This window comes from Trinickia dabaoshanensis, assembly GCF_002879885.1.
In the GTDB taxonomy this organism is placed as follows: domain Bacteria; phylum Pseudomonadota; class Gammaproteobacteria; order Burkholderiales; family Burkholderiaceae; genus Trinickia; species Trinickia dabaoshanensis.
Genome location: NZ_PNYA01000002.1, coordinates 114,075 through 171,745, shown reverse-complemented (window position 1 = coordinate 171,745; position 57,671 = coordinate 114,075). Strand labels below are relative to the sequence as shown.

Sequence of the window (57,671 nt, the reverse complement as noted above, 5' to 3'; positions counted from 1 at the left end):
TGGGTGTCGAAAAGAACCGTCGTCGTGGTTTGCCCTGGATCGGCGCCGCGACTTAGGCCGTCCGGTCCCAGCGATTTGTCGCTAGAATGGCGGTGTCCCGACAAGACGCCGGCGGCCAGGCGCGCCCGTCGCCGGCACGTGTCGCGTGTCGCCGGCATGCTCGTCGCGCCGGGCGCATGCGCACGCTCGAGCGCTTGCACGCGCTCGCCGGGGGGCGCGTTGTTTGGCTAAAATTTCGCGTCATGCTAGAACCCCGCGCACAAACTCTCCTCAAAACGCTGATCGAGCGCTATATCGCCGAAGGCCAGCCCGTCGGCTCGCGCACGTTGTCGCGCTATTCGGGGCTCGAGTTGAGTCCGGCGACGATCCGCAACGTCATGTCGGATCTGGAGGAGCTGGGGCTGGTCGCAAGCCCTCACACGTCGGCTGGGCGCATTCCCACCCCGCGCGGGTATCGGCTGTTCGTCGACACCATGCTGACCGTCGAACCGATCCAAGACGACGAAGCCGTCGAACGCGCCGTGCGCAAGACGTTGAAGCCGGGCGAGCCGCAGAAGGTCGTGGCGGCGGCGGCGAGCGTGCTGTCCAACCTTTCGCAGTTCGCGGGCGTCGTCATGACGCCGCGCCGCAGCCACGTCTTCAAGCAGATCGAGTTCATGCGCCTGTCGGACAAGCGCATCTTGCTGATCGTCGTGACGCCCGAGGGCGACGTGCAAAACCGCATGATGGCGACCCAGCGCGACTACTCGCCGTCGCAGCTGATCGAAGCGTCGAACTACATCAATGCGCATTTCGGTGGGCTCTCGTTCGACGAAGTGCGCCGGCGGCTGCGCGAGGAAATCGACCAATTGCGCGGCGACATGACGGCGCTGATGCATGCGGCCGTCACCGCGAGCACCGAGGAAAGCGACGAGAGCGAGACCGTGCTGATCTCGGGCGAGCGCAATCTGCTCGAAGTGGCGGACCTCTCGTCCGATATGGCGCGTTTGCGCAAGCTGTTCGACGTGTTCGACCAAAAGACGAGCCTCCTTCAATTGCTCGATGTCTCGAGCCACGCGGAAGGCGTGCAGATTTTCATCGGCGGCGAATCCACGCTCGTGCCGATCGAGCAGATGAGCGTCGTGACGGCGCCGTACGAGGTGAACGGCAAAATCGTCGGCACGCTCGGCGTGATCGGGCCGACGCGGATGGCGTACAACCGCGTGATTCCGATCGTCGATATCACCGCCCGCTTGCTCTCCACGGCGCTCAGCCAGCCTTGATTCGGCCCTGAGCTAGCGTCGAGCCAGCCTCGGAACTAGCCCTGAGCCGCGCGAGCCGCGGCGCGCATCTGTATCGTGCGCCCGTCACCTGGCCGGCGCCATTGGCCGGACGGCCGAACTGCCGGTGCCGGGGGCGCCGCTATAATGGCCCTCACGTCAACCCAAGCGGCGCGGGCCTCGTGCCGCGCTCAAGCTACGCCCACGGGCGCTCCCTATTGCTCATGCGTTTCGATCTCGAGTTGCCGTCGCAGCCCGCCGCCTCGCATCGCGTCGCGGTGCTGCTCATCAATCTCGGCACGCCCGACGCGCCGACGCCGCGCGCCGTGCGGCGCTATTTGGCCCAATTTCTGTCCGATCCGCGCGTCGTCGAGATTCCCGCGCTGCTGTGGCAGCCGCTGTTGCGCGCACTGATCTTGCCGCTGCGCGGCCGCTCGTCGGCGAGAAAATACGCGTCGGTTTGGATGCCCGAGGGCTCGCCGCTGCGCGTGCATACCGAAAAGCAAGTGGAGGCGGTGCGTCAGTTGCTGCATGCGAACGGCTACCGCGTCCTCGTCGATTACGCGATGCGCTACGGCACGCCCGGCATCGGCGCGATGCTGGGCCAACTCAAGCTGGCGGGCGCCGAGCGGGTCTTGCTGATGCCGATGTATCCGCAATATTCGTCCTCGACCACGGCAACGGCGTTCGATGCCGCGTTCGCGGCGTTGGCCCGTATGCGCAATCAGCTCGAAGTGCGTACCGTGCGCCACTATGCCGACCACCCGGCTTATATCGCGGCGCTAGCCGAGCAGGTGCGGCGGTACTGGGCGGCGCACGGTCAGCCCGATTTCGCGGCAGGCGACAAGCTCGTGTTGAGTTTTCACGGCGTGCCCAAGCGCACGCTGGATCTCGGCGATCCGTACCACGACCAATGCCGTACGACGGCCGCGCTCCTGATGGCGGCGCTGGGTCTCACGCCCACCGAATGTTTGATCACGTTCCAGTCGCGCTTCGGCCGGGCCGAGTGGCTGCAGCCCTATACGGCTCCCACGCTGCGCGAACTGGGCGCCGCGGGCGTACGCCGGGTGGACGTTTTTTGCCCCGGGTTCACGGCCGATTGCCTGGAAACGATCGAGGAGATAGGCCTCGAAGTGCGCGACGAGTTCTTGCATGCGGGCGGGAAAGAGTTTCATCGTATCGCCTGCCTCAATGCGTCTCAAGCGTGGATCTCGGCGCTCGGCGAAATCGTCGCGCAACAGTTGCAAGGCTGGCCGGTGCTCGAAGGCGTACCGGCGGGCGTCGCGGCATGAACGGGTGGAATGTGACCCGAGTCGCCGCTTCGCCGGGCGCGGGCAGGCTCGTTGCGTGCCTGCATGCCCGGGTGCCGGCTTCTTCTGTTTTCTTGGCAATGCCGCGATGAACTATAAGATCTCGACCGAACCCGGTGCGCGCATGCGTATCGACAAATGGCTCTGGGCTGCCCGGTTCTACAAAACCCGCTCGCTGGCCGCCGATGCCGTCGAAAAGGGGCGCGTGCGGATCGGCGGTGCGGCCGTGAAGCCGGCGAAAGAGGTCCGCGTCGGCGATCTAGTCGTGGTCGAGATCGAGCGAATCGTCTGGGAAGTCCAGGTATTGGGCGTGTGCGAGGTACGTGGGCCCGCGAGCGTCGCGCAAACGCTCTATGCCGAGACGGCCGAGAGCCGGGCCAAACGCGAGGTGGAAGCCGAGCGGCGCCGGACTTACCGGGAGCCGGCGGCCGCGCTGCAAGGACGGCCGACCAAACGCGACCGGCGCGTCATCGACAAGCTTTCGGGTGGGGAGTAAACAGCGAATCGAACGCCGCATGCGCGCCGCCGTATTCCGTCGTGCAGTCGGTCACGGCGCCGGATAGGCAGATGGTCGTGGTGCCCGCGACGAGTACCAGAGCGACCACCGCGATGGCAAAGGTCAGTTTCACGGTACTCCCTCACGCGGAGAAAGGGGTTACGGACGGAAGCGGTCGGATGGGGCAACGCGGCGTTTGCCGCCCGGCTTTTCCGGACGCGAAACGCATGAAGTCAGTTTAGGGCAAACCACGATGGCGCTCAACGGCGTTTTGACGGTTGGGCCGTAACCGGTGTTACCGTTCGTTTCCGTTTTTGCGCCGGCGGTGCAAAAAATGGGCGGGCAAGGGGTTGAAAGGCCTCGGGTCGCCCCCATTTCCCTCGCGACGCGCGATGGCAACGTCGTTTTTCGGCAACGGATCGGGCCAGCTCCAGTCCGTATTGCCCGGCGGCCCGCCAGATGCCGTTTGGGCCAGCCGTCGCATCGATTTCACTTTTTGGACGATTTTCAGCGACATGGAAAATACGCAAGACAATTCGGCCAGCCAGCAACCGCAATCTTCGGAAGAGGCCGCCCAACAAGGCGCGGCTGAGAACGTCGCGGCGCAAGAGCAGCCGGGCGCAGCCGCGGCGGGTTCCGACGCGCTCGGCGAGGCGCAGGCGAAGATCACGGAGCTGAACGAAAGCTACCTGCGCGCGAAGGCGGAGACCGAAAACGTGCGCCGCCGCGCCGCGGAGGACGTCACGAAGGCCCGCAAGTTCGCGATCGAAGGCTTCGCCGAACATCTGCTGCCCGTCTTGGACAGTCTCGAAGCCGCGCTGGCGGATACGTCCGGCGACGCGACGAAGCTGCGCGAAGGCGTCGAGTTGACGCTGCGCCAGCTCACGAGCGCGATGGAAAAGGGCCGCGTCGTGGCCGTCAACCCGGTGGGCGAAAAATTCGATCCGCACCGCCATCAGGCTATCTCGATGGTGCCGGCCGAGCAGGAGCCGAACACGGTCGTCTCCGTGCTGCAAAAAGGCTATGTGATTGCCGATCGCGTGCTGCGTCCCGCGCTCGTGACGGTTTCGCAGCCGAAGTAACCGGGCGCGCGCGGCTCGGCTGGGTAAGAAACCACGCTAGCGATGAGCGCGTCCGCCCTCGACGCCACCGGGCCGTCGATTTTCGGGATGCGGGAAGCCGCCGCTGGCCGCGCTAGACGCGGCGCGGGCAAAAAAATCGCCAAAAAGCGGTTTGCCGGTGCGGTGCGCGGTGTCGTGCGGGTCTTGAAAATGGCGTGTCGGCACACATGTTGAGTGCAGGTTTGAATTGAACGGGCGGTTGCGCAAATAGAGCGCCGTCTCGTCGAAGCGATCGAATATTTCGGAGATCAGGAAAAATGGGCAAGATTATCGGCATCGACCTCGGCACCACGAACTCGTGCGTGGCGCTGATGGAAGGCAACCAAGTGAAAGTGATCGAGAACTCGGAGGGCGCTCGTACGACCCCCTCGGTCATCGCCTACATGGACGACAACGAGATTCTGGTCGGCGCGCCGGCCAAGCGCCAGTCGGTAACGAACCCGAAGAACACGCTGTTCGCGGTCAAGCGCCTGATCGGCCGCCGCTTCGAGGAAAAGGAAGTCCAAAAAGACATCGGCCTCATGCCCTACAAGATCATGAAGGCCGACAACGGCGATGCCTGGGTCGAGGCGCATGGCCAGAAGCTCGCCCCGCCGCAAATCTCGGCGGAAGTGCTGCGCAAGATGAAGAAGACCGCCGAGGACTACCTCGGCGAGCCGGTCACGGAAGCCGTGATCACGGTGCCGGCGTACTTCAACGACAGTCAGCGCCAAGCGACGAAGGACGCGGGCCGGATCGCCGGTCTCGAAGTCAAGCGGATCATCAACGAGCCGACGGCGGCCGCGCTCGCATTCGGTTTGGACAAGGCTGAAAAGGGCGACCGCAAGATCGCCGTGTATGACCTCGGCGGCGGCACGTTCGACGTCTCGATCATCGAGATCGCCGACGTCGACGGCGAAATGCAGTTCGAGGTGCTGTCGACGAACGGCGATACGTTCCTCGGCGGCGAGGACTTCGACCAGCGCATCATCGATTACATCATCGGCGAGTTCAAGAAGGAGCAAGGCGTCGACCTGTCGAAGGATGTGCTCGCGCTGCAACGCCTGAAGGAAGCGGCCGAAAAGGCGAAGATCGAACTCTCGTCGAGCCAGCAGACCGAAATCAACCTGCCGTACATCACGGCGGACGCATCGGGTCCGAAGCACTTGAACCTGAAGATCACGCGCGCCAAGCTCGAAGCGCTCGTCGAAGAACTGATCACGCGGACGGTAGAGCCGTGCCGCATCGCGATCAAGGACGCCGGCGTGAAGGTCAGCGACATCGACGACGTGATTCTCGTCGGCGGTATGACGCGTATGCCGAAGGTGCAAGACACGGTCAAGGAGTTCTTCGGCAAGGAGCCGCGCCGTGACGTGAACCCGGACGAAGCCGTCGCCGTGGGCGCCGCGATCCAAGGGCAGGTGCTCTCGGGCGAGCGCAAGGACGTGCTGCTGCTCGACGTGACGCCGCTTTCGCTCGGCATCGAAACGCTCGGCGGCGTGATGACGAAGATGATCAACAAGAACACCACGATTCCGACGAAGCACTCGCAGGTGTATTCGACGGCGGACGATAACCAATCGGCCGTGACGATCAAGGTGTTCCAAGGCGAACGCGAGATGGCGGCCGGCAATAAGCTGCTCGGCGAGTTCAACCTCGAAGGCATTCCGCCCGCACCGCGCGGCGTGCCGCAAATCGAGGTGACGTTCGACATCGACGCGAACGGCATCTTGCACGTCGGCGCGAAGGACAAAGCGACCGGCAAGGAAAACAAGATCACCATCAAGGCGAATTCGGGCCTGTCCGAAGCCGAGATCGAGAAGATGGTGAAGGACGCCGAGGCGAACGCCGAGGAAGATCACCGTCTGCGCGAATTGGCCGATGCACGCAATCAAGGCGATGCGCTCGTGCACAGCACGAAGAAGGCGTTGACCGAATATGGCGATAAGATCGACGCTTCCGAAAAGGAAAAGATCGAGTCGGCCTTGAAGGATCTCGAGGAATCGCTCAAGAGCAGCTCGGCCGATAAGGCCGCGCTCGAAGCGAAGATCGAAGCGCTGGCCACGGCATCGCAAAAGCTCGGCGAAAAGATGTACGCCGACATGCAGGCTCAAGGCGCGGCGGGCGCGGCGGGCGCGGCGGCCGGCGGTGCGTCGGCCGGTGCGGCCGGTGCGAGCGCGGGTCAGGGCACGAGCAAGCCCGAGGACGACGTGGTCGACGCCGAGTTCAAGGAAGTGAAGAAGGACTGACCGACGGTTGCGTTCTCGCGCCGTGAAGCGGCCGGCGTTTCTTACGAAACGACCGGCCGAATCGACGCCTGGCGGGCCTTCGGGTTCTCCGGGCACATTTGTTTTATGGAGGGCGGGACGCTAGACCGGTGCAGCCGGTATGGCGGCGCCTGTCTAACGAGTCGCAAGACTCCACAGTTTGCGAAAGGAGCGGTCGCGCGACAACGCGCGAACCGGCGGTGAACCGATGGCGAAACGGGATTACTACGAGGTTCTGGGCGTTGCCAAGAATGCGAGCGACGACGAGATCAAGAAGGCGTATCGCAAGCTCGCGATGAAGTACCACCCCGACCGCAACCCCGACAACAAGAATTCCGAAGAGCGTTTCAAAGAGGTGAAGGAAGCCTATGAAATGCTCTCGGACGCGCAAAAGCGCGCGGCCTACGATCAGTACGGCCATGCCGGTGTCGATCCGAATATGGCGGGTGCCGCCGGCGCGCAGGGCTTCGGCGGCTTCGCGGATGCGTTCGGCGACATCTTCGGCGACATCTTCGGCCAAGCGGCCGGCGGCGCGGCGCGTGGGCGCGCGGGTCCGCAGGTCTATCGCGGCGCCGATCTGCGCTACAGCATGGAGATCACGCTCGAGCAAGCGGCGCACGGGTGCGAAACGCAAATTCGCGTGCCGAGCTGGGTGTCGTGCGAAATCTGCCATGGCTCGGGTGCCAAGCCCGGTACGAAGCCGGAAACGTGTCCGACCTGTAACGGTTCGGGCGCCGTGCGCATGTCGCAGGGCTTTTTCAGCATCCAGCAAACGTGTCCGAAGTGTCACGGCAGCGGCACCTACATTCCCGATCCGTGCTTGAACTGCCACGGTGCGGGCAAGGTAAAGGAAACGAAGACGCTCGAAGTCAAGATTCCGGCCGGGATCGACGACGGCATGCGCATCCGCTCGTCGGGCAACGGCGAGCCGGGTGTGAACGGCGGGCCCCCGGGCGACCTGTACGTCGAGATTCACATCAAGGCGCATACGGTGTTCGAGCGCGACGGCGACGATCTGCACTGCCAGATGCCGATTCCGTTTACGACGGCGGCGCTCGGCGGCGAGATCGAGGTGCCGACGCTTGCGGGCCGCGCGACGTTCACGGTGCCCGAGGGCACGCAATCGGGCAAGACGTTCCGGTTGCGCGGCAAGGGCATCAAGGGCTTGCGCTCGAGCGTGCCGGGCGATTTGTACGTGCACGTGCAAGTCGAAACGCCGGTGAAGCTCACCGACACGCAACGAGATTTGCTCAAGCAGTTCGAGAAGGCGCTCGTGGAAGGCGGTTCGCGTCATAGCCCGCAAAGCAAGAGCTGGTTCGACCGGGTAAAGAGCTTTTTCGATTGATCGGCCGACGGGCCGATCGGCTGCGCGTTCGTCATGAGGTACCGGGCGGGCGCGCCGACGGATGGGTAGATGAAGGTAGAAGACCGCGGCGCGCCTTTCGTGCTGCTCGACGACTGCGAGGCGAGCGCGACGACGCCGGCGAGCCGGCTCTATACGGGCTTCGTGCGCGAGCACGTTTGCACGAATGCGCAAGCGCTCGATGAGGTTTGCGCCGAACTCGAGCGCGATATGCGCGGCGGCTTGCATGCCGTCGTGCTCGGCGATTACGAGTTCGGACGAGATCTCGAGTTCGCCCAGCGGCGGCTTTCGCTGTCCGCGGCGCGGCCGGTAATCCATTTCACGCAGCGTGGCGGCGACGCCCCGCTGCGTTTTTTGTTGTTCGCGCATTGCGAAAAGCGCTCGCGCGAGCAGGTCGATGCCTGGCTGGCGGCACTCGACAGCGGATCGTGCGCGGACGGTGGAAGTAGCGAGCCGCTGCCCCCGCCATCGGTCGCCGGTGCGGCCAATGTCGTGGAAAGCGTGACCTGCGACGAATTCGTGAGGGCGATCGCAGCCGTGCATGAAGCGTTGTGCGCCGGCGAGTCCTACCAAATCAATTACACGTATCGCCTCGGGTTCGACGCGTTCGGATCGCCCGTCGGGTTATACCGGCGCTTGCGCGAACGGCAGCCGGTGCGTTACGGCGCGTTGATCGCGTTGCCCGGCGATGAGTGGGTCCTGTCGTGCTCGCCCGAGCTTTTCGTCGAAAAGCTCGGAGCGCGCCTGCGCACGCGGCCGATGAAGGGGACGACGGCACGTGGTGCGTCGGCCGATGACGATGCGCGCGCAGCGGCGTTTTTGCGCTCGGATCCGAAGAATCGCGCGGAAAATCTGATGATCGTCGATCTGCTGCGCAACGACTTGTCGCGCGTGGCGAAGACCGGCTCGGTCCGCGTTCCCGCTTTGTTTTCGGTCGAACCGTATCCGTCGATTTGGGCTATGACGTCGACGATCGAAGCCGATTTGATCGAACGCACGTCGTTTGCGGACGTCCTGCGCGCGCTCTTTCCGTGCGGATCGATCACGGGTGCGCCGAAGCATCGGACGATGCAACTCATCGACGAGATTGAAACGACGCCGCGCGGACTCTATACGGGCATGATCGGCTGGATCGATCCGTCGCCGGCTGGCGGCTGCGGCGATTTCTGCCTATCCGTCGCGATCCGCACGCTCACGCTCGACGCGCCGGCCGATGCGGGCGCGACGCGGCGCGGAACCATGGGTGTCGGCGGCGGCATCGTGCTCGACAGCGTGGCGCTCGACGAATACGCCGAGTGCCGGCTCAAGGCGAAGTTCTTGACCGGCGCCGATCCCGGCCTGCAATTGTTCGAAACGATGTACGCCACGCGCGAGGATGGCGTTCGCTACCTAGAGCGGCATCTCGCCCGGCTCGGCGCAAGTGCCGCCGAACTCGACTTCGTGTTCGACGCGCCTGCGCTGCGCGAGCGTCTCGCCGCGCATTGCGCGAGCTTGCCGGCAGGCGTCGCGCACCGCGTGCGGCTCGCGTTGAGCAAGGGTGGCCAGTCCGACATCGCGGGCGGACCGCTCGCAGCGGTGCGCCGCCTTACCGACGCGCGGCACGCGAACGAGTCGCCAAACGATTCGCTTGCCCCGGTCGGGGTGGTGCTGGCGCCCGAGCACGGCTTCGCGGCAACGCGCTCGGACGCGTATCTGCTGCGTCATAAAACGACGTCGCGCGCCGACTACGACCGCGCATGGCGGCTCGCCGAGACCCTTGGCGGTTTCGATGCGCTGTTCTTCAACGAGCGTGGGGAATTGACCGAGGGCGGGCGTTCGAACGTGTTCGTCAAGCTGGACGGCGATTGGTACACGCCGCCGCTGTCGGCGGGACTGCTGCCCGGCGTGATGCGGCAAGTCTTACTCGACGATACGGCGATGGGTGCTCGCGAGCGAACGTTGACGCAAGCCGATCTCTTGCGCGCGCAAGAGATCGTCGTCTGCAATGCACTGCGCGGCGCCTTGCCTGCTCGAATCATCCGCAACGCATGAATCCGGCCTTCGGAACACGCGCCGCCCGATCGCTTGGACCGCGGCGGCGGGCGGATGCGACAGTTAAAAGACGTGCTCGGGGCCGGGGAACGAGCCGTCCTTGACGGCTTTCACGTAAGCCTCGATGGCGGCGCCGATGCTCGGGGCGCCCGCCATGAAATCCTTGACGAAGCGGGCCGGCTTGCCGGGAAAAATCCCGAGCATGTCCTGCAAAACGAGTACTTGGCCTGAGCACTCCACGCCGGCGCCGATGCCGATCGTTGGGATCGCGACGGCGTTCGTCACGTTCGTGGCGACGGCCGGCGGGATGGCTTCGAGCACGATCAATTGAGCGCCTGCGTTCTGCACGGCCAGCGCATCGCGCATCAACTGCTGCGCGCCTTCCTCCGTCTTGCCTTGCACTTTGAAGCCGCCGAACGCATGCACGGATTGCGGCGTGAGCCCCAAGTGCGCGCATACCGGTACCGAACGTTCGACGAGGAAACGGATCGTCTCGGCCAACCATTCGCCGCCTTCGAGCTTGACCATTTGGGCGCCCGCGCGCATCAGCTCGACCGAGCTCGCGAACGCATCGGCGGGCGTGCCATAGGTGCCGAACGGCAGGTCGGCGACAATGAGCCCGCGCGGTTGCGCGCGCGCGACGCATGCCGTGTGGTAGGCGATGTCGGCGAGCGTGACCGGCAGCGTCGTCGTTTGACCCTGCACGACGTTGCCGAGCGAATCGCCGATCAACTGCACGTCCACGCCGGCACGGTCGAGCAGCGAGGCGAAGCTTGCGTCATAGCAGGTCAGCATCGCGATTTTTTCGCCCGCTTGGCGCATCGCTTGCAGTTTCGGCACGGTGATCTTCGGCCGGTTGGATTCCTGCAAATAGGTCATCGAAAGTCTCGCATACGAAAAGAATGATGAGCGCGAGCGCGCTGCCGGAGCGGATATTAAAGCGCTTTGACGAAGCTTGCCTTGCGCCCGCGCATCGTCTCGATGTGCTCGAGCAGCAGGGCGAAATCCGCGTCGGATTCCAGCAGGTCGAGGTGCTCGGTATTGACGGTCAGCACCGGGCTCGCGTCGTAGTGATAGAAGAATTGGTCGTAAGCGTCGCCGAGCTCGCGCAGGTAAGTTTCGGTGATGCGCCCTTCGTCGGCGCGCGAGCGCTTTTGTACGCGAGCGAGCAACGTTGCGGGGCTCGCCTGCAATTGGATGACGAGGTCAGGAACGGGCGCATCGACAGGCGCTATACGCCCGGCCAGCCCTTCGTAAAGGCGCCACTCGTCGTCATCGAGGGTGAGGCGCGCGAAGATCGTACTTTTTTGCGGCAGAAAATCGGTGACGACGGCGCCGCCGCGCGCGAGCAGATCGGCCGTTTGACGGGCTTCTTCGGCCCGCTGCACGGCGAATTGCAACTCGGTATGCAATGCGTAGCGGGTCATGTCGCCGTAAAAGCGCGCGAGAAACGGGTTGGCCTCGGGCCGCTCGAGCAGCGGGCGCATCGGCCAGCGCTCGGCGAGTCGCTGTACGAGCGACGTTTTGCCCACGCCGATCGGACCTTCGACGGCGATGTAGCGATGCGGCGCGCGCAGATCGGGCGCTGTCACCGTGACGGGCGGCGCGTTCATCGACATCAGGACTTACCGCCGTGGCTTGCGGCGGACGCTTCCGCCTCGCTCGATGCGGCACGGCTCTTCGTGCATCCGCCCACGGCTTTCTTTGCCGCGTTCGCCAGTGCGTCGGCGACGGGACAGCAGCAGGTCTTCACTTTTTCGATGCGCTGATGGGCCACGCCGGGCAGCAATGCATCGGCGCGGCCATGGCCGGGAATGGCGATTTCCGGATCGATCTCGACGAGCGGCACGAGCACGAATGCGCGCTCGAACGCGCGCGGATGCGGGATGACGAGATCGGGCTCGTCCATGCGCGAATCGCCATACAGGACGATATCGATGTCGAGCGTGCGCGGCGCGTTGCGAAAGGGACGCTCGCGGCCGAAGTGATGTTCGACCCGATGACAGAGCGCGAGCAGCGCCGGAGCGCCCAGCGACGTTTCGAGCTTGACGACCAGATTGTAGTAATCGTCGCCGCCGGCATCGATGGGCGCGGTGCGGTACAGGCTCGATTTCGCGAGCACGGTGATGGCATGCTGCTGGGCGAGGCAGACGACCGCATCCTTCAGGGATTGGCGAGCATCCCCTAGGTTCGCGCCTAGACCGAGATAAGCAACCGTCATGGCATAGCTTCCTACGACTTCCTGACTCGACGTTCGGCGGCGTACCGCCGCCCGTTCAGTCCTCTTGCGAGCTCGGTGCGTCCACCGTATCGGCGTCCGCGCCTTCGCCGCCCTTGCGGCTGCGTCCACCGCGGCGGCGCCGCTTGCGCGGGCCGCGCTCGCGACCGCCTTGCGACAGCAGCGTCTCGCGTTCGGCGGGGGTGCCCTCTAGGAAGGACGTCCACCACGCGCCGATCGCGGGATCGAGCTCACCCGATTCGCACCGTAATAAGAGGAAATCATAACCCGCTCTAAATCTTTGGTGTTCGATGAGCTTCAGCGGGCTTCGACCGGAGCGTTTTTCCAGACGCGCCTGCAAGCCCCAGATCTCGCGCATATCGGCCGAGAAACGTTTGTGAATCGCAAGCTTCTCGGTTTGCATCTCGAGGACGTCGTCCATCGCGTGATGGATCGCGGGTACCGGAAACTCGCCGTTCGCTTCATATTGCTGCGCGCGCTGCTGCACGTCGTGCCAAAGCAGCGTCGCGAACAAAAATCCGGGCGATACGCCCTTGCCTGCCTTCACGCGCGCGTCGGTGCTATTGAGCGCCAGGGTGATGAACGACTCGCCATGCGGCTGCTCCAGCACGACGTCGAGCAGCGGCAGCAGGCCATGATGCAGGCCGTGTTTGCGCAGTTGCTTCAGGCACGCCAGCGCGTGGCCCGAGAGCAGCAGCTTGAGCATTTCGTCGAACAGACGCGCGGCCGGGACGTTGTGGATCAGATCGGCGAGCGGCTCGATCGGCGCGCGGGTGGCTTCTTCGATCTCGAACCCGAGCTTGGCCGCGAAGCGCACCACGCGCAGCATCCGGACCGGGTCCTCGCGATAGCGTGTGGCCGGGTCGCCGATCATCCGCAGCAAGCGCGCGCGGACGTCGCCCATGCCGTTGTGATAGTCGAGCACCGTCTGCGTGGCCGGGTCGTAGTACATCGCGTTGATCGTGAAGTCGCGCCGCGTCGCATCTTCGTGTTGCTCGCCCCAGACGTTGTCGCGCAGCACACGCCCGCTTGCGTCGACGGCGTGCGTGCGCCGATCGAGCTCGTCGCGGCGCAGGCGCTTGGGCGCGGCATCTTCGGCGGGGGCTTCCTTCGGGGCGCCCCCCGAGGGGGTTTCCTTCGGGGCGTCCACCAGGGCGCGGAAGGTGGAGACTTCGATGATCTCCTGCCCGAACTGCACGTGCACGATCTGAAAGCGCCGGCCGATCAGCCGCGCGCGCCGGAACAGGCGCTGCACTTGTTCGGGCGTGGCATCGGTCGCGACGTCGAAATCCTTCGGCGCGATACCGAGCAGCAAGTCGCGCACGGCGCCGCCCACGATGAACGCGCGGTAGCCGGCCTGCTGCAACGTGTCGGTCACCCGCACGGCGTTGCGCGAGATCAGCGACGGGTCGATGCCGTGGATGTCGGACGACAAAATGACCGGCACGTCGGGCCCGGACGCGCTCGCGCGCTTCTCGGGCCGCGCTTTCTTGCGGCGCGGCTTGGGTGCGGCTTCGCCGGCCGCTTGATTGGCGGCTTGGTCGGTCCAGACGGCCTCTTCGGCGAGGGAATCGTCCCTCGCGGTAGCGGCCGTATCCGTGTCTTGGCCGAGCAGCTTGCGGATGAGTTTCTTGATCACGACGGTTGGAAAAGATCGAGGATGCGCCAGCCCTTCGCTTGCGCATGCGCGCGCAGCGTGGCGTCGGGATTGGTCGCGATCGGATCGGTGACCTTCTCGAGCAGCGGGATGTCGTTGTGCGAATCGCTGTAAAAGTAGCTGTGTTCGAAGTCGGCCCAGCTCTTGCCGAGCGACGCGAGCCACGACTCCACGCGTACGATCTTGCCCTCGCGGTAGCTGGGGGTGCCCGTGCCGCGCCCCGTGAACGGCGAGTGCGGCTCGCCGTCGACGGTCTCGACTTCGCAGGCGATGAGCATCGGCACGCCGAACGCATCGGCGATCGGGCGCGTGATGAATTCGTTCGTCGCTGTAACGATGCAGCACAGGTCGCCCTTGTCCTGGTGCTCGCGCACGAGTTCGAACGCGACGGGCGTGAGGGCGGGCTTGATCACTTCGTGCATGAACTGCTCGTGCCATGCGGCGAGCTCCGCGCGCGAGCGATGGGCGAGCGGAGCGAGGATCGTCTCGAGATACGCGTGGATATCGAGCTGGCCGCGCTTGTAGTCGGCGTAGAAGCGGTCGATGTCACGCAGATAGGTTTCGGCATCGACAATGCCGAGCTTCACGATGAAGCGGCCCCATTCGTGGTCGCTGTCGGTCGGGATGAGCGTGTGATCGAGGTCGAAGAGTGCGAGGTTCGTCATGAGTGCGCATTTTACTTGAAGCGGCTCGGCGCGGCCGGCGAGCCTTCGGATGGGGCCTCGCCGGCCGGCAATGCGAGCATCGTGCGTAGCAACGGTAGCGTGATTGCGCGCTTTTGCTCGAGGGAGAAACGGTCGAGCGCGTCGAGCAATGCCATGAGGCTCGGCATGTCGCGCCGGAAGTGGGTGAGCAGATAGGCGGGCACGTCGTCGGCGAGCGCGATGCCGCGCTCCTTGGCCGCGTGCTTGAGCACGGCACTCTTGCGCTCGTCGGGTAGCGGGGCGAGGTGAAACACGAGGCCCCAGCCCAGGCGCGTGCGCAGATCCTCGCGCACGGCGAGACCGAGCGGCGCGGCGTTGCCGGCGGCGACGAGCGCGCTCGTCGGATGCGCGCGCACTTCGTTGAACAAGTTGAACAGCGCGATCTGCTGCGCGCCCGAGAGCTTGTCGCAATCGTCGACGGCATAGATCGCGATGTTCGGATCGAACGTGAATGCCGTCAAAGCGCTTTGCGGGCCGAGGAACGAGGCGCGGCCCGGCGCCGCGCTATGCACGAGCGCGGAGAGCAGATGGCTGCGGCCGCTGCCGCTGTCGCCCCAAACGTAGAACGTGCGGTCGGCGAGCGGGCCGGCCGCCAGCGCGCCCTCGAGTTCGGCAAGCCGCGCGACGAGTTCCGCGTTGGCCCCGGCGAAGAAGTTTTCGAACGTCGACGGCGGCGGCGTGCCGAGGTCGAGCGTCAATTGGCGATGCACAGTCACGATGTGAGAACGAGAAACGATCAATTCTTATAAAGCGTGCTCGCGAGATAGCCGCGCCGCACCTCGCGCAGCGCCGTCGACAAGATCGCGCTCACGGGCAGCGCGAGCAGCACCCCGAAAAAGCCGAACAACTGGCCGAAGGCGAGCAAGGCGAAGATGACCGCGAGCGGATGCAGGCCGATGCGCTCGCCGACGAGGCGCGGCGTGAGAAACAAGCTCTCGAGGATTTGCCCGATCCCGTAGACGACCGCCACGGCCACGAAGCCGTAGACGCTGCCGAACTGCAACAGCGCCGCGAGCAGCGCGAGCGCGAGGCCCGTCGCGAAACCGACATACGGGATGAATACGGCGAGCCCCGTGAAGATACCGACCGGCAGCGCGATCTCGAAGCCCGCGATCGTGAGCGCGATGCCGTAGAACGCGGCGAGCACCGCCATCACGAGCAACTGGCCGCGCAGATACTGCGAGAGCGTGCGATCCATCTCGACGGCCAGCTCGAGCGTCTTGGGCAGCCAGCGCCGCGGCACCATCGAGGCGAGGCGCGCGAGCATCGTATTCCAATCGTAGAGCAGGTAGTACAGCACGAGCGGCACCATGACGACGTCGCCCACCACGGTGATCATGACGTTGCCGCTCGTGCGCAGCGACTTCCAGGCCGCGAGCGCGACGGTTTGCGCGCTGCCTTCGAGCTGGTTGGTGAGTAAATCCCGCAGGCTCGAGAAATCGAAAATATCGCCGTAGCCCCATAGCGCGAGCTTCGGTTGCACCCAGTCGTGCAGATGCGAGATCAATCCCGGAATCTGCGCTTTCAACTCGGGCCCTTCCTTTTGCACGACCGCGAACACGAGCAGCGCGAGCAGCGAGACGATGATGGCGAACACGAGCATCATCAGGAGGGCCGCGATGCCGCGCGGCACGCGATGGCGTACGAGCCAGGCGACGCCGGGCTGGAGGATGTACGCGAGAATCGCGCCGAGCAGGAATGGCGTCAGGACGGGACTGAGCAGCCAGAGCAGGATGCCGAGGCCGAGCGCGACCGCGCCCCAGAAGAGGGCCTGACGTTGGTAGGGCGTGAGAATCGTTGAATTCTGCGACAAAGGCGTGTCCCGGTCTGCATCGGTTAAAATCGCATTTTACCGACCTTCTCGCTCTTCCCCATGAATCAACCGAAATCCGCTTCGGACGCCAACGCCGGCGCCCAGGGTCTGTCGTATCGCGACGCGGGCGTCGACATCGACGCAGGCGATGCGCTCGTCGACGCCATCAAGCCCTTCGCGAAAAAGACGATGCGCGAAGGCGTGCTAGCCGGTATCGGCGGGTTCGGCGCGCTGTTCGAGGTGCCGAAGAAGTACCGCGAGCCCGTGCTCGTCTCCGGTACCGACGGTGTCGGCACCAAGCTCAAGCTCGCCTTTCATCTGAACAAACACGATACGGTCGGCCAGGATCTCGTCGCGATGAGCGTGAACGATATCCTCGTGCAAGGCGCCGAGCCGCTGTTCTTCCTCGATTACTTCGCCTGCGGCAAGCTCGACGTCGGCACGGCCGCCACGGTCGTGAAGGGCATCGCGCAAGGCTGCGAGCTGGCCGGCTGCGCGCTGATCGGCGGTGAGACGGCTGAAATGCCGGGCATGTATCCCGACGGCGAATACGATCTCGCGGGCTTCGCCGTGGGTGCCGTCGAAAAGAGCAAGATCATCGATGGGGCCGCGATCGCCCCGGGCGACGTCGTACTCGGTTTGGCCTCGAGCGGGATTCATTCGAACGGGTTTTCGCTCGTGCGCAAGATCATCGAGCGCGCCAACCCCGATCTGTCCGCGGATTTTCATGGCCGCTCGCTCGCCGATGCGCTGATGGCGCCGACGCGCATCTACGTGAAGCCGCTGCTCGCGCTGATGCAAAAGATCACCGTGAAGGGCATGGCCCACATCACGGGTGGCGGCTTGGTCGAGAACGTTCCGCGCGTGTTGCGCGAGGGGCTGACCGCCGAGCTGCAAGCTTCGGCGTGGCCGATGCCGCCCCTGTTCACGTGGCTGCAGCAGCACGGCGGTGTCGCCGATGCCGAAATGCACCGCGTCTTCAACTGCGGGATCGGCATGGCCGTGATCGTGGCGGCCGATGCGGCCGACGAGGCTGTGCGCGAATTGACGGCGGCCGGCGAGCAAGTGTGGAAGATCGGCACCGTGCGCGCTAGCAAGGACGGCGAGGCTCAGACGGTGGTGGTCTGAGGTATAGCAAAGCCGCGTTGCCGGCGAAGAAGTGCAAAAAACCGCTTGGTATCGAGTATGGAGCCAGGCGGTTTTTTTATGGCCGTTCGTTTTGTGCGATGACGGCCTCGAGCGCGCGCACCGCCTCTTCGGTCGCATCCGGCGCGCAGCAATCGATGACGATCCGCTCGGGCATCGAACGCAGCCAGGTGAGTTGCCGCTTGCAGAGCTGGCGCGTGGCGAAAACGCCTTTGTCGCGCATCGTCGCATAGTCGATCGCGCCGTCCAGATACTCCCATGCCTGCCGGTAGCCGACACAGCGCATCGACGGCAGATTCGGATCCAGATCGCCGCGCGCGCGCAGGCCCCGCACTTCGTCGATGAAACCCGCGGCGAGCATCGCGTCGAAGCGCTGTTCGATGCGCGCGTGCAGCACGGCCCGGTCGCTCGGCTCCAACGCAATCGGCACGAACCGGTACGGCGTCGATTCGTCCTTGCGCTCCGGCGCGGCCAGCAAAACGGACATCGGCTGTCCCGTCAGCATGAACACTTCGAGCGCGCGTTGGATGCGCTGCGCGTCGTTCGGCGCGAGGCGCGAGGCCGTGGCCGCATCGACGCCGGCGAGCCGGGCATGCAGCGCGGGCCAGCCATCGCGCGCGGCATCGGCTTCCAGCGTCGCGCGCACCTCGGCATCGGCGCTCGGCAAGTCGTTCAGGCCCTGTGTCAGTGCCTTGTAGTACAGCATCGTGCCGCCGACGAGCAACGGCGCGTGGCCGCGCGCCAGGATTTCTCCAATCGCGTGCAGCGCGTCGGCACGGAAATCCGCGGCCGAGTACGCTTCGGTCGGATCGCGCACGTCGATCAAATGGTGGGGCACGCCCGCGCGCTCGGCGAGCGTCGGCTTGGCCGTGCCGATGTCCATGCCACGGTAGACGAGCGCCGAATCGACACTGACGATTTCCGTAGCATGCCTAGCCGCGAAGGCGAGGGCCGCGGCGGTCTTGCCCGATGCCGTCGGGCCGAGCAGGCAAGCGACCGCGATGCGATGAGACTCGTTCACGCGTTTATTGCCCGCGCAAGAAAAGACGGTCGAGATCGCCGAGCGTCAGTTGATACCAAGTCGGCCGGCCGTGATTGCACTGATCGGCGCGTTCGGTCGCCTCCATCTGGCGCAGCAGGGCATTCATCTCATCGAGCGTGAGGCGCCGGTTGGCGCGCACCGCATGATGGCACGCCAGCGTGCCGAGCAACTCGTGCTGATGCTCGGTCAGCACGCGCGAGCCGCCGTATGCGTGCAAATCGGCCAGCACCGCGCGCGCGAGCGCGGGCAGATCGGCATCCTTGAGCAGCGCCGGCACGGCACGGATCGCGAGCGTCGTGGGCGAGAGCGCGGCCAGATCGAAGCCGAGCGTATCGAGCGCGTCGCGTTCTTCCTCCACGGTGCCGATCTCGACCGCATCGGCCGTCATCGAGACAGGGATCAAGAGCGGCTGCACGGCGATCGTCCGCTCGGCCAGCGCGCGCTTGAATTGCTCGTAGAGGATCCGTTCGTGCGCGGCATGCATATCGACGATGACGAGCCCACGCGCGTTTTGCGCGAGCACGTAGACGCCATGGATCTGACCGATGGCAAAGCCGAGCGGATGATCGAGATCGGCGGCCATCGGAGCGGGACTCGCCGCGAATCCGCCTGCCGCGGCGGGTGCCGCGCCATCGCGCATTTCGAATGCGCTCGTGCTCTCGTGCTTGCCGTCCTCGGGGCGTGCACCGTCCTTGCGGCCGAACAACGCGTCGTAAAGCGCGAGCGGTTGCGCAACCGGCAGCGTGCCCTGGACCATGCGTGAATCGCGCATCCAGGTCGTACCGCCGCGGCTGGCCGCGGCAATCGACGCGCCGCCCGGCAGCGCGCCGGTGGCGGCGCCGTCTTGCGCGATGGGCAGCGGCTCGATTTGCGCCGCGTGACCGAGCGCCGTCGTTTCGGGCGAAGCGCCGGCGTGCCGCGCGAGCGCCCGCTGCAACGCGTGGAATACGAACTGATGAATCGAGCGCGAATCGCGGAAACGCACTTCGATCTTCGAGGGGTGCACGTTGACGTCGACGGCTTCCGGCGGCAGATCGAGGAAGAGCACATACGACGGATAGCGGTCGCCGTGCAGCACGTCTTCGTAAGCTGCGCGCACCGCGTGCGTGAGCAGCTTGTCGCGCACGAAGCGGCCGTTGACGAAGAAATATTGCTGGTCGGCGCGCCCGCGGCTGGCCGTGGGCAGCCCCGCGCAACCGTACAGCGCGATCTGTCCGGCGTCGTGCTCGAGCGGCAGATGCGCGGTGGCAAACGCCTCGCCGAGGATTTTCGATACCCGCGCGGGCGGCTCGCTCGCGTTCCAGTGTTCGAGCGCGCGGCCGTTGTGCATGACCGAGATCGTCACGTCGGGCCGTGCGAGCGCCGCGCGACGGATCATTTCGACGCAATGGCCGAGCTCGGTCTGCTCGCTTTTGAGGAACTTTCTGCGCGCCGGCGTGTTGAAGTAAAGCTCGCGCACTTCGATCGTCGTGCCCACGCCGCCTGCGGCTGGGGCCAGTACGCCCGTTTGCGCGTCGATGCGCGTCGCATGCGGCGCGTCGGGCGTGCGGCTCGTGATGAACATCTCGGCCACGGAGGCGATCGAGGCCAACGCCTCGCCGCGAAACCCGAGCGTGGCGACGGCTTCGAGTTCGGCGAGCGAGCGGATTTTACTCGTCGCGTGGCGCATCAGCGCGAGCGGCAGCTCGCCGGGCGGGATGCCGCAGCCGTCGTCGGTGATCGAAATGCGTTTGACGCCGCCCGCATCGAGCATGATCCGCAACGTCTTGGCGCCGGCGTCCAGTGCGTTTTCGAGCAATTCCTTGACGACCGATGCGGGACGCTCGACCACCTCGCCCGCGGCGATTTGGCTGATGAGCTGATCGGGTAGGGCGGCGATCGCGCGGCGCACCGGCGCAATCGGCGCCGCGGCGCGCTCATTCGCGGCCGGCGATTCGGGGAATTGGGACATGGCGCCATTATAGCGATTTGCCATCGGCCGATTTCCGCGGTGGGCAAGGCTTGCCACGCCGTTTCGAGACCGGCCGCGCGGTTTCTGTATCATGGCGCGAGGGTGTCGGCGCTTGCTCGCGGGAAGCGAGTTCGACCGTGCGACGCTTCGCTCGTTTTGACCTTTAGGAAGGATTGCCTTTGGACACGCTGCTTCATTTCGTCGCCTTGATTCTGCACATCGACAAGTTTCTCGGCGATTTCGTCCATCAATACGGCGCTTGGGTCTATGCCGTATTGTTCCTGATCGTCTTTTGCGAGACGGGGTTGGTCGTATTGCCGTTTTTGCCCGGCGATTCGTTGCTGTTCATCGGCGGGGCGTTCTGCGCGACGGGCGAGATGAGCTTGCCGTCGCTGATCGCGCTGCTGCTCGTGGCGTCCATCGGCGGCAATAGTCTCAATTACTTGATCGGCCGGGCGATCGGGCCGAAGGTGTTCAACACGCACATCCCGATCTTGGAGCGCTTTCTCGATCGCGCCGCGCTGCAAAAGACGCACAACTTCTACGAGCGCCATGGCGGCAAGACGATCGTGCTCGCGCGCTTCATTCCGGTCGTGCGTACGTTCGCACCGTTCGTCGCCGGCGTCTCGGACATGCGCATGGGCCGGTTCCAATTCTTCAATGTGACCGGGGCCGCGCTGTGGGTGCTGTTGCTCGTGCTGGCGGGGTACTTCTTCGGCAATATCCCGTTCATTCGCCAGTACTTGAACTTGATCGTGCTCGTGGGTGTGGGCGCGGCGATCGTGCCCGTGGCGCTGGCCGCGGCGTACAAGCTCTTGCGCAAGAAGTCGTCGGGCCACATCGCATCGAACGGCGGCAGCCGTTGAGCGAGCGGGCGGGCGCCGGTTGTCCGGGGGAAGGCGCCACCGAAAAGCGGTTCATAACGAGGTAGCGAGGTAACGAGGAGGGGGAGTCATGCAAGGTCCGACTAGCGACGTTCGCCTCATACCGGCCGAACTCGACGCGTTGCGGCCCACGCAAATCACCGTGGGCTATCACGAGGTCGAGCTCAAGCGCACGCATTGGAAGTCGCTCGATAAGAAGGCCCGCGCACAGGCGATTTCCACGCACTGGTTCCCGGCCGTATTGGGTCCGGGCCAACAGTACTTCGTCGTCGATCACCACCACCTCGGTTTGGCGCTCATCGAGGAGGGCGAGCGCCGCGTGCAGATGATCGTGCTGCGCGATCTATCTTGGTTGGACCCGGTTATCTTCTGGCGCATGATGGAGCACTTCCAGTGGGTGCATCCGTTCGGCCCCGACGACACACGGCACGATTACGACCGGTTGCCGAGCCGTTTGACCGAACTCGTCGACGACCCTTATCGCAGCTTGGCGGGCGAGCTGCGCCGCGTCGGCGGCTTTGCCAAGGACACGACGCCGTTCAGCGAGTTCTTATGGGCGGATTATCTGCGCCCGCGGATTGCCGAGAAGCGCATTCGCAAAAACTTCGACAAGGCCCTCGACGCGGCGCTCGCCTGTGCGCACGACGCCGAGGCTCGCTACTTGCCGGGCTGGTCGGGCGCGAGCACGGTCCGGTAATCCGACGTTCGATGCCATGACGATCGATACGGGGCACGCCGCGGCGGCGCATCTGCAAGACCCGTCGGAATATGCGCGGCCCGGCGCGCGCAAACCGCCGGCGCAGCGCGTCCTGAAGGATGTGCTCGCGGGGATGTCGATCGCCGGCTTGCTGCTGCCCGAAGCCGTCGCTTATGCCGGCATCGCCAACATGCCGCCGCAGGCGGGCCTCGTCGCGCTGCTCGCCGGTCTGACCGTCTATGCTCTGCTCGGGCGCAGCCGGTTCGCCATCGTCTCCTCCACGTCCTCGTCCGCGGCGGTGCTGGCGGCCACGGTCAACGCGCAAGCGGGCGGCGGCGCGGCGCAACTGGCTTATGCCGCCGCGCTCGTCGCGGCGACGGGCTTTTTGTTCGCGCTGGCGGGCTTCGCGCGCTTGGGTGGCATGTCCGATTTCGTCGCCAAGCCGGTGCTGCGCGGGTTCGCGTTCGGGCTCGCGTTCACGATCGTCGTCAAACAGTTGCCGAGCATCCTCGGCGTATCGTCGCATTACGGCGACGTGCCGCGCATGGCTTTCGATCTCGCGCGGCAGGCGCTCGCGTGGAACGTCCACAGCGTTGCCTTGGGCGGCGCAGCGCTCGCGATCTTGTTCGCGCTCGGCCGGCGCGCGCGGATTCCGGCGACGCTCGTGGTCATCGTGCTCGGCATCGGTGCCGGGTATTTCATCGATTGGCATCGGTGGGGCATCGCCGTCGTCGGCGCGATCGACGTGCGGGACGTACACGTCGGGCTGCCCGCATTCGCGCGAACGCAGTGGGTTCAAACGGCCGAACTCGCGTTCGCGCTGATGCTCATTCTCTACGCGGAGTCGTACGGGTCGATTCGCAGTTTCGCGCTCAAGCACGGCGACGAGATGTCGGCCAATCGCGATCTCGTCGCGCTCGGCGGCGCCAACGTCGTGTCGGGTCTGTTGCAAGGCATGCCCGTCGGCGCGGGCTACTCGGCCACGTCGGCCAACGAGGCGGCGGGCGCGCAGACGCGTTGGGCCGGGCTCGTCGCGGCGATCGTCGTCGGGCTCATCGTCGCCTTCTTGCGGCCCGAGCTCGCCCGCATTCCGGAGCCCGTGCTCGCGGCCATCGTCATCTATGCCGTGAGCCATTCGCTGCATCCCGACGCGTTTCGCCCCTACTGGGTCTGGCGTCGCGACCGGCTCACCGCGATTGCCGCATTGGCCGGCGTGCTCGTGCTCGGCGTGCTGCACGGCTTGTTGGTCGCGATCGGCGTGAGCTTGCTGCTGACGCTGCGCGATTTTTCCGAGCCGATGGTGAGCGTACTCGGGCGCTTGCGCGACAGCCACGATTTCGTCGATCTATCGACGCATGCGGATGCCCGCCCTGTCGACAGCATCATGATCTTGCGACCGGAGGCGCCGCTCTTTTTCGCGAACGCCGACCGCGTGCTCAGCGAGGTGCGCAAGCTCATCGCCGCGCAAGCGAGCACGCCCGCGACGGTCATGCTCAGCTTGGAGGAGACGCCCGACGTCGACGGCACGGCGATCGAGGCGCTGCGCATCTTCGCCGCGGAATTGCGCGCGCATGGGCAGCGGCTCCTGCTCGTGCGCTTGAAACCGCGCGTGCTCGAGGTGCTGAGCCGGGCGGCCGATGAAACATTGCCGCGCGACGCGCTTCACGAACTCAGCGTGGACGAGTGCGTGCAATCGGTGCTGGCGCCGTAGCGGCAAGGCAGGCCCGCGCTTGAAGCTCGGGATAGCCCGGCGATGGCCGCGATGCACGTCGAAGCGATTTTCATCGCGGCGACGAAACTGTAAAAGCGCATAGGCACTGTTTGTGCGGCGCGCAAGCGTCGATGATGGGCATCGCATGCATCGCAGCGGCGCCCTTGCCGCCGCTGCCCCGTCATCCAAGCCAAGGAGCCCCGCTCATGAAAGCCGTCGCCTACTTCCGTAATTTGCCGATCGACGATCCCGAATCGCTGGTGGACGTGCAATTGCCCGATCCGCAGCCCGGTCCACGCGATTTGCTGGTCGAGGTGCGGGCCGTCTCGGTCAATCCGGTCGATACGAAGATACGCGGGGGTGTCGCCCCGGAGCCGGGACAGCCGAAAGTCATCGGCTGGGATGCCGCCGGTGTCGTGCGCGCGGCCGGGGCCGGCGTGACGCTGTTTCGGCCCGGCGACAAGGTCTGGTACGCGGGCTCGCTCACGCGCGCCGGCACGAACAGTGAACTGCATGTGGTCGACGAGCGCATCGTCGGCCGCATGCCGGTATCGCTCGACTTCGCCCACGCCGCCGCGTTGCCGCTGACGACGATCACCGCTTGGGAGCTGCTGTTCGATCGATTGCGGGTTCCGGAAGGCGCCGGGCCGGCGGGCCGGTCGCTGCTCGTGATCGGCGCGGCGGGCGGCGTGGGTTCGATTCTCGTGCAGCTTGCGCGCCAACTCACGGGACTGACCGTCATCGGTACGGCCTCGCGGCCCGAAACCGCCAAGTGGGTCAGCGAGCTCGGGGCGCATCACGTCATCGACCACACCAAGCCGCTGGCCGAGGAACTCGCGCGCATCGGCGTGGGCACGGTCGATCACATCGCGAGCCTTACACACACCGACGCGCATTTCCCGCAAATCGTCGAGGCGATCAAGCCGCAGGGCAGCGTCGCGCTCATCGACGATCCGAGCCTCATCGACGTTCGCCAGCTCAAACGCAAGAGCGTCTCGCTGCATTGGGAGTTCATGTTCACGCGCTCGATGTTCGATACGCCGGATCAAATCGCGCAGCACGAACTGCTCGATCGCGCGGCGGCGCTGATCGATGCCGGCACGCTGCGTACGACGTTGAGCGATCATTTCGGAAAAATCGATGCGGCGAACCTCAAGCGGGCGCACGCGCTGATCGAGAGCGGCCGCGCGCGCGGCAAGATCGTGCTCGAGGGATTCTGATTGAGATAGGACGTGTGGCGAGCGAAGCGGGGCAGGCGGTGCGGCTGCCCCGCTTTCGCTTTAGGGCAGCGAAATGGTCAGGTTGGCCGATTGCGCTTCAGGCAGGATCAGTTGCGAGTACGGCGCGAGCGCGCGCATCGTGGAGCCTCGCAAGTAGGTATTGAGGCTGAAATACGCGCCGAGCGCGACGAGCGCGAAGACGGCGCCGATCGTCCACAGCGGCAATTCGTGCTTGAGCCGGTGTGCGATCTGATCGGGTAGCGTCCAATGCGGCGCGAACGGGGCGCGCTTGCCCTTCATTTGGGCGATCTCGTCGCCGAGCCGGCCCGTCAAATAAGAGAGCTTCTCGGGTCCTTCGAGCAAGTACTTGCCTTGGAAGCCCAGCAGCAGGCACAGATGGAAAACCTCGAGCGATTGCAGGCGTGCCGCGCCTTGCGCCCGGCACGATTCGAGCAGCTCGAAGAATTTCTCTCCGGCCAACTGTTCGCCGAACAAAACGAGCTGCAGCGGCCGGCGCTCCCACTCGGCGCGGATCTTGAATCCCGAGGCGAGCACCGCTTCGTCGATCGCCGCGCAAAACGCGAACTTCGAGGCGTAGATGTCGTCGGCCGGCGCATTGAGCTTTTTCGCGCCGCGTTCGAAATCGGCGAGGAACGCCTGCACGCGAGCGCTGAACTCGCCCGCATCGTCGGGTTCGCGTCCTTGCTTGAGCAAAAACACCATGAAAAAGCCGTCGTACAGCAAGTCGCGCAACGAGCGTGCTTGGACGTTCGCCTCGGTCGAGGCCGAGGGCGGCGCGGACGACGGCGCATTGGCGCCGAACAGCGAAGGCATTTGACTCATGACGTGACCGCGATAAGTTCGAGTTTGAGGTCGTTGATGCCGGACGGCGCATAGATCATCGCCGATTGTGCCTGCAGCATTCGGTCGTAGAGGCTACTGCGAGATTCGAACGCGAAATAGCAAGCGCCGGGACGCACCGGTACGGCCGGCGGCACTTGCGGCGTGTAGACGAGCCGCACGCCCGGCATCGCCGAAAGCACGAGCTTGTCCACGTCGTCGGGCGCGCCCACTTTGAAGCGGGCCGGTACGGCTTCGACGAGTTCGACGGCGGGCATGTCGGCCGAGACGGCCAGAAAGAACGTGGTCTTTTCGTCGATCTTGCCCGAATCGAGCCGGCCCACGTGGAACGACGGACGCACCTCGTCGAGCGCGATCGCGAAGTAGCGCGTGGAAATGACGGTTTCGAGCAGATCGCGCACCATCGTATCGAGCAGCGCGAAGCCCGCGCCGGGATCGTCGTGCCGATAGGCCGGCAATTCGGCCAGCGTATAGCGCTTGGAAAACGTCATCAACTGTCCGGCCAAGCGCAGCAACTCTTGGAACAGGCGCTCGGGGTGCAGCGTGGGCTGCTGCAGCAAATGCACGAGCGAGGCGACGGCGCCGTTGGCCGTGTGCAGCAGCCAAAACGAGGCGATGTCGCCCGAGCGGAATTCGATGATGTTTTTCGTCGGCTCGCGGTGGAAGCCGTACAGCGCGCTCACTTTCGCTTGCAGTGCGTCGATCAGTTGACGAAGGCGCTGGTGGAGAATGGGCGATGCCTCCACGGCCAAACACGGCGGCACGAACGACTCGTCGATCTCGAACCCCGAGGTGGCCGTGCGCCGCAGCCGTGCGAGCGGCACGGCGTGCAATTGCGCGCGCGGCTCGGTATGGCTGATCAGCTTCACGCGCGTCTTGAGGAACGTCAGGTTGGCCACCGCCGCATCGGTGAATTGATCGGGAACGCTCGCTTGCTTGGACGCGTAGCGCGACACGAAGGCGTCCGTCGATTCGTCGGCGCAGTTGCCGCCCGTCTCGCGCAGCGGATGCAGCGCGAGATAGAACATGAACTCGCCGACGCCCTCGGGCAGCGTGTCGAGCGCGATCGGCTGCGGCAGTTCGTCGGCCAGCGGGGCCGAGAAGAGCGTGCCGTCTGGAAACACGAGAGAGAGTTCGGACAGACGCAGCAGATTGTTCGCCAATGCGTCGGCGTCGAACCGCACGCTGCGCAAGCCCCAGTTGAAGGGCTGAATGGCGCGTATCGATTCGAACACCCGCGCCTCGTGATAGGCGTCTTGTTGTTGGAAATGCTGGGGCCGCAGAAAGAGCCCCTCGCCCCAAAGCAATTTCGCCGAATAACTCATCTCGATTTCACTATCAGGTTTTCATAAATTGCACGTGGCCGCCGCGACAGGCGTTGGACTCGCCGCACAACGGGTCTTTGACCGGTTCCCTAGCCGCAACTGACGGACGAAAGCAGATTGAGCGCTTGCATCGGCAATTGCGGATCGGGCGAGATGACTGCGCCGCTCGTGACGGTCATCGCGCAGTTGTGAAGGCCGATCATTATGCCGGATTTCTCGGATTTAGCTGGGTCGAAGGCGAATTTCCAACGCTGCAGGGCCGGGTCGCGAAACAATGCGACGACGCCGAACGCTTGCGCTTCGCGCGTCACCTTTTCGGTCATTTGGTAATGCTGTCCGGGAATGAGCGTGACCTCACGGACGCTGAGCAAATCGGCCCCGAGCGTGCTTTTCTCCTTGGCGGGATCGGTGAACGTATCGAACGGCGCCTGCTGGAACGAGGTGGGGTCCTTCAACGCATAAAGCCGCACGACGAGCGCGAGCGGATGGTTGTCGGTGGCCGCGTTCAGGTTGTTCGCGGCGGCAAGCGTGAGCGGGATATCGCGCGGCGGCTTCTGCGAATCGGGCACCGGCGGTTTGCCGATACCGGCGGCTTGCAGCGCCGTGGAAGCCGCGGCGCCGAGCACCGAAACGCCGGCGGCGCAGCCGCCCAATAACGCGCACACGGCAAGCGGCCATGCGAGGCGCGACCAAAAATGAAATCCGCGAACTTTACGACCCACGCCGGCACCCCGTGCAAGTTGAAGCATTTTTCCATTCAACCGCGTTCGAGTGGCGGTTGGCAATCCGACGCTGCCAAGGCGATCGGTTGTGACGTACAAGTTTGTCTATCTCGAATCCGCCGGAATACAAGGGGCGGAAATTTTTTCCACTTCACATTTCTTAACGTATTGGATTCGGAAATTATTTCGACATCCTCAATCGATCTATCTGGGATATTGCCCCGTATTCAAAGCCAGAGGAATCTCATTTGGTGCGGCCTAGTTGAATTATCGAAAATTGGCCGGTACTATACGCGCGCACTCGCCGCAAAGCAAAGTTGCGGTTTCCCTCCCGAGAATTAATAAGCTGCCTGGCAGTAAGTAAGAATGATGAAACAACGACTTTCTCAATTTTCCGCGGCGGTGCTCGTGTGCGCCGCGCTGGTCGGCTGCGCGACGCAAAATTCCGGTGCGCCCGCATCGCCCGAAGCGTTCAACAAAGCGCTTTCCGACGCCGATGCCGTGGCCAAGGGCGGCGATCAGTCGCGCGCACTCGCGCTCTACGATCAACTGACGAAGATGGATCCGACGCGCGAGGAGCCATGGTCGCGCATCGCCCAGATCCAATTCCAACAAGCGCATTACGGCCAGGCCATCGTGGCGGCGCAAGAAGCGCTGTCGCGCGATCAAAGCGATCGCGACGCGAAGAGCGTGCTGGCGGTGAGCGGTCTGCGCGTCGCGACGGAGTCGCTCGGCCAGTTGCGGCAGGATGCGGCGCTCGCCGGCGATGCGAAGTCGGACGCCGCGGTGCTCGCTCACCAACTGCGCGACACCCTCGGCGAAAGCACGTTGTTCCCCGAGGAAGTCGAGAAGAAGTCCGTCGCGAAGAAGCGCCGCTATGTGCGCCGCCCCGTCGCTGCGGCCCAAAAGCCCGCGGACAAAGCCGCCGAGAGCGATGCGGCCGTGCCGCCGCCGAGCGCGCCGCCGGCCAAGAGTGCCGCACCGGCTCAGCCCGCCAAGAGCGGCGGTGCATCCGATCCCTTCAGTGCGCTTCGCTGATCGGCCCTTTTTGACCTAGTCGCTTCGGGGAGTCATCGATGGCGAAGAAAGAAAGCATCCAAAAACGTCTGCAAAAAGTGCGGCCGCCGCGCGTGCAGCTGACCTATGAAGTCGAGCGCGGCGACGCGATCGAGGTCAAGGAACTGCCGTTCGTCGTGGGGGTCGTGGCAGACCTCGGCGGGCAGTCGGAGATCGAACAACCGAAGCTGCGCGACCGCAAGTTCGTCAGCATCGACCGCGACAACTTCGACGACGTCATGAAAGGCGTCGAGCCGCGCGCGGCGTTCCAGGTCAAGAATCAATTGACGGACGCGGGCGGCTCGTTCGGCGTGGATCTGCGTTTCCGCTCAATGGAAGATTTCGGACCCGACGCCGTCGTCGAGCAAATCGAGCCGCTGCGCCGTTTGCTCGAAGCGCGCTCGAAGCTGGCCGATCTGCGCAACAAGCTCGCGAGCAACGACAAGCTCGAGAGCCTGCTGAGCGAGGTGCTCGCGAATACGCAGCAGTTGCAGGCGCTGGCCGGTGAAACCGGCGCGCGCGGCGATGGTGAAGACAAGCAAGGCGAATAACCGGATCGGGGTGTCAGCATGAATCAACAAACGGCTACGGCTCCCGTCGGCGCCGCCCAAGCGGGCGCCAGCACGTCGCTGCTCGACGACATCGTCGAGAAGAGCAAGGTTGCGAAATCCGATTCCGAGCATGCGCGCGCGAAGGATTTGATCGGCGAGCTCGTGCATCAGGTGATGGACGGCACGGTCGTCGTGTCCGACAACCTGTCCGCGACGATCGATGCGCGCATCGCCGAACTCGACCGCCTCTTGTCGGCGCAGCTCAGCGAGGTCATGCATGCGCCCGAGTTTCAGCGCATGGAAAGCACGTGGCGCGGGCTGAACTACCTGTGCAAAGAGAGCAACACGGGCTCGACGATCAAGATTCGCGTGCTCAACGCGAACAAGCGCGAGATCGTGCGCGATTTCAAGGCGGCCTCCGAGTTCGACCAGAGCGCGCTGTTCAAGAAGGTCTACGAAGAAGAGTTCGGCACGTTCGGCGGTGCGCCGTTCGGCACGCTGATCGGCGACTTCGAGCTCACGCGCCAGCCCGAGGACATGTACTTCATCGAACAGATGTCGCACGTCGCGGCGGCGGCGCACGCGCCGTTCATCACGTCGGCCTCGCCGGAGCTGCTCGGCCTCGAGTCGTTCTCGGATCTCGGTAAGCCGCGCGATCTGGGCAAGATCTTCGATACGGTCGAATACGCGAAGTGGAAGTCGTTCCGCGAGTCGGAAGACTCCCGCTATGTGGGTCTGACGCTGCCGCGCTATTTGGGCCGGCTGCCGTTCCATCCGAAGGACGGCCTCGTCGCCGATACGTTCAACTTCGTCGAAAGCGTCGACGGTTCCGACCACAGCAAGTATCTGTGGTGCAATGCCGCGTGGGCCTTCGCTGCTCGTCTGACGGCGGCGTTCGACGATTTCGGCTGGTGCGCGGCGATCCGCGGCGTGGAAGGCGGCGGGCTCGTGCAGGACTTGCCGACGCACACGTTCAAGACGGACGACGGCGAAATCGCGCTCAAGTGCCCGACGGAAATCGCGATCACGGACCGGCGCGAGAAGGAACTCAGCGATCTGGGCTTCATTCCGCTCGTGCACTGCAAGAACTCCGATTACGCGGCGTTCTTCGCGGCGCAATCGGTGCAACGGCCGAAGAAATACAACACGGACAGCGCGAACGCGAACGCGGTGCTGTCGGCACAGTTGCAGTACATCTTCTCGGTGTCGCGCGTGGCGCATTACCTGAAGGCGATGATGCGCGACAAGATCGGCAGCTTCGCATCCGCGCAAAACGTGGAGCAGTTCCTCAATCGTTGGGTTGCACAGTACGTGCTGCTCGACGATAACGCAACGCAAGAGCAGAAGGCGCAGTTCCCGTTGCGTGAAGCGTCGATTCAAGTGTCCGAGATCCCCGGCAAGCCGGGCTCGTATCGCTCCGTCGCTTTCTTGCGGCCGCATTTCCAACTCGACGAGTTGTCGATCTCGCTGCGGCTCGTGGCGGATCTGCCGAAAGCCGCCGGCGCATAACCGAAAAACCATTCCGACCGCGGCCCGGGCCGATGAGGCCCGCGGCCGCATATAAACCGCTACCTGGGAGTTAGCAAGTCATGAAAGACGTCTATCTGAAGTTTGGCAATCCCGCCATCAAGGGCGAATCGGCCGATAAGGACCACAAGGACTGGATCGAGATCAGCACGTGGAATCACTCGATCGTCCAGCCGCGTTCGGCGACTGCATCGACGGCCGGCGGTGGCACCGCGGAGCGTTGCGAGCACGGCGACATGGTGTTCACGAAGGACATCGACGTCGTGAGCCCGCTTCTGTACCAACACGCATCGGGCGGTACGACGTTCGACGAAGTGACGGTCGACTTCATGCGCTCGGATGGCGAAGGCAACCGCGTCAAGTACCTCGAAATCAAGATGAAGTACGTCATCATTTCGAGCGTGACGCCGAGCGTCGTCGGCGAAGGTCTGCCGACGGAGCAGTTCTCGCTGAAGTACGCCGCCGTGCAATGGAAGTACACGCAGCAGAAGGTTGGCGGCGGCCAAGGCGGTAACGCGCAAGGCGCGTGGAGCCTCACGAAGAACGACAAGACCTACGCGGTCTAAGCCGGGACCGATACGCCGCTCGCTGCCCGTTTCGAGCGAGCGGCGGTCCGTACTACCGATCGACCTGAGCACGCTGCCCGATGAAGCGCTTCGAACCGAGCTTGCTCGATAAACTTTTCGACGACGATCCTCGCTCGCCCGCACCCGCGGCGATGCGCCAGTGGTCGCTCGACGAGTTGAAGGGGCGCGTGGCGCGCGACGTCGAGGCGTTGCTCAATACCCGCATCGTCATGACCGAGGAGACGCTCGCGAAGCTGCCCGAGTGTCAGCGGTCGGTGCTGACTTACGGATTGAACGATTTCGCGGGGCTGAGCTTGGCAAGCCACTACGATCGCACGTTCATCTGCGAATCCATCGAGCAGGCGATCGCGCGGCACGAGCCGCGCCTGCAAGACGTTCGTGTGTCGCTTGAAGTCAACGAGCAATCGACGAATGCGCTGTACTTCGTCATCCGCGCGAGGCTCGTCGTGCACCCGGCCGAAGAGCCGGTCAGCTTCGACGCGATGCTGCAAGCCTCCACGCTTCAGTATTCGGTCACGCGCTCGCGCCGCGCCACGGACGCGGGTCGTTCCCGAGTGCGCGAACTGGGACTCGGCTAGTCGATAAGAGCGCACACAAGTGCCCTGAAATCAGACATTTTTCTCTCAGGGCGCCCGGGGATCATTGATGGAAGCGTTGCTGCCTTACTACGAGCGCGAGCTCGCGTTTTTGCGCCGATACTCGCTCGATTTCGCCGGCCGGTATCCCAAGATCGCCGCGCGGCTGGCGCCGGCGGGTGAGCAGGGCGACGACCCGCACGTCGAGCGCATGATCGAATCGTTCGCGTTGCTCTCGGCGCGCGTCAATAAAAAGCTCGACGACGATCGCCCCGAATTCACCGAGGCGCTGCTCGAAGTCCTCTATCCGCACTATCTGCGCCCGTTTCCGTCTTGCTCGATCGCTCAATTCAGCGCGCCGCGCGAGCTCGCCCCGGTGTCGATTGCCCGCGGCACGCCGTTGACCTCGCGTGAAATCCGCGGCGTACCATGCCGGTTTCGCACCGCCTACGATGTGACGCTCGCGCCGTTGCGCCTGGTGCGCGCGCGCCATACGCCGCTCGCCGAGGTGCCGCTCGGTGCCGTGACGCTGCCGGGCGATGCGTCCGCGTTGCTCTCGTTCACGTTCGAAACCACGTTGCCGGAAGGCTCGCTCGGCGCATTGAATTTGCCGACGCTGCGGGCCTATTTGCACGGTGAGCAGTCGTTCATCGCCGCGCTGACCGATTGTCTGTTCATGAAGACGCTCGGCGCCTATGTCGAGACGCCCGAAAGCCGCGCGTGGCGGGCGCTTGCCGCCGTCCCGATCGAGCCCGCGGGATTCGGCGAGGCCGATGCGCTGATCGACTATCCGGCGAAGTCGCATCCGGCTTATCGTCTCCTGACCGAATACTTCGCGTTCCCCGAAAAGTTCGACTTCATCGACTTCGATCTGGCGGCGATGGTCGGCATGGCCGGACGCTGCCGGCGGCTCACGTTGCACGTCGCGCTCGGCGAATTGCGCGAGGAGCCGCATATCGAGCGGCTCGTCGAATCGCTCAGCGTGAACCACGTGCGCTTGTTTTGCACGCCGGTCGTCAACCTGTTCGCGCAGCGCGGCGAGCCGATACACGTGAGTCACGAGGCGCTCTCCTATCCGGTCGTGGCCGACGCGCGTCATGCGAGCGATTACGAGGTCTATTCGATCGACGGCGTTCGCCGCGTCGAGACGCGGGCGGACGGACAAACCATCACCGAGTTTCGGCCTTTCTACGCGCTTCACCACGATGAGGCGGCCCGCGCCGGCCGTTACTGGTTCGCGCGCCGTAACGATTGGGTCGCGCGCAACAGTCCCGGCTACGAGACCGAGATTTCGATCGTCGATGCCGACTTCGAGCCGCTGGAAGCGCGCACCGATACGCTGAGCCTGGCGCTCACGTGCACGAATCGCGATTTGCCGGCGCGCTTGGCGATCGGCCTCGAAGGGGGCGATCTCTTCGCGCAGCCCGAGGTCACGACGGGCCCGATCAGCTTGTTGTCGCGGCCGAGTCCGAGTGTGCGGGTGCCGCGCGGCGCGTCGATGGGCTGGCGCCTCGTGTCGCACCTTGCGCTCAATCACGTCTCGCTGGTGGACGGGCTCGCACCGCTCAAGGAGTTGCTCGCGTTGTACGACGCGCGGCGCACGGCCGTGTCGGCCCGGCATATCGCGGGCATCGTCGGGATCGAGCAAAAGCCGGCCGTGCACTGGCTGCCGGGCCGGCCCTATGCGACGTTCGTGCGCGGCGTGGAGATTCGCGTGACGTTCGACGAAGCGCACTACGTGGGCACGAGCCTCGCCACGTTCGTGCGCGTGCTCGACACGTTTTTCGGCCTGTTCGTCCGGTTGAACAGTTTCGTCCAACTCGTGGCCGTGGCCGGCCGCACCGGCGAGGAGATCATGCGATGCAAACCGCGCAGCGCGGAATCGACGCTGGCGTAGTCGAGCGGCTGCTCGACGAGCCTTACCGGTTCCAGTTCTTTCAAGCGGTTCGTGTGCTCGAGACGTGGTTCTCGAAGCGCGAGGCGCACGTCTCCGGCGAAAACGCGCGGACCGGCGTTGCCTTTCGAAACAGCCTCGCGCTGACGTTTCCGCCGAGCGAGATCGAACATGCGGTGCCCTACGACGAGGCGGGCGAGCCGCTCGCCGGGCGCGATGCGGTGCGCGCGGCGCTGGCGCAAAGCAAGCTCGAGCGCATCGAGCTGACGCCGTCGTTCTTCGGTTTGCTGGGTGGGCAAGGCGCGCTGCCGCTGCACTATACCGAGCAGTTGATCGGCCGCGCGCAAGTGCAGCGCGACCACGCGGCCAGGGAGTTCTTCGACGTCTTCTCGAACCGTGCCACGGCGCTGTTTTATGCGGCATGGAAGAAGTACCGGCTTCCGTTTCACTACGAACTCGATCGCGACGAGCGTTATCTGCCGCTTTTGCTCGCGTTGGCGGGGACGCCCGATGCCGCGACGCGCGCGCATCTGCAGGAGGGGCGCGGCGCGCTGATCGACGAGGCGATCGCCGGGTATGCGTTGCCGGCGCGGCACCGGCCGATGTCGGCTGCGTACTTGGCGCGCACGCTGACCGATTATTTCCGCGCGCCGGTGCAAGTCGAGCAGTTCGCGGGCAAGTGGTATGCCGTGCCCGCGCCGCGGCTCACCGTGCTCGGCCGCGAGAACGCGACGCTCGGCGCGACGGCGCTCGCGGGCGAACGCGTTTGGCAGCGCGACATGCGCGTGCGCATCGTCGTGGGGCCGCTGAACAAGCGCGATTACGAGGCGTTCCTGCCCGGCGAGGGGCGTGCCATCGCGCTCGAACGCATGCTCATGCTGCTCGCGGGCATCACCATCGAATACGAGGTGTCGCTCGTGCTGGCGCGCGAGGAAGTGGGCATGAGCCGCCTGGGCAAAGGCGCTCGGCTTGGCTACGACGCCTTCTTATGCACGCGCCCGGCCGAACGCGACCGCGACGACGCGCGCTACGAACTGAACGTCATCCATTGATATTGATCCGACAAGCGAGAATCGATCCGACATGAGTACTCCCCTGAAGACCCTGATCGCCAAGCTCGACGCGCTCTGCCTGAATGCCGCGACGCGCGCCGCGAGCCTTTGTCTGGCGCGCGGCCATTACGAAGTCGATCTCGAGCATTTGCTGCTTGCGCTCATCGAACAACAAGCGAGCGATCTCTCGGTCGTGCTGCGCGCGAGCGGTCTGAGCATCGAGGTGCTGCGCACCGATCTCGAACGCGGGCTCGAGCGGCTCAAGACGGGCAACACGCGCACGCCGGTGTTCTCCCAGCATTTGATTTCGCTTTTCGAGCAAGCCTGGCTGATCGCTTCGCTCGATACGCAAGCGGCGCGGATTCGCTCGGGACATCTGCTGCTCGCGCTGCTGACCTCGCCCGAGCTCTCGCAATTCGCCGAACGGATGTCCCCGGTGCTTACGCGCGTGCCGACGGAGGAGCTCAAGCATCGGTTCGCCGAAGCGACGGCGGGCTCCGACGAGGCGGAGGCCGTAACCGGCGCCGCGGCTCGCCCGGGCGCGCCCGCCGGCGACGAAGCGATCGGCGCGGCGCCGTCGAAGACGCCCGCGCTCGACACCTACACGACGAATCTGACGCAGCGCGCGCGGGAAGGGCAGATCGATCCTGTGATCGGCCGCGAAGCGGAAATTCGCCAGACGATCGACATCTTGATGCGCCGCCGTCAAAACAATCCGATTCTGACGGGCGAGGCGGGGGTCGGTAAAACGGCCGTCGTGGAAGGGCTGGCGCTGCGTATCGCGGCGGGCGACGTGCCCGCGCCGCTCGTCGGCGTGGCGTTGCACGTGCTCGATATGGGACTGTTGCAAGCCGGCGCGAGCGTGAAGGGCGAGTTCGAGAATCGCTTGAAGAACGTCATCGACGAAGTGAAGAAGAGCGCGACGCCGATCATTCTGTTCATCGACGAAGCGCACACGATCATCGGCGCCGGCGGCCAAGCCGGCCAGAACGACGCGGCCAACCTGCTCAAGCCGGCGCTCGCGCGTGGCGAGCTTCGTACGATCGCGGCGACGACCTGGGCCGAATACCGCAAGTACTTCGAGAAAGACGTGGCGCTCGCGCGGCGTTTCCAAGTCGTCAAGGTCGACGAGCCGAGCGAGGCACTCGCGTGCGCGATGGTGCGCGGCCTCGCGCCGCGTATGGAGGCGCATTTCGGCGTGCGCATTTTCGACGAGGCAATCACGGAGGCCGTGCGCCTGTCGCACCGTTACATCACCGGTCGGCAACTGCCCGACAAGGCAATCGGCGTACTCGACACGGCCTGCGCGAAAGTGGCGCTCGCGCAGGGGTCGACGCCGGCCGTCATCGACGATACGCGCAAGCGCATCGAGCGGATCGATGCGGAGATCGCCGCGCTCGAGCGCGAGAGCGCGAGCGGTACCGCCGGTGCCGCGCACGACGAGCGGCTCGTGAACCTTCGTGCGGCGCGCGACGCCGACGTGGCATCGCTCACGGCCGACGAAGAGCGCTACGAGCAAGAGCGTGCGCTTGCGCAGCGGATCGGCGTGCTGCGCGGACAACTCGCCGAGGCCGCGAGCGGTGCCGGCGAGCGAACGTCCGACAGCGACGCGCCCGCGTTGCGCGAAGAGCTCGCCACGTTGACGTCGCAGCTTCAGGCGCTTCAGCAGGCGAGCCCCATGGTGCCGTTGCAGGTCGATGGGCTCGTCGTGGCGGAGATCGTCGCCGGCTGGACCGGCATCCCGCTCGGACGCATGGTGAAGGACGAGATCGGCACGGTGCTCGGCTTGAAGGACCTATTGGCCGAGCGCGTGATCGGCCAAGACCACGCGCTCGATGCGATCGCACAGCGCGTGCGCACGGCTAGCGCCAGCCTCGAGGATCCGAACAAGCCGCGCGGCGTGTTCTTGTTCGTCGGGCCGTCCGGCGTCGGCAAGACCGAAACGGCGCTGGCGCTGGCCGACTTGTTGTACGGCGGCGAACGCAAGCTCGTCACGATCAACATGAGCGAATATCAGGAAGCGCATAGCGTGTCGGGCCTGAAGGGCTCGCCGCCGGGCTATGTCGGGTACGGCGAAGGCGGCGTGCTGACCGAGGCCGTGCGGCGCAATCCGTACAGCGTCGTGCTGCTCGACGAAATCGAGAAAGCGCACCCCGATGTGCTCGAAATGTTCTTCCAGGTATTCGACAAGGGCACGCTCGACGATGCCGAGGGGCGCGAGATCGATTTCCGTCATGCGCTGATCATTCTCACGTCGAACGTCGGCGCCTCGGCCGTCATGCAGGCTTGCCTGAATCAGGCGCCGGACGCGCTGCCCGATGCCGATGCACTCGCCGAGCTGTTGCGGCCGCAACTGTACAAGGCGTTCAAGCCGGCGTTCCTCGGGCGCGTGAAGGTCGTGCCGTACTACCCGATCTCCGACGACGTGCTCGCCGAAATCATCGAGCTCAAGCTCGAACGAATCCGCGCGCGCGTGGCGGCCAATCATCGCGCCGAATTCTCCTGGGACGAATCGCTCGTCGATGCGGTGCTCGCGCGGTGCACGGAGGTGGATTCAGGGGCGCGCAACGTCGACCATATCCTGAACGGAACGCTGTTGCCCGAGCTTGCGCAACATGTGCTCGGCCGCCTTGCCGGCGGCGAGCGCATCGAGCGCATCGCCGTGCGCGCGGTCGAATCGGGCGAATTCGACTACGAGGTAGCCTGATATGCCGATCGATATCGCTCCACTCATTGCGCCGCTGGACGGGGCATCGCCCTGCGGCGAGGACTTGCTGTTCTCCAACGATTTCGACGCGATCCAGCAGGCGCGCCGCTTCGACGATCCTTCGCTCGATCAGGGCGAGTGGGTCACCGAAATCAAGGAAGCCGATTGGGGATTCGTCATCGAGCGCTCGTCGCAGTTGCTCAGGACCCAAACGAAGGATTTGCGGTTAGCGGCTTGGCTCACCGAAGCGTTGGCGATGAAGCAGGGCTTGGCGGGCCTGTCGCAAGGCTATACGCTGCTGGCCGCGCTGGCCGAGCGCTATTGGGATACCGTGCATCCGCTGCCCGAAGGGGACGACACCGAATACCGGCTCGGTAACGTGAGTTGGCTCGTGGGCCGGACGTCGCAACTGCTGCGCGAGGTGCCGCTCACACAATCGTCGTCGGGTGAGTTCGGCGGGCTCGATTGGGAGGTGGCGGGCAATGTAGCCCAAGCCGTGCGCCGCGATCCCGATCATGCCGACGAACTCTCGCGCGGCAAGCCTTCGCTCGAGCAGATCGAAGCGGCCAAGCGGGCGACGCCGCCGGCGTTTTACAAGGCGCTGCTCACGGATCTGAAGGCGTTCGAGGCGTCGATGCTCGCGCTCGAACAAGCGCTGGACGCCCGTGCGGGAACGTCGGCGCCGAGTTTTCGGCAAGCGAAAGACGCTTACGAGTACGTGTTCGACTTGGCGGAGCGTTTCGCACGCGACGTCGGCGCGAAGATCGACCCCGCTCCCAGCCAACCGCCATCCTCATCGCAACCGGGCGGGGGCACCCTCGACCGTGCCGAGCCCAGTTTCAAAACGGCCCCCTCTCTCGAGACTTCGATGCCCGCGAACAACGCCACGCTTGCCGTCGTTCATCCCATCGGCGCGATCCAGAGCCGTGCCGAGGCTGTCGCGCAATTGCGCGCCATCGCACGGTTCTTACGCGCGACCGAGCCGCACAGCCCGGCCGCTTACCTTGCCGACAAGGCGGCGCACTGGGCCGACATGCCGCTGCATGAATGGATTGCTTCCGTCGTGAAGGACGACGGCTCGCTCGCGCATATTCGCGAAATATTGGGTGTGAAGCCTGACGAGGAGAGTTGAGCTCGGCACGTGTGCACCGAGGCGAATCGAAGAGGGCACGATTTCGCGGCCGGTACTGGAGCGCTATCAGCGTGACTTGGTCCTATATCGCAAGCAAAACGGTGAGGCTCTGTCGGGGCGCTGCCAATATATGCGGCTGGTACCGGTTAGGTTGTGCTCAATAAAGGGGGCGATTCATGGACGGAGCGTATCGCGGTAACGGCGTGTACGGGGCAACGCGTGCGCCGGACGGGTGTATGCTACGCCCTATGCCTACCAATCTTTCTCCCATCGAATCGGAATTCGCTACGGTCGAAGAGGCCGAGGCGCACGACCGTTGGTTCTGTGCGGAGGTGGAGGCTGCGCTGCGCGAGGCCGATGCGCCTGGCGCGGTGTTCATTCCCCATGACGAGGTGATGGCCGACATGGAAACCATCATCCGCGAGGCAGAGCTTAAGCTGGCAGCCAAACTGTCCTGACGGCCCGACAAAGCCGACCTGACCGGATCTCCCCATTGCTGCCTATCGTCTGGCTTCCGGCCGCACGCCGCAATCTTGCGGCGATCATCGGCTTTATCGCTGAACGCAATCCGTCTGCCGCACGTCGTATCAAGAGTCTTATCGAGTACGCGGTACTGCCCCTGGCCGAACATCCCAATTTGTTCCGCGCCGGGCGCGTGGCAAATACGCGCGAGGTCGTTGCGCATCCGAACTACGTTGTCATCTATCGCGTCACGGGCACAGCCGTCCTTGTACTTCGTGTGCTGCACGCCCGTCAGCAATATCCGGCGACGGGCGTTGCGCGGTAAATTTCCGTTACTGCCCCACCCGGAACTCGATCCGCCGGTTCCTTGCCCGCCCGTCGTCGGTACTGTTCGAGGCGATCGGTTGATCGGGGCCCACGCCCATCGTCGCCATCGATCGCGGCGCGACGCCCTTCGTGACGAGATAGCCCTTTACCGCATCGGCGCGTGCCTGGCTCAATGCGATATTCGATGCGCGGTTGCCCGAGTTGTCCGTGTGACCGATGATCTCCACCGTCTTGCCGGGCAGTTTGACGAGCACGCCAGCCATTTGATCGAGAATGGCGCGGCCCTCCGGCGTCAACGTGGCGCTGCCTGTCTCGAATTCGATCGTGCGGTTGGCAAGCGTCGAATCGAGCAGGCCCTGTTCCGATGCGCTCACGCGCAGCCCGTTATGAATCGTGTAAGTCGGATTCAGCGCGGTGGCCATGTCGCTCGCGACCTGTTGCCGGAGCGCCTCGTTCGACACTTCTCCCTTGACGTCGATCTGCGTACCGTCGATTTTCAGTTGCCCCTTACTGATCTGCTTCAGTTGCGGGCCAAGCAGCTTTTGAACGTTCGCGCTCCAGTTCGGCGGCGTCGACACGCTGCCCACCTCGATTTGATCGACGACGTTGGCCGCGCCGTACGTCTCGCGCAGCCGCGCGAGTACCGCGCTGTGCGTGGCTTCGTCCGGCACCTTGCCGCTGGCGACGACTTGACCCGGCGCGGCGTCGGCCGGGGCGGGCATATGGGTCGGCGCACCGGGTGCGCCCGTATCGGCGGAGGCCAATTGCGTGGGCGGCGGCAGCGCCGCCGTGCGAACGTGCGCGCCGCCCGCGTCCACGGGCGTGACGGTGGCCGGCGCGCCGTCGTCGGCATGCGCGCCGAACGACGCCGCCGCGGCGAACGCGAGCGCGGCGGCACGCCATACGAAGCGGCGCGGCCGCGCTTGGGAAGACGAATGCAAGGAGCCGGTCATCGCGTCATGCCCCGACGAATACTTCACGGAAGGTGTCCACGGCGATTCGCAGCGACAATTCCGGCTGTTCGAGATAGCTGACGAGCTTGCTGATTCCATGTTCGTTCTGAGCGTGGTCGTCGACCCATTCGGGATCGTCGATGTCGATGTTGTGCGCTGCGTAGGCCTGCGGATCGATCACGCTGTGCAGCGTTTTGGCCGATGCGCCGTTGAAACCGATGACGAGCCGTTCGCGCTCGGCGATCGTGCCGATGAAGATGGCGATCTCGAAATCGGCTTGCGCGAGGAACGGCGCGATCAGCTCGAGCCAGAACGTCGCCACCAAGCTGCGATAGAAGGTGTCGTTCGGCAGCGGCAAGGTGAGCCCGCGTTCGAGATTCGGCGCGTGGCTGAGCATGACGGGCTTGAGCAACGAACCGAGCGCGAGCATCGCGCCGCGCAGGCGCACCGGGTGGCCGCTTGCGAGCAGCATTTGCTCGAGACCGGCCAGGGTTTGATGCTCGACGAAATCCGAGAACGTGCCTTCGTGCGAATTGGCGACGCCCACGTCGATCGGCACCTGAGTGTCGCCGAGCGCTTGCAGCGCGGCGCCGGGCTCTTCGCAATCGTAGAGCGTGCGCATCTGCGTGGCCGCACGCGACCAAAGCCGCGCGAATGCGAGCGGGCTGCGCGCGAGGAAGGCGAGGGGGCGTTCGACTTCGAGCGCCGTGGCCGCGAGTAGCGGGAAACGGCGCGACGACACGTCGTGGCTCGACATCAAGTGGCCGGCGATCGCCAACCGGCTTTGCGAGCCGAGAAAAGCGAAATGCATCGGCTTCGCGCTTTCATACACGATCTTCCAGCGCGGGTCTTCGGCGAGCAGCTCCATCGCTTGCGCGACCCAACGGTCGAGCGTCTGGAGCAACTGCGGATTGTGCGTGCTTTTGACGAAGTCCCCGCGCGAAGGAATCTTGCCGAAGTAGGCGAGTTGCGCCTGCACGGATTGCGTCATTGCGCGGCTCCTGTTGCTGGGTTCGAGAGCGCCGCATCGGCGGCCGTGGGAGTTTGCGATTGCGCGGCCGGCGCCGAGCCGCCCACCGCGGCGGCGGCGGCCGTGCGCGCCGCGGCTGCGTCGGCGACCGATTCGGGCAGACGCACGCCGGCCAGGCTTGCCTGCTGCGGGGCACCGCCGCCACCGCTCGACGGCTGCGACGTGCTGATGATCTTCATGCTCAGCGCAACCGTCACGCTGCCTTGCGTCCACGACAGCGCGAACGTGCCGTCGGCGTTGCGCGTGCGCTTGGCCGAGTTGATCAGCTTCTCGAGACCGTAGCGGCCGGGCTCGTTGACGAGCTCGATCGTGCGGCCGTCGAACGAGGTGGCGGTCAGCGTCGCGCCGGGCGAGCCCTGCGGATTCGGCCAGACGAAGTTCGTCCACTGCGGCGGCGTGTTGCGATAGCGCAGTTGCTGGCCGTCGATGTTGATCGTGTACTCGGTCGTGCCTTGGCCCGGCTGCGGCAAGATCTGGAACACGGTCTGCGGTTCGGCCGCACCGCCGCCCGCGCCCGCCGCCGCGCCCGAGAGCGGTGCGACCCAGCGCGCGAAGCCGTTCGTGAACTCGGGCGAGAGCGCGATCCCCATGCCGCCCCAGGTGCGCGGCGAGAGCGTATCGCCGCGGCGCACGGCGAGCGGCCCGAGCGTCGTGCCGACGAACTTCGAGATCGCGCCGTCGGGGCCGAACACTTGAGCGATTTCGCTGGCGCCCGCTTCGACCTTCGCCCCGCTCGAGAACGGATACTTATTCACGAGCGACGTCTCGAACGGCTGGAAGACCTGCGCGTTCCATACCTTGTTCACTTCGTTGCTGGCCGGCTCGATGACGACGGCGAATGCCTGCATCAGCGGCCGCACGAGCAACGGACGCAGCGACTTGCGCTGATCGTCGGTCAAGCCCGTGAGCATTTGTTCGTCCACGAACTTGAGCGAATCGGCCAGTTCCGAACCGTTGCCGTCGAGCGTTTGCTGCATGAGCTCGCGCGCGCCCGGGCCCGGATCGCCCTGGTTCTTCAGGATGTTGAAGCGCGTGCGGACCTTGGACAGCGTCTCCATATAGCCGCCCAGCAGCGACGCATTTTCTTGCTTCGCGACGATCCGTGCGAGGCCGCTGAACGCGATGCCGACCGGGCCCGCGGAAGTGGAGCCGTCGAGATTCAAATCGACGTCCACGCCGGCGTTTTGCGCCGCTTGCTGCTTCGAGGAGAACAGTCGCTTGAACCAGCCCGTCACGCCGTTTTGGGCCTTTTGCAACGGGCCCGCGGCGAGCGCCGGGTTGTCCCAGGACGTTTGGTCGTAGGCCGTTTCGAGCACTTTTCGGATCGGCGAGTCTTGCGGATCGCCCAAGCGATTCATGGCGTCAACGGCTTGTCCGAAGCTGCCGAAATCGCGCACGGCGATGCCTTGCATGAAGCGTTGCCAATGCTGCGCATATTCCGTCTTGTACATGCCGACGAGCGCTTTTTGGATCTGTTCGGGGCTGCCTTCGAGCGTCAAATCGTCTTGCGACGAGGTGCCGAGCACCCAGTCCTTCGCTTGCAGCTCCTTCGTGGCGGCATCTCGAATCGCCGGTTTGACGTAGCCGAACCAGGCTTCGCGCGTGAAGGTGCCCGGGATCGCGTAGCTGCCGCCGACGAGGTTCGCGTTGTTCTCGCCCACGATGCGCGCGATCGTCATCGGCGCGTAGCGGGTCGATGCGCGTGCCTTGATCTCCTCGTAGACGCGTTGGCGCGCCGGCATGCCGCGCACGACGCGACGCAGGTTCTCGCGCGTTTGATCGATCAACGAGAGGTTCGCGTCGATCATCGGCCAGTCGTCGTCCGACACGCGCGAGAGGTAGAACGTGATCATGCGCTCGGCGCTGCGGATCATCTCGTCGCGCGACATGTTTCCGCGGTTGGTTTCGAGCCAACCGCGCCAGAAGCGGGCCAGTTGATCCGTGAGGTGCGCGGCTTCGACATGGCGCTTGTCGGAGAGCATCAAGTACGTTTTCAGCGCGTTGTAGGCGTCTTCGACATTGGTCGGGGAAGCGTCGCTGTACAAACCGCCTTGCGCCGCATTGCCGTTGGCACCGATGACACCGTTGGCGCTGTTGCCGCCGGCGCGCGCGGACACGGGGATCGCACCCGATTCGGGCGGATGCGTGAGCGGGGCGAGCTGGTCGGGATGGGCGTCCACTTCCTTCAGGAACGAGCCGAGGTTTTGCGAGACCGGGTCGAGCATCAACTGCTTCACGCCGCGGTAGTACTCGGTCAGCAGGCGCTGTTCGATGCGATCGCCTTGATACAGCCCGAGCGAGACCGACACGGGCCGTTTGCGCTTGAATTGCTCGAGTTGCTCGATGCGATCCTCGAGAATGTCCATTGCCTGCAAGCGCGATTGCAGGTCGTTGCGATTACTTTGCAGACGCACGATGTTGTCGAGGTCGGCTTGCACGTTCGAGGCGAGCTGCTGATTGCCGATCGTCGACCAGGTCCAGCCGCCGAGCGCGAGCGCAAGCACGGCCACGAACGCGAAGAACGTGCCGTAGCGCATCCGCGTTTTCGCGGGGCTCGCGAATTGGCGCACGGTTTGGCGATCGGCGAAGATGACTTTGGAGAACAGGTCGCGCAGAAAAAAGCCGTTCTTCGAGGCGGCGGCTTGCGGCTTGGGCAGACCGTCGACGGCGAGACCGAAGCGCTGACCGATGCGTTGCGCCGCGGCGCTGCTCGTTTCGCCTTCTTGCAGGGCGCTCGTGAAGTAAAAGCCGCGCAAGATCGGCTTGTATTGGAACGGGTTGCTTTCGAACAGCGTGGCTAAAAACACGCGCAGCGCCGGTTTGATCGCGAGGAATTCGAGCGGAAAGCTGAGCTGTCCCGGGGAGAGCATCGTGCCGCGATTGATCGACATCTGCGCGACGCTGATTTCCTTCAGACCTTCGTAAAGCTCTTCGAAACGTTCGTCGAACAGGGCGACGACGTCCCGTTTCTCGTCGCGCTGATAGGGCAGGGTGGCGCCCCATACGCGGTCGTATTCGTGCCGCTCGCCGCCGCTGAAAAATTCGGCGAACCCGGTGATGAGGTCGGCCTTCGTGAACATCACGTACACGGGCGCGAACACCTCGAGCTTCTCGGTCAACTCCTGAACGCGCTGGCGCAGGCTGCGCGCGAGGTTGATCGTCGCGTCGGGCCGGCTGCTCGTGAGCTCGGCGATGCTGGCCGTCACGATGATCCCGTTGATCGGCGCCTTGGGCCGATACCGCTTGAGCAGATTCAGAAAACCGAGCCACTCCGTGCGGTCTTCCTCGTGGACCGAATACCGGCCGGCCGTATCGAGCAAGATGCCTTCGGTCGTGAAGAACCAGTCGCAATTGCGCGTGCCGCCGATGCCGTGCACGATCGCATCGCTCTTTTCGGCAAACGGAAACTGCAGCCCCGAGTTCAGCACCGCGCTGCTCTTGCCGGCCGCCGGGTTGCCGATGACGATGTACCACGGCAGGTCGTAGAGCGCCGCACCGCCCGATACCTGGCCGATCTTCGATGTCTTGATCGTGCGTACGGCTTCGGCCAGGCGCGTGCGCAGCACGTCGAGATCCGCCGGCTTGGCGCCGCTCGCTTGCGGTGCCTTACCCGTTTCGGCTTGCTGCTCGAGCATGTCGCCGAGCTTGCTGCTCGCCCGGCGCGCCGCGATGCGCCGCGCGAGCCACACGCAAAACAACAGCGCGAGGATGACGGCCATCGCCGCGATCGGCCAGGCGAGTGGAAGGTCGAACCAGAGGGCGGCGCCGAATAAGACCGCCGCGACGACGATCACCCCGAGGACAGTCATCGTGCGTTTGCTGGTCAGCGCATTGAGGAAGCGTTGCATAAGGCTTTAACTTGGCGTTCTGAGTCGAATGGCCCGGCGCTTCGTGGCGCGAGGCTTGTGCATGTCGGCGCGTGGCGATCGATGTTCGTCTATTGCCCGGCGGTCTGACCGGTATTCTTGCGCCCTAAGACGAATCCGGGTTTGTGATATTCAACGTGGCCGAAATCCATCAATTTCCATCGGCCGCCCCATACCAAGCCGACTTGCTCGGCCGTTTGCCCGTACAACTCATAGCCGTGCATGGCCCAAGGGTCTTTTTCGGAAATGACGACCTTGCCGTCGCGCAAAAAGGCGTTGTCGGCGGCAAGCCCGTATTGGTGATAGCTTTGATATGCGGCCGCATTGGTCACGCCCCCCAACTGCGCGAGCCGGTTTTGTCGATCCGGGCTCCGATAACCTTCCAAAAGCACCATTTCGTACCCGTACTGCTCGCGCATGATCTTGTACACGAGCAGTAGGCGAGTTCTGAAATCGGCATCAAGCAAATTCCAATCGCGGCTGGCGTCGCGCAGTGCCGGACGGACCTGTTCGACTTCTCGAGTCTCGAAGACCTCGGGCGGCAACGGCGGCGGTGGAACGAGCTGCTCGCCATTGAGCAATGCGGCGATTTTCTCGTCCGGCACGCGGGTATCGCCATCGAACTGAAACAATTGGCGGCCGCGCAATGCAATTGCGATCAATGGAGGCGCCGCAAGGATACCTGCCGTAATCAAAATCATCAAGCGTCGCCGAATCAGTATTTTTTTCGTGTCGGCGAGCGCGCTATGTGAAATTCTTACTGATTTATCGATGCCGGTGCGCAGATGGGACATTCCCTGGGAGGTCCGGCGTGACATACGCCTTTGTAATGCGAGCGCGGCGGAAACGAATGCGCCGCGCGCCGCGGGCAATAGGAACAAGGCTGCGACGGTTACGGCGACGGCGAAATAAGCGGCGAGTGCGACGGCAATCAAGATGGGCCCCGGGGGGAAATAAATTGTATTTTGTAATGCTTGCTCTTAGAATCTGGCCTGCTTGCCAAGGGAGGCCGGATTCCTATTATCACGGCGAATTAAACTACGATTCAACGAGATACTGAATGAATGCACCGGAAACCACTTCGAAAGGGCGCCCGAGCCTACTTTCCGAGACGGCGCCCGGTGTCCCGGACAGCAGTTCCCGCATCCTCGCGAGCCTTGAAGGGCGCGTGTCCGCGCAAAAGCCCCCCCGTCGCCGCTCGAACAAAAAACCGCTGCTTGCGGCGGCGTTGGCGGTTATCGTCGGCGCGGGTGCGCTCGGCGCGTGGCAGTGGCAGCGCAGCCAGACGGGCGGACATCCCGCCGTTCTCGCCTCGGCCGCCGGTGCCGGCAAGCCCCATGCGGCGGTTGCCGCGAGCGCGGCGGCTGCTCCGGCGCAGGCCGTGCAAGGCGCTGCATCGACACCGCAGGCGGCCGTTATCATCGCCGATGCGCCGCCGGCGTCCGCTGCAAGCGGCGTGGGAGCGGACCCGTTATCGCGCGCGCTAGCGAGCGGCGTCGCGGCGCCGGCCGGTAAAGAGGCTTCGGCAGCCGGCGGGCTTGCGGCGTCCGGTGCGAAGCCCGTTACGAAGAGTGCCGCCGCGCCGGCGCGCACCGAGCGCGAAAATGCGAAAAATCGCCGCGAGAAGCAAGCGGCCGCGCATGCGGGCCCGGTCAAACATCCGAAGGGTCGCGGCTCCACGGCGCACGACGACCCCGACGCGGATTTGCTGGCCGTCCTTGTCGCCCGTACCAAGCCGTACGATGCGCACGCCCCCGCCGAAAGCAGCGGCGCGAAAGCGACCGGCGCGAAGGCGCGCCCGGTCAGCTTGGCGGCGCAGATCAAGCAGTGCGACAAGTCGAATTTCTTCGAGGCGCAGCTTTGCCGCTGGCGGGTGTGTTCCGATCACTGGGGCCGGGATCCCGCTTGCCCGAGTTCCAGTGCGAATGGGCAACCGCGGTAGCACCCGCCTCGAGGTTGGTGCTCCCGGACGCGCCTAACGGGTGGCGGTTGGCGCGCGCCTAACGTACCTGCGCAATCCAAGCGCCGATCGCGGGCCACGCATGCGCGAGCGTGCGCGAGCCCATGAACAGGCCGATGTGTCCGCCGGGCACCAGCCGTTTCGTGATGTGCGCCGGCGGCGTTCCTAGATACTTCTCGGCATCGAACACTTGCTCTTTCGTCGTGATGTCGTCGGCCTCGCCGGCGAGCAGGTAGACGGGGCAGTCTATTGCATGCAGATCCAGCGTCTTTCCGAGCGCGACATACGTGCCCTTGGCGAGCCGGTTCTCCTTGAACAATTGAACGATTGCTTGAAGATACCAGCGGCCGGGCAAATCGATCGGGTTCTCGTACCAGCTCTCGAACGCCTCTTCTTTTTTGAGATAGGCGGGATCGTCGATGTGCTCGTAAAGATCGATGTGCTTGGCCATGTAATGCTGCTCGGGATGCATGTTCTTCCAGCCGCGCAGCATGTACTCGCCGCGCATGAGCCCGCCGCCGAGTTCGACCAGTTCCTCGTAAAACGAAGTGGGATAGGTGTGCGCCATGCGCTTGACCGGTCCGTCGCCCGCATCGGTATCGATGGGCGAACCTGCCAGCACGAGCGACGCGACCTTGTTCGGAAAGCGCGCCGCGTACATGGCCGACATCCAGCCGCCCTGGCATAGGCCGACCAGATTGACCCGGCCGCCCAATTCGTCGACGCACACGTTGAGCTCGGCCAGGTATTGGTCGATCTCGAGGTCGCGCATGTCCGGCGTGGCCGATTTCCAATCGGTCAAGAACAGGCGCGTGACGCCGCTGGCCCGCAGCGTGGCCATCAAACTCTGGCCGGGCTGGTAGTCGGCGATCATCGCCGTGTGACCCGCGAACGGCGCATCGACGATCGTGGCAAGGGTGTCGCCCGAGTCCGGCGCGGCGCTCGCCGAGTAGTCGCGCAAGGTCATCGTGCGCAGGTCGAGCCGCACGGTATTGGGCGTGGCAAGCTGCGGCCGGAGTTCGACGTGAATCTTTTCCTCCTCGGCCAGAAAGGCGAGATTCTTGGCGTATAGGGCCGCGCCTTCCTCGACCATCGCGGCGGCGGCCGCCATCGGCCAGAACAGCGGCACCCCAAGCGCCGCCAATTGATGCGGGCGTTTCGCGGACATCGACTCACTCCTCTTCGGCAACGCGTTCGATTGCGGCCGGGCCAGCCGGGCCGTCGGTACGCAGCATCGCTGCGCACGGCGTCAATTGTGTGTCGATTCGGGGTGAGGACGGTTGACGCGGGTCAACCGCGGGCCGGCGTCCTAGGGCTTGAGCACGACTTTGATGCAGCCGTCCGCTTTGTCGCGGAACGTTTTGTATAGTCCGGGCCCTTGTTCGAGCGGCGCGGTATGCGTAATGACGAACGACGGATCGATGCGCTTGTTGTCGATCAGTTCGAGCAACTCGCCCATCCAACGATTGACGTGCGTTTGTCCCATGCGGAACGTGAGGCCCTTGTTCATCGCCGCGCCGAACGGAATCTTATCGAGCAACCCGCCGTAGACGCCCGGGATGGAGATCGTGCCGGCCGGCCGGCACACGTAGATCATTTCGCGCAGCACGTGAGGGCGATCGGTCTCGAGCATCACGGCTTGCTTGACGCGGTCGACCATCGAATCGAGCGAGCGTCCCGCGTGCGATTCCATCCCCACCGCGTCGATGCACACTTCGGGGCCTTTGCCGTGCGTGAGCTCGTTCAGCCGCTCGATCACGCTTTCCTCGTCGAAATTGATCGGCACCGCGCCCGCCGACGCCGCCATGGCCAAGCGCTCCGGCACGCGATCGATGACGATCACTTGCCGCGCGCCGATCAGCAAGGCGCTGCGCACCGTCATCTGCCCGACCGGCCCCGCGCCCCAGATCGCCACGCTATCGGTCGGCTGCACGTCGCATTGAACGACGGCCTGCCAGCCCGTGGGGAAGATGTCGCCGAGAAACAGCACCTGCTCGTCCGTGAGTCCCTCGGGCACTTTGACGTGCGTTCGATCGGCGAACGGCACGCGTACGTATTCGGCTTGGCCTCCCGCGTAGCCGCCGGTCAAATGCGAATAACCGAAGAGACCCGCCGTGGCGTGACCGAACGCCTTGTCGGCCATCGCCTTGTTGCGGTTGCTGCGCTCGCAGACCGAGAAGTTGCCGCGCCGGCATTGATCGCATTCGCCGCAGATGATCGTAAAGGGCACCACCACGCGGTCGCCGGGTTTCAGCGTGTGATTGTTTTTGCCGACCTCGACGACCTCTCCCATGAATTCGTGTCCCATCACGTCGCCGTGTTCCATGCTCGGCATCAGTCCGTCGAACAGATGCAGGTCGGAGCCGCAGATCGCGCAGGTCGTGACTTTCACGATCGCGTCGCGCCCGTCTTCGATAACGGGATCGGGCACCGTATCGCAGCGAATGTCGTGTTTGCCGTGCCAACAAAGAGCTCGCATGTTCGTTGTCCTTGGTGTGGCCGAAGAGGTCCGCTTGGAGAGGAGGAGTCCGCAGCGTGTGGTTTCGAGGAACGCCGAGCACGGCAGCAACGCCCGTTCCCATCGGCGCCCCTAGCCAAGGCACGCGCGTTGCGGCAGTGCGGCGGACCCGGCGCTCACGTGCGAGGCGCACCCGCATCGGGCAGCACTTACTCTTGACATAAAGGACGCTCACCATGGCACGCAAAACGTTGGAAGATCTTTTCATTCACGCCCTGTCGGATATGTACAGCGCCGAGAAGCAACTGACGAAGGCGCTCGGCAAGCTCTCGCGCGCGGCGACGAACGAGCAACTGTCGCAGGCGTTCGAGACGCACCTGCAGGAAACGCATGGCCAAGTCGAGCGGATCGACCAAGTGGTCGAGAAGTGCGGGATTCGGCTCAAACGGATGAAGTGCGCCGCGATGGAGGGCCTCATCGAAGAGGGCGAGGAACTGATCGACGAAATCGAAAAGGGCCCGGTGCTCGATGCGGGTTTGATCGGCGCGGCGCAGAAAGTCGAGCACTATGAGATCGCCTCTTACGGCACGCTATGCGCGCTGGCTAAGCAGCTCGGCCGCCAAGAGGCCGTGACGCTGCTCAAGGAAACGCTCGAAGAAGAAAAGGCCACCGACAAGAAACTCACCGAATTCGCCGAGAAAGTGGGCAATCCCCAAGCGAAGAATGGCTGACGCGGCGGCTTGTTTCGTTCCTGTATCCGTTTCTCTTTCCGATGGAGTCAACCGATGAGCTCACCTGCAATCGACTTTTCGGGCGATATTTCGCGCGCGAATTCCGCGGCGCAAGCGGCGTTTGCATCGATGGCCGATATCGCCAACCAAACGTTCGACGGTTTCGAGCGCCTGACGCGGCTGAACCTGCAAACGGTCAAAACCACGCTGGCCGAGCAGCACGGCATTGCGCGGGAAGCCATCGATACGCGTTCGTTCACGTGGATCGTGACGCTGCCGACCGCGCAAGCACAAGCCGGCTTCAAAAAGACGGTGGCCTACTGGCAGCACTTGAGCGCGATTGCTACCGAGACCGCCGCCAATAACGCGGGCGCGAGTTGGGAAGGGCTCAGCGCGTGCACGACATGGCTGGCCTCGGCGTATTCGGAGGCCGTGCGTTCGCGCACGGAAGGCGCGCTCGTCCTCGCCTCTCCCGACGCGGCTTTGCCGGTGCCGGTCGACGAGCCGGCTCTTGCGGCGGGCGCGAAGGCGGGCGGCAAGAAGCGCTCGGTCGATATCGTCGATAGTTCGGGGCACGTCGTGTCGTCGGTGAAGCAGTAGCGTTACGGTTGAAATAGAGCTGGAAATGGCGCGTTTTTCTGAACGTTCGGTAAGCATTTCCCGCGCGGATAATCCGTACGCGTTAATCGGCGCGGGTATCGCGCTAACGTTTGCGGCCATATAAAACGGGGCAGGTGCCCCGTTTTATCAAGAACCATCCATTCATTTCCATTCTCGCGGCGACCCGCGTGTCAACCAGTTCCCGTGCCTTGTGCGGGATGTCGATCGGGGTATCCCCGTAGTGATCGCGCAATCGGTGCGATTGCTAGTGACGTATCTCTAGACTAATATCCCTATCGTCAAGGCTGTTACTAACAATTGTTGATTTTCACGGGCCGATGGACCACGGCTTGGATCAAGTCGGCTGGTTTCTCCTACCGAAATAGACGAGATTTCAGTTGACCGATAGCGTTGAACAAGACGCGGCTATCAAGCCGCGGGGCATCCGAGGTGTGGACGATCGCTTGCGCTTGCGTCAGGTGCTCGAGCGTGATCGCGCGTTTCTTTACGGCGTGTTCGAAAGCACGCGCGCGAAAGAATTCGCACGCACGGGATGGAGCGCGCAGCGTATCGCGCAAATGTTGGCAGAACAGTTTTCGATGCAGGACACGTATTACCGCAGCCACTATCCGAACGGTTGCTTCGATGTAATCGAGTTGGACGGGCAGCCTATCGGCCGGCTTTATCACGACTGGTCCGGCAGCGAAGCGCGTTTGATCGATATCGCGTTGTTGCCGGCCTATCGCGGTGCGGGTATCGGGACGCGGCTCATGCAGGCATTCGTCGCGCATGCGGCAGCGAAGGCGATGCGGATCGTGTTGTACGTCGAAATGGATAACGCCGTGCAAGCGCTGTATCGCAGGCTCGGATTCGAGGCTGCAGGCGAGAACGGCGTGTATTTGCGGATGCAGCGTCCCGGCACGGCCTTCGATGGCGCGCAAGGGATGCCGGTGCGAGTTCATGCGTCAGACGGTGCAACGTAGCGCCGAGCGTAGGAAAGGCGGATTGCCCTCGGACAGCCGCGCGAATAAGTAGTGAAACGAGAAACCACGGTCGGCGTAGCCGCCCGCGATACACAGTTCGATAGAGCCGGGGGCTTGCTTGTCGTCCATTCCTTCCCATGCGGAGTTGCTCGAAGCCATCGGGCAACGCTTTACCTTCGTCGCCCCCAACGGCGCGGCGCTCGAAGCGCTCCTCGCGCATGCCCCTGCCGGCATTCCCATGAACGACAGTTATGTCTGCTACTCGGCGACCTTCGAGTTGCCGGCCGGCGTGTATCTGCCGCAAGACGTTTATCGCATCGATTCGCCGGCGGGGCGTTCGTGGCAATTGCTTGCCACGCCGACGCGACCCCTCGATGACGGACGCTCGACGGTCACGATCGTCGTGCATTGCCGTGCGGACGCGTTCGCCGAAGCGGCGGACTCGCGCGATGTTGCTTGATGCATTGATTCAATTCACGACAGGAGGCGTTCGATGAGTGATCCGTTTTTGGGTGAAATTCGTATGGTGGGCTTCAACTACGCCCCGTACGGTTGGGCTCTGTGTCAGGGCCAGACGATGTCTATTTCGCAAAACAACGCGCTGTTCGCGTTGCTCGGGACATCGTTCGGCGGTAACGGTCAGTCGACGTTCCAATTGCCGGATCTGCAAAGCCGCACGCCCGTCGGAATGGGGCAGGGGTTGGGATTGTCGGCCGTTGAAATCGGCGAAAAGGCCGGGACGGAAAACGCGACGCTGACGGTGTCCAACATGCCGCAGCACACGCATACGGCGTCCGTGTCGGGTGGCGGTGCCGTAACGGGATCGATCTCGATTCCGGCGACGACGACGACCGGCAGCGAAGGCGCATCGCCGAGCAATACGTCCGTGCTGGGGCCGATAGGCGTGAGCGGCCACCCGGGCTCGCTTTACAGCACCGCGACGCCGAACACGACGCTTGCACCGTTCAACGTGAGCCTGCAAGGCGCCGCTCCCGCGGTACAAAACAGCATCGCGGGCAGCGGTCTGCCGTTCTCGCTGCGCAATCCGTATCTCGGCATCAATTTCATCATCGCGCTGCAAGGGGTCTACCCCTCGCGCGGGTAACGATTGCGTGCCGCGCAAGCGGCACGGCTTTTAGGACATCAAGCGATGAAATTCGCCGCCAGCCTCTCGAAGCTTTTCGCCGCCATGCGCGCCCCCGAACCGAGCGCGCATCGCGCAACGGCCGTGACGCCGGCACCGCTCATCGTCGCGCTCGAGCCGCGCATCGTCTACGACGCCTCGGCCGCGTCCATCGGCGCGGCCGTCGCGGCTTCGCATCATCAGGCGAGTGCCGCGATGCCTGCCGCACGCGACGCGGCGACGGCGCCCGCGGCGGCACCGAGCTTCGCGGTGCAAAGCGAGATGGCGGCGGCCGCCGGGCGTGCGGTGGGCTCCACCGGGCCGATGCGGGCGGTGCACGGTTATACGGCGACGAACGGGGCGGCCACGGCCGGCGACCATGGCGTGAGCGCGCAGGGCGCGATCGTCGTGCCGCGGCAAGGAGAGGTCGCGACGGCATCCGTCGCCGGTACCGGCGACACATCCGCGATGCGCGCGGTGCACGGTTTTACCGATGCCGTGGCCTCCGGGCAGGATACGCAAGTCGTTTTCATCAATTCGAACGTTTCCGATTATCAGACGCTGATCGCGGGTCTACCTCAGGGTACGCAGTACGTCATCCTCGATTCGACGAAGGACGGCCTCGCGCAAATCGAGCAGTATGTGCAGCAGCATCCGGGCGTCAGCGCGATTCATCTCGTGTCGCACGGGGCCGATGGACAGGTGCAGGTGGGCAGCACCTGGCTCAACGAGGGCGATCTATCGGCGTATAGCACCGAGCTTGCGCAAATCGGCGCGGCGGTGAAGCCGGGCGCGGACTTCCTGATCTATGGTTGCGACGTCGCCCAAAACGCGGACGGCAAGGCGTTCGTGCAGCAGATCGCATCGATTAGCGGGCTCAACGTGGCCGCATCGACCGATGCCACCGGCGCGAGTTCGCTCGGTGGCGATTGGACGCTCGAATACGACGCGGGCGCCGTGCATACGCCGGTGATTTTTTCGACGGCGTCCGAGCAGCAATATGGCGCCGTGTTGGCGGTGACGGATGAAACCTATGACAGCGAACTCGGCTACGTTACGCCTGGCGGCGCGACGGGCGTAACGTCGTTTTCGCTCGGTGCCTTCACATACACGATGGATCAGTCTGTCGAGTTTGCCGTCGACAGTACAACCACCAATCAAGGCGGCACGCCGCCGTTGACCACGGGTCCGACCGATGGGGTGCTGTTCGGCAATGTGCAGGGCACGCAATTGACGTCGATGACGATGAAGTTGACGAGCGGCGACAAGATGGCCGTCCAGAGTTTCGATGTCGACACGTTCGGTGGAGCGGTAGCGGTCGAGGGGCTCAATTCGTCCGGTGTCGTTGTCGCATCGTTGGCAATCAATGGGTCCACGACTCATGTGGATCTTTCGAGCAATGCGGGATTTGCCGGTATCACCAGCCTGAGGCTTCGCGAGACGGACGGTTTTTTCCTGACGCCGACACTCAACAACTTCACCTATGTCGATCTGTCGTCGCCGCCGGTCGTGACGGCTAGCGGCGGCAGCACGTCGTTCGTCGAAGCCGACAACGTCGCCTCCACTCCCGTTGCGATCGACAGCGCAATCACCTTGACCGATGGCGATGCGACCACTGCGAAGCAGGGTACGGTCAGTATCACGGGCAATTTCGTGAGCGGCCAGGACGTGCTGGCGTTCGCGAACACCAATTCCACGACCTACGGCGATATCAGCGCCTCTTATAGCAGCGGCACCGGTGTCTTGACCCTGACGTCGAGCGGCACCGCCACGATCGCACAATGGCAGAACGCGTTCCGTGCGGTGACCTACACGGATACGGCAGTGTCGCCGAGCACGGCAACACGCACGATGAGCTTCGCGTTGACGAGCGACGCCTACTTCTCGTCGAGTAATACGACCACAAAAAACGTCAGCGTCACGGCAACCGATCAAACCCCGATCGTCCATACGACGGGCGGCACGACCACCTACGGCGACGGGTCGTCGGCGGTCACGATCGACAGCGCCGTGACGGTCAGCGATCTCGACAACACCACACAATCGTCGGGCACCGTCTCGATCAGCGGGGGCTTCCATAGCGGCGATACGCTGAACTTCACGAACGACGGCTCGACGATGGGCAACATCTCGGCCTCGTACAACGCGGCGACGGGCGTGCTGACGCTGACCTCCGCGGGTGCGACCGCCACTGACGCGCAGTGGGGGCATGCGCTGTCGGCCGTTACGTTCTCGAGCACGAGCCCGACGTACGGCAGCCGTACGATTTCGTTCGCGACGAGCGATGGCACGAAAACCAGCACCGCGGCGACCGATACGGTCAATGTCGTGAATCCGCTTCAATTGACGGCGGATTCGGGTTCGGCCGCATTCGTCTCAGGCGACAACACCGCATCGACGCCGGTCACGGTCGATTCGGGGTTGACGGTGACCGATTCGGCCACCGGTACGCTGTCATCGGCGACCGTCACTATTACCGGCAACTTCACGAGCGGCGAAGACTTCCTCCAGTTCGCGAACGACGGCTCGACGATGGGTAACATCACGGCGGGCTCGTTCAACCAGATCACCGGTACGTTGACGCTCACTTCCGCCGGCTCGACAGCGACGCTCGCGCAATGGCGCAGCGCGCTCGATTCGATCAAGTACACCGATGTGGCGGTGACACCCAATGCGCTCACGCGCACCGTCAGCTTCACGGCGGTGGACAGCCTCGGCAACACGAGTAGCACGGTTTCGCGCAACGTGACCGTGACGGCCACCGACCAAACGCCGATCGTCGGAACGACGGGCGGCACGACGAGTTATGTCGGCGCATCGTCGGCCGTGACGGTCGATGCCGGCGTGACGGTCAGCGATCTGGATAACACGACGCAGTCCTCCGGTACGGTATCGGTCAGCGCTGGCTTTCACAGCGGCGATACGCTCGGCTTCACGAACGACGGCTCGACGATGGGCAACATCTCGGCCTCGTACAACGCCGCGACCGGCGTGCTGACATTGACCTCCGCCGGCGCGACGGCCACCGTCGCGCAATGGACGAAAGCGCTTTCGGCGGTGACGTTCTCGAGCACGAGCACGACGTACGGCAGCCGCACGATTTCGTTCGCGACGAGCGACGGCACGAAAACGAGCACGGCCGCGCCCCACACCGTCAACATGACGGCCCCGCCGGCGATCACGACCGACGGGGGCTCGGCCGCGTTCGTGGCGGGCGACAACACTACATCGACGCCGGTGGTGATCGATTCGGGTTTGACCGTGACGGACGGCAGCGCCACGACGCTGGCCTCGGCCACGGTCGCGATCACGGGCGGCTTCTCGAGCGGCCACGACGTGCTCTCGTTCACGAACGACGGCTCGACGATGGGCAATATCACAGCCTCGTACAACGGGGCAACGGGTGTCATGACGCTCACGTCCTCGGGTGCCACGGCGACGCTCGCGCAATGGCAAAGCGCGCTCGATGCGGTGAAGTACACGGATACGGCGGTGACGCCGAGCACGACGACGCGCACGATCAGCTTCACGGCGGTGGACGGCGCGGGCAATCCGAGCGCCACGGCGACGCGCACGGTCTCGGTGACCGATACCGATCAAACGCCGATCGTGACGACGACGGGCGGCACGACGAGTTACGTGGGCGCATCGTCGGGCGTGACGATCGACGGCAACGTCACGGTGAGCGACCGGGACAACTCGACCCAGACCTCGGCCACGGTGGCCGTGACAACGGGTTTCCAAAGCGGCGATGTGCTCAGTTTCACGAACGACGGTTCGACGATGGGCAACATCCAGGCGTCGTACAGCGCCGGAACGGGCGTGCTGCTGCTCACGTCGATCGGCGGTACGGCAACCAATGCGCAATGGGCCAGCGCATTGAGTTCGGTGACGTTCTCGAGCACGAGTACGACGTACGGCAACCGCACGATTTGGTTCCAAGTGAACGACGGAACGAAGAACAGCGCGCAGGCGGCGGATACGATCAACATGACCGCGCCGCCGGTGGTCACGACCGACTCGGGCTCGGCCGCGTTCGTCGCGGGCGACAACACGACTTCGACGCCGGTGACGATCGATTCGGGCTTGACCGTAACCGACGGCAGCGCCGCGACGCTGTCCTCGGCGACGGTGGCGATCACGGGTAACTTTCATGGTGCCGAAGACGTCCTCGCGTTCACGAACGACGGCTCGACGATGGGAAACATCACGGCCTCGTACAACACGAGCACGGGGGTGATGACACTGACGTCGTCGGGTGCCACGGCGACGCTCGCCCAATGGCAGAGGGCGCTCGAT

At 64.5% G+C, this 57,671-nt stretch carries 50 protein-coding genes (1 of these 50 only partly in view); 30 read left to right on the top strand and 20 right to left on the bottom strand.

What is annotated here, in order from left to right:
- Positions 1-242 precede the first annotated feature (242 nt).
- The 3 genes from hrcA (at position 243) to C0Z18_RS02665 (ending at position 3,065) form a co-directional block, all read left to right on the top strand.
- On the top strand, positions 243-1,262 hold the full coding sequence (gene hrcA / locus C0Z18_RS02675; protein ID WP_102644002.1) for a heat-inducible transcriptional repressor HrcA: 1,020 nt from the start codon (positions 243-245) through the stop codon (positions 1,260-1,262).
- 221 nt (positions 1,263-1,483) lie between these two features.
- A complete protein-coding gene (gene hemH / locus C0Z18_RS02670) occupies positions 1,484-2,551 on the top strand; it encodes a ferrochelatase (RefSeq protein WP_102643824.1) in 1,068 nt (355 codons plus the stop codon).
- A gap of 106 nt (positions 2,552-2,657) precedes the next feature.
- Positions 2,658-3,065, top strand: a complete 408-nt coding sequence (locus C0Z18_RS02665; RefSeq protein WP_102644001.1) for an RNA-binding S4 domain-containing protein — start codon at positions 2,658-2,660, stop codon at positions 3,063-3,065.
- Here C0Z18_RS02665 and C0Z18_RS33135 read toward each other — a convergent pair.
- Positions 3,037-3,198 (bottom strand): hypothetical protein, encoded by a 162-nt coding sequence (locus C0Z18_RS33135; RefSeq protein WP_199189375.1) that lies wholly within the window; start codon positions 3,196-3,198, stop codon positions 3,037-3,039. The genes C0Z18_RS02665 and C0Z18_RS33135 overlap by 29 nt on opposite strands.
- Positions 3,199-3,360: 162 nt before the next feature.
- The gene (locus C0Z18_RS02660; protein WP_102643823.1) at positions 3,361-3,582 is read right to left on the bottom strand and encodes a hypothetical protein; all 222 of its coding nucleotides are present in this window, start codon (positions 3,580-3,582) and stop codon (positions 3,361-3,363) included.
- On the opposite strand from C0Z18_RS02660, the gene grpE reads away from it, so the two are divergent.
- The 4 genes from grpE (at position 3,581) to C0Z18_RS02640 (ending at position 9,826) form a co-directional block, all read left to right on the top strand.
- Entirely contained in the window at positions 3,581-4,147 is a 567-nt protein-coding gene (gene grpE / locus C0Z18_RS02655) for a nucleotide exchange factor GrpE (RefSeq protein ID WP_102643822.1), read from the top strand. The genes C0Z18_RS02660 and grpE overlap by 2 nt on opposite strands.
- Before the next feature lie 296 nt (positions 4,148-4,443).
- A complete protein-coding gene (gene dnaK, locus C0Z18_RS02650; RefSeq protein ID WP_102643821.1) occupies positions 4,444-6,414 on the top strand; it encodes a molecular chaperone DnaK in 1,971 nt (656 codons plus the stop codon).
- Between the two features lie 226 nt (positions 6,415-6,640).
- Complete coding sequence (gene dnaJ, locus C0Z18_RS02645) at positions 6,641-7,777, top strand: molecular chaperone DnaJ (RefSeq protein ID WP_102644000.1); 1,137 nt, start codon at positions 6,641-6,643, stop codon at positions 7,775-7,777.
- A 69-nt stretch (positions 7,778-7,846) separates the two neighbouring features.
- The gene (locus tag C0Z18_RS02640) at positions 7,847-9,826 is read left to right on the top strand and encodes a chorismate-binding protein (protein WP_102643820.1); all 1,980 of its coding nucleotides are present in this window, start codon (positions 7,847-7,849) and stop codon (positions 9,824-9,826) included.
- Positions 9,827-9,889: 63 nt separating this feature from the next.
- Here the strand turns inward: C0Z18_RS02640 and panB are convergent, their stop codons facing one another.
- Genes panB through C0Z18_RS02605 form a run of 7 tightly spaced genes read right to left on the bottom strand, consistent with a single transcriptional unit; the run spans position 9,890 to position 16,239 of the window.
- Entirely contained in the window at positions 9,890-10,705 is an 816-nt protein-coding gene (gene panB, locus C0Z18_RS02635; protein WP_102643819.1) for a 3-methyl-2-oxobutanoate hydroxymethyltransferase, read from the bottom strand.
- A 56-nt stretch (positions 10,706-10,761) separates the two neighbouring features.
- The gene (locus C0Z18_RS02630) at positions 10,762-11,439 is read right to left on the bottom strand and encodes a deoxynucleoside kinase (protein ID WP_102643999.1); all 678 of its coding nucleotides are present in this window, start codon (positions 11,437-11,439) and stop codon (positions 10,762-10,764) included.
- Positions 11,440-11,444: 5 nt separating this feature from the next.
- Positions 11,445-12,047: a 2-amino-4-hydroxy-6-hydroxymethyldihydropteridine diphosphokinase gene (gene folK, locus C0Z18_RS02625; protein ID WP_102643818.1), complete on the bottom strand. Its 603-nt coding sequence runs from the start codon at positions 12,045-12,047 to the stop codon at positions 11,445-11,447.
- 55 nt (positions 12,048-12,102) lie between these two features.
- The gene (gene pcnB, locus C0Z18_RS02620) at positions 12,103-13,704 is read right to left on the bottom strand and encodes a polynucleotide adenylyltransferase PcnB (RefSeq protein ID WP_102643817.1); all 1,602 of its coding nucleotides are present in this window, start codon (positions 13,702-13,704) and stop codon (positions 12,103-12,105) included.
- The gene (locus C0Z18_RS02615) at positions 13,701-14,387 is read right to left on the bottom strand and encodes a histidinol-phosphatase (RefSeq protein WP_102643816.1); all 687 of its coding nucleotides are present in this window, start codon (positions 14,385-14,387) and stop codon (positions 13,701-13,703) included. The genes pcnB and C0Z18_RS02615 overlap by 4 nt, the downstream gene beginning before the upstream one ends.
- Positions 14,388-14,398: 11 nt before the next feature.
- A complete protein-coding gene (hda, locus tag C0Z18_RS02610; RefSeq protein WP_199189374.1) occupies positions 14,399-15,142 on the bottom strand; it encodes a DnaA regulatory inactivator Hda in 744 nt (247 codons plus the stop codon).
- A 20-nt stretch (positions 15,143-15,162) separates the two neighbouring features.
- Positions 15,163-16,239, bottom strand: a complete 1,077-nt coding sequence (locus tag C0Z18_RS02605) for an AI-2E family transporter (protein ID WP_102643814.1) — start codon at positions 16,237-16,239, stop codon at positions 15,163-15,165.
- Between the two features lie 60 nt (positions 16,240-16,299).
- On the opposite strand from C0Z18_RS02605, the gene purM reads away from it, so the two are divergent.
- Positions 16,300-17,367: a phosphoribosylformylglycinamidine cyclo-ligase gene (gene purM / locus C0Z18_RS02600; RefSeq protein WP_102643813.1), complete on the top strand. Its 1,068-nt coding sequence runs from the start codon at positions 16,300-16,302 to the stop codon at positions 17,365-17,367.
- Positions 17,368-17,443: 76 nt separating this feature from the next.
- On the opposite strand, the gene miaA is transcribed toward purM, so the two are convergent.
- Both miaA and mutL read right to left on the bottom strand, forming a co-directional pair.
- Complete coding sequence (gene miaA / locus C0Z18_RS02595) at positions 17,444-18,406, bottom strand: tRNA (adenosine(37)-N6)-dimethylallyltransferase MiaA (protein ID WP_102643812.1); 963 nt, start codon at positions 18,404-18,406, stop codon at positions 17,444-17,446.
- A gap of 4 nt (positions 18,407-18,410) precedes the next feature.
- Positions 18,411-20,378, bottom strand: a complete 1,968-nt coding sequence (mutL, locus tag C0Z18_RS02590; protein WP_102643811.1) for a DNA mismatch repair endonuclease MutL — start codon at positions 20,376-20,378, stop codon at positions 18,411-18,413.
- A gap of 179 nt (positions 20,379-20,557) precedes the next feature.
- On the opposite strand from mutL, the gene C0Z18_RS02585 reads away from it, so the two are divergent.
- The 4 genes from C0Z18_RS02585 to C0Z18_RS02570 all read left to right on the top strand — a co-directional run bounded on the left by C0Z18_RS02585 (position 20,558) and on the right by C0Z18_RS02570 (position 24,890).
- The gene (locus C0Z18_RS02585; protein ID WP_102643810.1) at positions 20,558-21,244 is read left to right on the top strand and encodes a VTT domain-containing protein; all 687 of its coding nucleotides are present in this window, start codon (positions 20,558-20,560) and stop codon (positions 21,242-21,244) included.
- Between the two features lie 88 nt (positions 21,245-21,332).
- Positions 21,333-21,959, top strand: coding sequence for a ParB-like protein (locus C0Z18_RS02580; protein ID WP_102643809.1), 627 nt, complete (start codon positions 21,333-21,335; stop codon positions 21,957-21,959).
- 16 nt (positions 21,960-21,975) lie between these two features.
- Positions 21,976-23,670, top strand: coding sequence for a SulP family inorganic anion transporter (locus C0Z18_RS02575; protein WP_102643808.1), 1,695 nt, complete (start codon positions 21,976-21,978; stop codon positions 23,668-23,670).
- A 206-nt stretch (positions 23,671-23,876) separates the two neighbouring features.
- Entirely contained in the window at positions 23,877-24,890 is a 1,014-nt protein-coding gene (locus C0Z18_RS02570; RefSeq protein WP_102643998.1) for a zinc-binding alcohol dehydrogenase family protein, read from the top strand.
- Positions 24,891-24,950: 60 nt separating this feature from the next.
- On the opposite strand, the gene icmH is transcribed toward C0Z18_RS02570, so the two are convergent.
- The 3 genes from icmH to tssJ form a co-directional block, all read right to left on the bottom strand.
- Positions 24,951-25,733, bottom strand: coding sequence for a type IVB secretion system protein IcmH/DotU (gene icmH / locus C0Z18_RS02565; protein WP_102643807.1), 783 nt, complete (start codon positions 25,731-25,733; stop codon positions 24,951-24,953).
- Entirely contained in the window at positions 25,730-27,076 is a 1,347-nt protein-coding gene (gene tssK, locus C0Z18_RS02560) for a type VI secretion system baseplate subunit TssK (protein WP_102643806.1), read from the bottom strand. Before tssK ends, icmH begins: the two co-directional genes overlap by 4 nt.
- Before the next feature lie 89 nt (positions 27,077-27,165).
- A complete protein-coding gene (gene tssJ, locus C0Z18_RS02555; RefSeq protein WP_233216910.1) occupies positions 27,166-27,798 on the bottom strand; it encodes a type VI secretion system lipoprotein TssJ in 633 nt (210 codons plus the stop codon).
- Between the two features lie 366 nt (positions 27,799-28,164).
- On the opposite strand from tssJ, the gene C0Z18_RS02550 reads away from it, so the two are divergent.
- The 11 genes from C0Z18_RS02550 (at position 28,165) to C0Z18_RS02500 (ending at position 39,666) form a co-directional block, all read left to right on the top strand.
- Positions 28,165-28,836 carry a tetratricopeptide repeat protein gene (locus C0Z18_RS02550; protein ID WP_199189373.1) on the top strand — a complete coding sequence of 224 codons (672 nt, stop codon included), beginning with the start codon at positions 28,165-28,167 and terminating at the stop codon, positions 28,834-28,836.
- 38 nt (positions 28,837-28,874) lie between these two features.
- Positions 28,875-29,405 carry a type VI secretion system contractile sheath small subunit gene (tssB, locus tag C0Z18_RS02545; protein WP_102643804.1) on the top strand — a complete coding sequence of 177 codons (531 nt, stop codon included), beginning with the start codon at positions 28,875-28,877 and terminating at the stop codon, positions 29,403-29,405.
- Between the two features lie 18 nt (positions 29,406-29,423).
- Positions 29,424-30,914 carry a type VI secretion system contractile sheath large subunit gene (gene tssC, locus C0Z18_RS02540; RefSeq protein ID WP_102643803.1) on the top strand — a complete coding sequence of 497 codons (1,491 nt, stop codon included), beginning with the start codon at positions 29,424-29,426 and terminating at the stop codon, positions 30,912-30,914.
- Between the two features lie 80 nt (positions 30,915-30,994).
- Positions 30,995-31,498, top strand: a complete 504-nt coding sequence (locus C0Z18_RS02535; RefSeq protein WP_102643802.1) for an Hcp family type VI secretion system effector — start codon at positions 30,995-30,997, stop codon at positions 31,496-31,498.
- 80 nt (positions 31,499-31,578) lie between these two features.
- Positions 31,579-32,097: a type VI secretion system baseplate subunit TssE gene (gene tssE, locus C0Z18_RS02530; RefSeq protein ID WP_102643801.1), complete on the top strand. Its 519-nt coding sequence runs from the start codon at positions 31,579-31,581 to the stop codon at positions 32,095-32,097.
- Positions 32,098-32,164: 67 nt separating this feature from the next.
- On the top strand, positions 32,165-33,991 hold the full coding sequence (gene tssF, locus C0Z18_RS02525) for a type VI secretion system baseplate subunit TssF (RefSeq protein ID WP_102643800.1): 1,827 nt from the start codon (positions 32,165-32,167) through the stop codon (positions 33,989-33,991).
- Positions 33,955-35,040, top strand: a complete 1,086-nt coding sequence (tssG, locus tag C0Z18_RS02520; RefSeq protein ID WP_102643799.1) for a type VI secretion system baseplate subunit TssG — start codon at positions 33,955-33,957, stop codon at positions 35,038-35,040. Before tssF ends, tssG begins: the two co-directional genes overlap by 37 nt.
- A gap of 31 nt (positions 35,041-35,071) precedes the next feature.
- Positions 35,072-37,747, top strand: a complete 2,676-nt coding sequence (gene tssH / locus C0Z18_RS02515; RefSeq protein WP_102643798.1) for a type VI secretion system ATPase TssH — start codon at positions 35,072-35,074, stop codon at positions 37,745-37,747.
- A 1-nt stretch (position 37,748) separates the two neighbouring features.
- Positions 37,749-38,879 (top strand): type VI secretion system protein TssA, encoded by a 1,131-nt coding sequence (tssA, locus tag C0Z18_RS02510; protein ID WP_102643797.1) that lies wholly within the window; start codon positions 37,749-37,751, stop codon positions 38,877-38,879.
- A gap of 248 nt (positions 38,880-39,127) precedes the next feature.
- Entirely contained in the window at positions 39,128-39,337 is a 210-nt protein-coding gene (gene relB, locus C0Z18_RS02505) for a type II toxin-antitoxin system RelB family antitoxin (protein ID WP_102643996.1), read from the top strand.
- A 35-nt stretch (positions 39,338-39,372) separates the two neighbouring features.
- Entirely contained in the window at positions 39,373-39,666 is a 294-nt protein-coding gene (locus tag C0Z18_RS02500) for a type II toxin-antitoxin system RelE/ParE family toxin (protein ID WP_102643796.1), read from the top strand.
- A 7-nt stretch (positions 39,667-39,673) separates the two neighbouring features.
- On the opposite strand, the gene C0Z18_RS02495 is transcribed toward C0Z18_RS02500, so the two are convergent.
- The 4 genes from C0Z18_RS02495 to C0Z18_RS02480 form a co-directional block, all read right to left on the bottom strand.
- Positions 39,674-40,621: an OmpA family protein gene (locus tag C0Z18_RS02495; RefSeq protein ID WP_102643795.1), complete on the bottom strand. Its 948-nt coding sequence runs from the start codon at positions 40,619-40,621 to the stop codon at positions 39,674-39,676.
- 4 nt (positions 40,622-40,625) lie between these two features.
- Positions 40,626-41,612, bottom strand: coding sequence for a type VI secretion system-associated protein TagF (gene tagF / locus C0Z18_RS02490; protein WP_102643794.1), 987 nt, complete (start codon positions 41,610-41,612; stop codon positions 40,626-40,628).
- Positions 41,609-45,499, bottom strand: a complete 3,891-nt coding sequence (gene tssM / locus C0Z18_RS02485; protein ID WP_102643793.1) for a type VI secretion system membrane subunit TssM — start codon at positions 45,497-45,499, stop codon at positions 41,609-41,611. Before tssM ends, tagF begins: the two co-directional genes overlap by 4 nt.
- 89 nt (positions 45,500-45,588) lie before the next feature.
- On the bottom strand, positions 45,589-46,452 hold the full coding sequence (locus C0Z18_RS02480) for a M15 family metallopeptidase (protein WP_102643792.1): 864 nt from the start codon (positions 46,450-46,452) through the stop codon (positions 45,589-45,591).
- 125 nt (positions 46,453-46,577) lie between these two features.
- On the opposite strand from C0Z18_RS02480, the gene C0Z18_RS02475 reads away from it, so the two are divergent.
- Positions 46,578-47,459 carry a phage tail protein gene (locus tag C0Z18_RS02475; RefSeq protein ID WP_102643791.1) on the top strand — a complete coding sequence of 294 codons (882 nt, stop codon included), beginning with the start codon at positions 46,578-46,580 and terminating at the stop codon, positions 47,457-47,459.
- A 58-nt stretch (positions 47,460-47,517) separates the two neighbouring features.
- Here C0Z18_RS02475 and C0Z18_RS02470 read toward each other — a convergent pair whose 3' ends face one another.
- Positions 47,518-48,645, bottom strand: coding sequence for an alpha/beta fold hydrolase (locus tag C0Z18_RS02470; RefSeq protein ID WP_102643790.1), 1,128 nt, complete (start codon positions 48,643-48,645; stop codon positions 47,518-47,520).
- Positions 48,646-48,786: 141 nt separating this feature from the next.
- On the bottom strand, positions 48,787-49,956 hold the full coding sequence (locus tag C0Z18_RS02465) for a zinc-dependent alcohol dehydrogenase (RefSeq protein WP_102643789.1): 1,170 nt from the start codon (positions 49,954-49,956) through the stop codon (positions 48,787-48,789).
- A 215-nt stretch (positions 49,957-50,171) separates the two neighbouring features.
- Between C0Z18_RS02465 and C0Z18_RS02460 the strand changes: the two genes are divergently transcribed.
- The 6 genes from C0Z18_RS02460 to C0Z18_RS02435 all read left to right on the top strand — a co-directional run.
- Positions 50,172-50,666, top strand: coding sequence for a YciE/YciF ferroxidase family protein (locus C0Z18_RS02460; protein ID WP_102643788.1), 495 nt, complete (start codon positions 50,172-50,174; stop codon positions 50,664-50,666).
- Between the two features lie 54 nt (positions 50,667-50,720).
- Positions 50,721-51,266, top strand: coding sequence for a phasin family protein (locus C0Z18_RS02455; RefSeq protein ID WP_102643787.1), 546 nt, complete (start codon positions 50,721-50,723; stop codon positions 51,264-51,266).
- Between the two features lie 398 nt (positions 51,267-51,664).
- Positions 51,665-52,249 carry a GNAT family N-acetyltransferase gene (locus C0Z18_RS02450; protein ID WP_233216904.1) on the top strand — a complete coding sequence of 195 codons (585 nt, stop codon included), beginning with the start codon at positions 51,665-51,667 and terminating at the stop codon, positions 52,247-52,249.
- Positions 52,250-52,367: 118 nt separating this feature from the next.
- On the top strand, positions 52,368-52,709 hold the full coding sequence (locus C0Z18_RS02445; protein WP_102643786.1) for a DUF6916 family protein: 342 nt from the start codon (positions 52,368-52,370) through the stop codon (positions 52,707-52,709).
- A 33-nt stretch (positions 52,710-52,742) separates the two neighbouring features.
- Entirely contained in the window at positions 52,743-53,354 is a 612-nt protein-coding gene (locus C0Z18_RS02440) for a phage tail protein (RefSeq protein ID WP_102643785.1), read from the top strand.
- Positions 53,355-53,399: 45 nt separating this feature from the next.
- Positions 53,400-57,671, top strand: partial view of a DUF4347 domain-containing protein gene (locus C0Z18_RS02435; RefSeq protein WP_102643784.1) — the 5' portion only. Its footprint extends 3,840 nt past the window's final position; 4,272 of the gene's 8,112 nt are visible here — the first part of the coding sequence; its start codon is at positions 53,400-53,402; its stop codon lies beyond the right edge, outside the window.

Bases quoted from the DNA above. Each gene is read 5' to 3' on its own strand.
- hrcA (WP_102644002.1), top strand. From the start codon at position 243: ATGCTAGAACCCCGCGCACAAACTCTCCTCAAAACGCTGATCGAGCGC.
- hemH (WP_102643824.1), top strand. From the start codon at position 1,484: ATGCGTTTCGATCTCGAGTTGCCGTCGCAGCCCGCCGCCTCGCATCGC.
- C0Z18_RS02665 (WP_102644001.1), top strand. From the start codon at position 2,658: ATGAACTATAAGATCTCGACCGAACCCGGTGCGCGCATGCGTATCGAC.
- grpE (WP_102643822.1), top strand. From the start codon at position 3,581: ATGGAAAATACGCAAGACAATTCGGCCAGCCAGCAACCGCAATCTTCG.
- C0Z18_RS02660 (WP_102643823.1), bottom strand. From the start codon at position 3,582: ATGTCGCTGAAAATCGTCCAAAAAGTGAAATCGATGCGACGGCTGGCC.
- dnaK (WP_102643821.1), top strand. From the start codon at position 4,444: ATGGGCAAGATTATCGGCATCGACCTCGGCACCACGAACTCGTGCGTG.
- dnaJ (WP_102644000.1), top strand. From the start codon at position 6,641: ATGGCGAAACGGGATTACTACGAGGTTCTGGGCGTTGCCAAGAATGCG.
- C0Z18_RS02640 (WP_102643820.1), top strand. From the start codon at position 7,847: ATGAAGGTAGAAGACCGCGGCGCGCCTTTCGTGCTGCTCGACGACTGC.
- panB (WP_102643819.1), bottom strand. From the start codon at position 10,705: ATGACCTATTTGCAGGAATCCAACCGGCCGAAGATCACCGTGCCGAAA.
- C0Z18_RS02630 (WP_102643999.1), bottom strand. From the start codon at position 11,439: ATGAACGCGCCGCCCGTCACGGTGACAGCGCCCGATCTGCGCGCGCCG.
- folK (WP_102643818.1), bottom strand. From the start codon at position 12,047: ATGACGGTTGCTTATCTCGGTCTAGGCGCGAACCTAGGGGATGCTCGC.
- C0Z18_RS02615 (WP_102643816.1), bottom strand. From the start codon at position 14,387: ATGACGAACCTCGCACTCTTCGACCTCGATCACACGCTCATCCCGACC.
- purM (WP_102643813.1), top strand. From the start codon at position 16,300: ATGAATCAACCGAAATCCGCTTCGGACGCCAACGCCGGCGCCCAGGGT.
- mutL (WP_102643811.1), bottom strand. From the start codon at position 20,378: ATGTCCCAATTCCCCGAATCGCCGGCCGCGAATGAGCGCGCCGCGGCG.
- C0Z18_RS02580 (WP_102643809.1), top strand. From the start codon at position 21,333: ATGCAAGGTCCGACTAGCGACGTTCGCCTCATACCGGCCGAACTCGAC.
- C0Z18_RS02575 (WP_102643808.1), top strand. From the start codon at position 21,976: ATGACGATCGATACGGGGCACGCCGCGGCGGCGCATCTGCAAGACCCG.
- C0Z18_RS02570 (WP_102643998.1), top strand. From the start codon at position 23,877: ATGAAAGCCGTCGCCTACTTCCGTAATTTGCCGATCGACGATCCCGAA.
- icmH (WP_102643807.1), bottom strand. From the start codon at position 25,733: ATGAGTCAAATGCCTTCGCTGTTCGGCGCCAATGCGCCGTCGTCCGCG.
- tssK (WP_102643806.1), bottom strand. From the start codon at position 27,076: ATGAGTTATTCGGCGAAATTGCTTTGGGGCGAGGGGCTCTTTCTGCGG.
- C0Z18_RS02550 (WP_199189373.1), top strand. From the start codon at position 28,165: ATGATGAAACAACGACTTTCTCAATTTTCCGCGGCGGTGCTCGTGTGC.
- tssB (WP_102643804.1), top strand. From the start codon at position 28,875: ATGGCGAAGAAAGAAAGCATCCAAAAACGTCTGCAAAAAGTGCGGCCG.
- tssC (WP_102643803.1), top strand. From the start codon at position 29,424: ATGAATCAACAAACGGCTACGGCTCCCGTCGGCGCCGCCCAAGCGGGC.
- C0Z18_RS02535 (WP_102643802.1), top strand. From the start codon at position 30,995: ATGAAAGACGTCTATCTGAAGTTTGGCAATCCCGCCATCAAGGGCGAA.
- tssE (WP_102643801.1), top strand. From the start codon at position 31,579: ATGAAGCGCTTCGAACCGAGCTTGCTCGATAAACTTTTCGACGACGAT.
- tssF (WP_102643800.1), top strand. From the start codon at position 32,165: ATGGAAGCGTTGCTGCCTTACTACGAGCGCGAGCTCGCGTTTTTGCGC.
- tssG (WP_102643799.1), top strand. From the start codon at position 33,955: ATGCAAACCGCGCAGCGCGGAATCGACGCTGGCGTAGTCGAGCGGCTG.
- tssH (WP_102643798.1), top strand. From the start codon at position 35,072: ATGAGTACTCCCCTGAAGACCCTGATCGCCAAGCTCGACGCGCTCTGC.
- tssA (WP_102643797.1), top strand. From the start codon at position 37,749: ATGCCGATCGATATCGCTCCACTCATTGCGCCGCTGGACGGGGCATCG.
- relB (WP_102643996.1), top strand. From the start codon at position 39,128: ATGCCTACCAATCTTTCTCCCATCGAATCGGAATTCGCTACGGTCGAA.
- C0Z18_RS02495 (WP_102643795.1), bottom strand. From the start codon at position 40,621: ATGACCGGCTCCTTGCATTCGTCTTCCCAAGCGCGGCCGCGCCGCTTC.
- tagF (WP_102643794.1), bottom strand. From the start codon at position 41,612: ATGACGCAATCCGTGCAGGCGCAACTCGCCTACTTCGGCAAGATTCCT.
- tssM (WP_102643793.1), bottom strand. From the start codon at position 45,499: ATGCAACGCTTCCTCAATGCGCTGACCAGCAAACGCACGATGACTGTC.
- C0Z18_RS02475 (WP_102643791.1), top strand. From the start codon at position 46,578: ATGAATGCACCGGAAACCACTTCGAAAGGGCGCCCGAGCCTACTTTCC.
- C0Z18_RS02470 (WP_102643790.1), bottom strand. From the start codon at position 48,645: ATGTCCGCGAAACGCCCGCATCAATTGGCGGCGCTTGGGGTGCCGCTG.
- C0Z18_RS02465 (WP_102643789.1), bottom strand. From the start codon at position 49,956: ATGCGAGCTCTTTGTTGGCACGGCAAACACGACATTCGCTGCGATACG.
- C0Z18_RS02460 (WP_102643788.1), top strand. From the start codon at position 50,172: ATGGCACGCAAAACGTTGGAAGATCTTTTCATTCACGCCCTGTCGGAT.
- C0Z18_RS02455 (WP_102643787.1), top strand. From the start codon at position 50,721: ATGAGCTCACCTGCAATCGACTTTTCGGGCGATATTTCGCGCGCGAAT.
- C0Z18_RS02440 (WP_102643785.1), top strand. From the start codon at position 52,743: ATGAGTGATCCGTTTTTGGGTGAAATTCGTATGGTGGGCTTCAACTAC.